Raw genomic sequence first — 48,273 nt, 5'->3', positions numbered from 1 at the left:
ACGATCCTGGGACGCACCGTGCATCTCGTAGGTGCAGCGGACGCCCGAGCGGAGGGGCGGCTTCGCGGAGCCAGCGTGTGTTTGGCCGTAGCCGATGAGATCACGCTTTTGCCGGAGGCATTTTTCAAACAGTTGCTCGGACGGCTCAGTGTGCCCGGCGCGAAACTCATAGGGACCACGAATCCGGACAGCTCCGCCCATTGGTTCAAGCGGGACTTTATCGACCGCGCCCACGAACTGAACATCGGGCACTGGCACTTCACCCTCGACGACAACCCGTCCCTAACCACCTCCTACGTGGAGTCGATCAAGGCGGAATACGGAGAAGGGACACTCTTCTACAAAAGGTTCATAGAGGGCCTTTGGATCGCCGCCGAGGGTGCCGTCTTCGACATGTGGGACGAGGAGCGGCACGTCGTCACCAGCCTGCCCCGCATGCACCGCTGGATCGGCGTCGGCGTCGACTACGGCGTACAAAATCCGTTCCACGCCACCCTGCTCGGGCTCGGCGAAGACCGGCGCCTGTACGTCGCATCCGAGTGGAGGTACGACGGCCGGCACCAGCGGAAGCAGCTCACCGACCTCGAATACTCGCAGCGGCTCCGCGGCTGGCTCGGCGACGTGCCTGGCATCGGCGCGGTGCGCCCGTCGTTTGTCACGGTCGACCCGTCGGCGGCCAGCTTCATCACGCAGTTGAAGCGGGACAAGCTCACCCCGACCCCGGCCCGTAACGATGTCCTCGACGGGATCCGCACCCTGTCCACGCTGCTCGCCGCGGGGAAGCTGCTGGTGCACTCCTCGTGCCGCGGCCTGATCGCTGAAATGCCTGGCTACGCCTGGGATGACAAGGCGGCGGAGAAGGGCGAGGACAAGCCGATCAAGGTCAACGATCACGGGATCGACAGTTCCCGCTACGTCACATTTACGACTCGCCCGCTGTGGCACTCCAAGCTCTCGCTGGCCGCTTAGGAAGGACTCGTCATGCCGCTGCCTCCGTCTGGGAACGTCCCGTGGCCGCCGCCGCAGCTTGAACTCCCGCACGCCGATATGGACATGTGGCGGGCCTGGTATGCCGGGGACACGGGGCATCTGGCCGCGGTGTATGGGGGTGCTGCCGCGTACACGCGGAACGGGATCGCCCGCGAGTTCTTCGAGGTCGACAAGCGGCGCGCGGCGGGCAACGAGCCCCGCATGTTCTGGGGCCAGGACCCTGCGCCCGGCCAGCAGGCCGCCAAGCTCCACGTCCCGCTGGCCGGGGACATCGCGGAGATGTCGGCGAACCTGCTGTGGTCGGAGGTCCCGCAGGTCACGGTCGACTTGGACTCGACGAGCGACGCGGACATGGCCAAGAGCACGACGGCGCAGATCGGCCGCTACCTCGACGACCGCGGTCACGCGAAGTTGCGGGAGGCGGCGGAGATGACGGCCGGCCTGTCGAACGTGTACCTGCGGGTCGTCTGGGACACGTCGCTGCGTCCGCGGCCGTGGGGTGATGTGATCCAGGCGTCGGCGGTCGTCCCGGAGTGGCGGTGGGGGGTGCTGGCTGCTGCGGTCGTGTGGCAGGAGTTGGAGCCGCTGACGGACGCCAACCAGGTGTGGCGGCTGCTGGAGTACCACACGCCGGGTGTGATCGAGTACGGCCTGTACAAGGGTGGTGTCGGGGTTCTCGGCATGCGCATGGACCTCGCCGACCACCCGGACACGGAGTTCCTGGCGGGCCGCACCGACAGCCAGGGGCGGCAGGCGACGGGGGTCGACCGGCTGCTCATCACCCACCTGCCGAACATGTTGCCGAACCGGCTGTGGGACGGCATCCCGAACACGGCCCCGCTCGGCCGCTCCGACTATGCGGGGATCGAGCCGCTCATGGACGCCCTCGACGAATCGTGGACGAGCTGGCTCCGCGATCTGCGGCTGGGGAAGGCGCGGCTGCTGCTGCCGCAGTCGATGCTCGACACCGACGGCCCGGGCACGGGCGGGTCGTTCAACCTGGAGCAGGAAGTCCGCGTCGGCCTCAACATGCTCGACGAGGGCAGCAAGGACTCCATCACCGAGGTGCAGTTCAACATTCGCGTCGACGAGCACGAGCGGACGTGCAAGGCGTTGAGGGCGCAGATCCTGGCCTCGGCCGGCTACTCGGGTCAGAGCTTCGGCGATGAGGGGAGTGTCGCGGTGACGGCGACGGAGGTCGCGGCCCGGAAGGAGCTGTCCCTGTCGACGCGCGGCCTGAAGATCTTGTATCAGCGGCCGGCGTTGTTGGAGTTCCTGACGACGATGATGATGGTGGACGTGATCCACTGCGGCGCGAAGGACGTGGACCCGGCGGCGGAGTTGACGGCGTCGTGGCCGCAGGCGGTGCAGCCGGACCAGGAAGCCACCGCGCGCACCCTCCAGTTGCTCGACTCCGCAGGCGCGATCTCCACGTACATGAAGGTGAAGATGCGCAACCCGGAGTGGGACGACAGCGAGGTGTGGCAGGAGGTCCGCCGCATCCAGGCCGACAAGCACGGCGACGGCGTCCCGGCCGGGGACCCGTACAACACGGGCGGGGATCCGAACGCGGGCGCCCCGGAGGCGGACCCGGCACCGGAGGACGTGCAGCCGGGCGCGGACGAGGACGGGCAGCCGGGCGAGCTGCAGGCGGCGTAATGGTGGGCGGGGGCTCGCGCGGGGGTCAGCGGCGGCGGACGCCCTTGCGCGCGGGAAGGGTTCGGTAGCCGACCTTCTTGCCGTGGCTGCGCTTCCTGGCCCGACTCCAGCGTTTGGCGAAGGGCATTTTGGCAGCGTACATCCACCTCCATTGCGCCTGGCTCCTCACGCGCCCTCGCTTGCTCGGCATCAACTCACCTCCTCAGGTTGATCCTCGAACCAGTGTGCCCGCCGCCGCCCGGGCATGCGTGAGGCCCGCCGGAGGGCGGGCCTCACGGGGGTGGGGGTGAGCTACTCCTCCCGCGCGGGCAGCGGGGCAACGACGACCCGCTCCGGGCCGACCATGTCGCAGAGTTCCTCGATCGGGTCCTGGTGACGCCACTGCTCTGCGGCGAGGGGTGCGACGGAGAGTTCGTGGCCGTACTCACGTTCGGTGTTGGCGAGCCATGCCATCAGGTCGGGGGCGTCGACACCGGCGGGCGGCTCGACGCCCTTCAGTTGCGGGTGCTGGGCGAGGAGGGCCGGGCCGCAGGCGTCGGCGGCGCGCGGAAGCTGGTGGGTCATGAGACTCTCGCCGGTCATCCAGTTGGCGATGTCGTAGACGCCGTCCATGTGACGGGCGGACAGCAGGCGCCCGGTGGTCATGGTCAGGATGTCCGCGAGAGGGAAGGTGCGGGCGGAGTTGGTGGTTGCCATCGTGCCTCCAAGTGCGGGCAGTTGGTGGTGGGTTGGTCGGTGGTTGTTACGGCTTGCGGGTTGCCCACCGTATCCATGCGGCGAGTCCGGCGACGGCGGCTTTCTCCCGGGTGGGTTCGGGTGTGCTTGTGAATCCGGGGCTGTCGGCGAGCCGCCACCGCCACCCGTTCCGGCCCGACCGGCTGGTGCCGCCGTAGGACGGGACGATGACGACCAGCACCTCGCCGCCGGACACGACATGCCACTCGCGGGACTCCCGCCAGTCGGGGGCTTTCACCAGGGCGGCGGCGTCGATGATGGCGCGGGCACGACGGGCGCTCATACGGCGGGCGGTCATGAGCGGACGCGGCCGGACACGGTGGACGTCTGCGGGTTGAGGTGCCGGGCGCCGCGAAGGCGGACGTCCCCGGACACCGTTCGCGCCGACAGCATGCCCGACGCTGCCGGGGTTGCGGACAGGGTCAGATCTCCGGAGACGGCGTTGAGCATGGCCTGCCCGCCGCTGTAGGAGCCGATCTCGATGTCCCCGGACACGGTGCTCGCCGCCAACTGCTGCGAGACGGCGTCGATGTCGATGTCGCCCGACGTGCTCTGCACGGTGATGGCGCCGACGACTCCGGCTTCGATGTCGCCGGACACGGTGGTCGCGTCCAGGCTGGCGAGGGGGCCGGTGACGCGCAGGTCGGCGGACTTCGAGCGGAACGTCAGCGCGCTGCCGGGCGGGACGGTGATGTCGGCGGTGATCCCGTTGGAGATCTGTCCGCCGGTGATGCGCTGCCCGTTGACGATGACGGTTCCGCCGCCACCGATGCTGATGCTGCTGTAGCTGCTGCCGGCGCTGATGACGGTGACGCCGCTGTTGCCTCCGGTGTCGGGCACGGTGACGGCGAGACCGTGGCTGGTGCTGGCAGTAGTCCGCTGGATGGCGTCGGCGGAGGGGCCTTCACGGTCGGTGGTGTGCAGGCGGATGGTGGCGGTCTTCGCGGTCTTGTCGACGGTGACGCGGGCGTTCCCGGCGGGCAGGTTGAGGGCAACGGGCCCGGCGGTCGTGGTCGTGAACGTGCGCTCCATGATTGCTCCTTAGTGGTTGAGGCTGGGCAGGTCTGCCCAGCGGGTGACGAGGCGGGGGTCGTAGGCAGCGAGCGTCTTGTTCGCAGTGGCGAGTCGGGCCTGCAGGCGGACGGTCGGCTCGGTGCGGTCATCAGCGGCGGCCAGGCAGCGGGACGTGAGCAGCCTGCCGCACAGGGCCGCCTCGTCGACCGCCCGCTTCACGCGGGTCGGGAGCTGGAGGCCGGCCCGGAGCGCGACCGCATCCGGGACCGGCACACCCAAACGCAGCGGGGCGATCACGACGGGTCCTCCGCTCGCTCCAGCCAGAAGCCGTCGCTGTGCTCGTCCTGGTGGCGGCGGCCGACCGTCCAGCCGTTCAGCCGGGCCAGGTCCCGCCACGTCCAGCGGCGCGCCACCGACGCCCAGCCATCCTCAGGCCTGTTCATCAGGTAGGGGCTGCCGCCAGGACCGCTGCGTACCAGAACGCGGTCGGTGAGCGCGGTCAGAGTGAGCGGGACCGCCTTGAAGATCGGGCAGGACTCGCAGTGACCGCCGCTGATGCACGACCCGTAGCCGCCCCAGCGGGCGCGCCGCGTGTCGGCGTGGGACTCGCGCAGGTGGCTGTAGTCGTGAGGCCGCAGGGCACACTCGTCGTTGACGCCGACGGCCATGGAGTTGATGGCCATCCGGGTCCAACCCCGCCCGTCGGGACCGCCGTTGCGGTAGGCGGGCGCCTTGAGGTAGATCGGCATCATTCGGCCCTCGCTTCGGCGATCAGCATCTCGATGACGGCGTTGGCTGTCTCGGGGCTGTAGCCGTAGTCGATGAGCGCGTGCTCGATGACGGGCCGGATGCTGCGGCCCTCGGGGCTGGCGGCGGGGGCGGCGCTGCGGTCCTTGGTGTTAGTGGTGTCGGCCATGGGGTTCTCCTAGGCGGCAAGTTCACGGGGGATGACGAGGAGCAGGCTGTCCGGGCTGTAGGTGGTGCAGCCGTCGACGGTCCAGTAGCCGGAGTCGACACCGACACCGAGGACGTAGGCGTTGTGCACGCACCAGTCGCAGTGCTGCGGGTCGAACGGGCGCGCGCCGTGCTCCTGCGGCTGGCTGGCGTGGGAGAAGTACGACACCCACTGCGCGCAGTCGAGGGGCTGGAGCAGCGGGCCGTAGTGCGGCTGGATGGTGCCGATCACCGTGTCGCCGGGGCGGACCTCGCTGACCGGGGTGACGCGGACCTTGGCCGGGTCGAAAGCGTCAGCGGGCGGGGTGACCATCCGCCAACCCGACGCCGTGCGCTCACTGGGCGCGTGGACGATCACACGGTGCAGGGTGATGGACGAGCAGGGCATTCCGTTCTCCGAAGGGGTCGGGCCGGGCTGGTTCGTCTGGTGCGTCGTGAAGTTGGCCTACGCAGCCTCCGCGTAGGCGGCCTGGTAGAAGGCCGGCCGGGCGAGGTGGGCGGTGCGCTTGTACGTGGCGAGGCCGATGTACAGCGACAGGTCGAACGGGGAGTAGACCGCTGCGTGGATCCACTTGCCGGTCGTGCGGTGCTGCACCCAGCAGCGGATCGGCTCGCGCTCGGTGGCCGCCCGGTAGGCCTTGGCCACGTGCTTGCCGTACCAGCTCTGGTAGCCGTCCTTGAGGCCGCCAGCGCCGAGCCGGTCCAGGATGTCGCCGGTGCGGACGAGCCGGCCGTTCTCCAGGTCGGCGGCGATCTGGCCGCTGCGGGACCGGTAGGCGAGGGCCTTGGTCACGGTCTGGGCGGCGGCGTGGGTCCGGCGGATCTGGGCGGCGGCGTTCATGCGGTGGTTCCCCCTTGGTGCGGCTTGCTGCCTTGCGATGACTCCACTCTATAGGCCAACTTGTTGGCCATGCAAGAGGCCAGACAGTTGCCCTCAAGATCCTTTGTCGCGTGAGGCGGAACTGGCCTTCCTGGTGGCCAACCAGTTGTGCGACGATGGGCGCATGGCCAGCGACTACACACCCGACGAAGAGGCCACCCGCCTCTATGCCCGACACAAGCGGTTCCACGACGGCGCCCTCGAACTCCGCGACCCCGTAAAGGAGCAGGCCGCGAAGGATCTCCTGGCCGGCGCGACCCCCGCCGAGCTCGCCAAGCTCACTGGCCTGTCCGACGAGTTCTTCCGCCGCATCGCCCGCAACGTCGGCGCCGAACGCAAGCGCGCCCCCACCGTCGGCCGCGAGGTCGAGGCGAAGCGGGCCGCCGAGCCCGACGCCTGACTTCCCCCGAACCTGCCCCGCCCGAGTGTGGGGCGGGGCACACTGCGTTCATGGACGAAATCGTCTACATGGTGCGCGGCAGGACTCGCGAGATCTGCCAGCGGGAGCTGGATCGGATGTGCGAGCGGCTGGACGCCCGGCCGGTGACGCTGCCGAACAGCACCACCGGCCACGACTGGGTCGCCCGCGCCGTACCGACGAAGACCCCGGCCGGGGAAGGCCGGGGTCCTCGCGTGTCTGGGTGATTAGGCGGTCTGCTTCTCGCGGATGTCCCAGACGAGGCCAAGTCCGCTCACCTCGACGACAGTGCCGCAGTCGCCGCACACGTACTCGACGTGGACGCCCGTGCCAGAACCGTCGGTGTCCTCCGGCGTGCAGCAGGTGCAGGACTCCGCCCCCTTCTTCTCCATCGGGCCGTAGCAGCAGTCAGGGACGCCATCCTCGATCTCCATGCCGGGGTCCAGTTCCATGCCGTAGATCGTCGGTTCCATCAGAGTCTCCTTCGCTCGTTGTCGTGGCCGCGGATTGCGGCCGGGGTTTGGTCGTTTCTGGCTGATCAGCCGGCTGCCGTCACGTTCACGGCGACGTGCACCCCGTGGTGGCGGAGTGCCGCGGTGAGGATCCGGCCGCTGCAGCTGTCCCGCCACACTGCTGCGCTCTCGCCGGGGAACACGAGGGTGATCGTGTACCCGTCCCAGTCGGGAGTGGCGAGGTCGAGGAGCATGCCGGTGAACCGGCGCATCTGGCGGGTCGTGGCGGCCACCTGCGGCCACCAGACGGGGACGGGCACGGGGGTCTCCTCCTACTGCTGGTTGGTGGTCTTGGCCCACAGACCGCGGGTGCTGCTGTGGACGTTCTTCTGATTGACGGTGCCCTTGTAGATGTTGGTGGTGACTGTGGAGCGGGCCCTGCCGATGGCCGCGCCAATGGCAGTAGCGAGCATGGCGGCTGCGGCGATCGGCAGGGTGACCATCAGGACTCCGTTCAAGGTGACGGAGGCGAGGCCCTTGAGGACGAGCCACGCGCCGCATCCGATGCCGGTGATGCCGGCGCCGACGCCGATGGAGGCGACAGCGATACCGGCCGCCCAGGCGGGGACGATCCGATTGTCGGGCTGCAGCACGGGCGGGGTCGGGCCGATGGTGGGGGCGCTGGGCAGGGTGTCGTCGCGGTAGCTGGTCTGCACGTGCGCGGCGAGGGCTTCCTCGACGGCGTTGGCGAGCTTGGCAACTTCGGCCCGGTCGGTGGGCTCAGGCTGCGTGTTCATGAGGTGGGTCTCCTTCCGGGTCGATGAGGGGGCGGCCCGCCGTCTGCGGGCCGCCGAGGGGGCTACTTGGACGAGACGGAGGTGACGGTGGCGACTCCGGTCTGAGCTCCGCTGCCGATCGCGTCCTGCATCGTCTTGACGACGCCCGAGCCGAACGGGGTGGCGACGAAGAGGATCCAGAACGCGGACACGGCGATGACCTCGCGGGGGCGGAAGGACGAGTCCTTCTTGAACCAGATGGCGAGGCCGACGCAGACGATGAAGAACAGGGTGCTGATGGCGATGGTCATGGGTTGACTCCTGTCAGGCGCTGGTGGGTTCGGTGTCGAGCTGTTCGGCGGTGTGCCAGTCGCGGTTTTTCTTGGTGAGCTTGCCGAGGCGTTCCAGACGCGTCGTGGCGTTGGCGACGTTGGTCGGCTTGAGGTCGGTGACCTCGGCGATCTGCTTGTTGCGGCGGGCTCCGCCGTCGACCGCATGCCAGACGAGCTGGGAGCGGGTGGGCGGCACGAGCTCGTCCAGGTCGTCGTCGTCGACGTCTGCGGCGGCCGGGGCCGGCTTCGTGTCGATGACGGTCTTCTGCTTGCCGTTCTTGGTGGTCTCCTGCTTGACCAGGTCGCGGAGGAAGGCTTCTTCCTCGACGGCGTCCATGTGCCGGTACTCGGCCCGGCGCAGGTAGGCGATGCCTGCGGGGCCGGCGGCGGCTGCGGCGTCCGCCTCCGGGCCGGTCAGCGTTTCCATCGGGAACTGGCGGGCGACCCGGGCCGGGTTGGTGTGGAACATGGCCCGGGACTGCGTGTACTGGGTTTTGCCGTCGGCGATGTAGAACAGGCCGCCGGTCTCTGAGCCGTCCGGGAAGCGTTCGGGCAGCGGCGCGAGCCGGAACTCGGGGGTGCGGGAGCCCAGCGACATCGTGTCGACGTCCTTCCGCGCCGTGCGGAACAGGGCGATGTTGCCGGACTGGAGCATGTCCCTGATGGCGTTGGCGCTGCCGTCGGAGCCGATGGCGTCCAGGTTCGGGATCTGCACCCAGACTCGTGCGCTGATGCCGGCCGCCCGGGAGAGCCGGCCGACGCTGGACACGGACCGCAGGAGCGGCTTGACGTGGTCCGCCTGGGGGTCCTTGAGGACCATCTCGTTGAACTCGTCCCAGGTGACGGCCATCGGGGCGAACGGGTCGCCGGGGACGAAGAAGGAGCGGCCCTGTTCGGTGTATCCGTCGGCGTCGATCCACTGCAGCTTCATCTGCTCGGCGTACCGGTACTCGCTGACCGCGTTGGCGGCCTGCCCCATGAGCATGGCCCCGTAGGCGGACTTGACCAGCCAGTCGAGCTCGTTGAGCCACGGGGCGTAGCCTGCGCCGCCCTTGCCGTCGGCGAGCCAGGAGATGAACCCGTTGAGGCGCTGCGCGACCTGCAGGTCTTCTTCGAGCGAGGTCTTGCCGGCGCCGGTGGTGCCGGAGCCGAAGGAGTGCACGGCGGACGCGGACGGCCGCCCGGAGATCCCTCGCCGCTTGGGGTCGAACTTCAGCAGCCGCCACTTGGCGGGCTGGCCGTAGATGTCCTTGCCGACGGTGACGTAGCCCTGGTCGTCCATGGCGAGCGCCTTCAGGTCGAGCTGGACGCCACCCTGCAGCGGGTTGGTCGTCATCTCGTTGATCTCGATACGGCGGGCGTCGAGAACACGCAGGTGCAGGCGGGCAACGGCGTCTTCGCCGTCGAGGTCGAGGGCTTGAGCGATGGCGCGGGGCTGCACGTCGGCGACGGAGGCGCCACGGCGCGGCATGAGGATCTTGAAGCGGCGGCCGAACTGGGATGCTTCCGGCTCATACAGCTTGCTGCCGGGGTAGGGGGTGAACTCCTCCCACACGGCTGCCAGATCGGCCATGTCCAGCTCGGCCGCCTTGGTGCGCAGCCTGACGGTGAGCTTGGCTCGGTTGGCGGGCATGTCGTCCGGCCGATAGGCGTTGACGGCGCGCGGCGGCACCTCGAACGCGATGCTGACGGCGTCCTGCCCGACGGACAGGGCGGGCTTGGCCGTGGCCGACACGATGACCGCGGTGAGACGGTCGCCGTCGAGATCGACGCTGGCCAGCCTGGAGGCCGGCAGTGGGCCGCCGTCGCAGGCGATCCACTCCGCCCACCGGGCCAGGTACCAGTCGACGCCTTCCGGGCGGGCGGCCGTCTCGACTGCGGGGGCCGGGCGGCGCCACATCGTCGCCCCCCAGCCTGCGCTGGCGCTGATGACAGTGAGGCGGCCCCACCAGGGCAGCTCGGCGAACCCGGACGCGGGAACCACGGCGAGCGGTCCGGCCCGCAGCGCCATCTCGGTCAGGCTGTAGCGGCGCCACCAGCCGTGCCCCCAGTTCGGCAGGCCCTCGGTCCACAGGTTGCGCAGCGTCGTGCAGCGCAGCCGGTGGGTTTCGGCGGTCGCGGCGCGCACGAGGTCTGCACGGTCGTCCCGGTGCCGCCAGCCGTCAGCGATCCCGATCGTCGGCACAAGCAGCCCGTTACTGCCCACGGTCGGCGCATATCCGTGATCTGCCCCGAGGCGGCGGCGCATCCGGCGGACCTTGCGCCGGTAGCCGCGGGCGCTGGCCCGGCACATCCACTGCCACGGCTCGCCCTGCCCGGGCAGCCACCGCCACGGGCCCGGGTTCACGCCGAGGGCGCCCCAGCCTGCGGCTATGCCGGTGGCTCCGAGGGTGGTGAGCAGCAGCGGGTCGCCGGTCAGCCAGCCGGAGGCGATGCCGAGCCCGGACCCGACGTACAGGCCAGGGTTGTGCAGTTGCGCTGCCCGCACGCGCAGCCCGGTCAGCCCCTGCTCGTCGGTCGTGTCGTCTTTCGTAAGCGCGGTGGGTACGGTCGTTGTCGCCATCCGGTTCTCCGATTCGGGGTGGTGAAGGGCGGGGCCTCGTGGCCCGTGGCCCCGCCTTTCGTGGTGTCGTGCCTGGGCCGGCTAGCGGCGCTGGATGAATGCGCGGTCGGCCATCTGCACGGTGTGGGTGCGGTTGGCGTCGGCCATGCGGCTGTGCTGGCTGCGCGTCTCGTCGTCGAGGCCCTGCGCGGCAGTCGACAGGGCGTCGGAGGTGGACACGATCTGCCCGACGTTGTCTGCCATGGCCGCCGACAGGTTCGCGATCTCCGTGTAGGCGGTCGTGGTGGGCTCGTCCACGTTCAGGACGGTCATCGCGTCGGACAGGTAGCGGGCGGATTCGGCACGGTCCGCGTACCGGGACTGCAGTCGTTCGACTGCGGCCCGGGTGCGGGCGGCGCGCACGCCGTAGGCGCCAGCGCGGGCGAGGACTGCAACATAGGTGGCGGTCATGGTCAGGCTGCCTTCGTCTCGTAGGTTTCGGTGTCGGCTGCGGTGTCCTCGCCGTCGACGGCGTCGCCGAGGTAGAAGTCGCGGTCGGCGACGGACTGCATGTCCTGGGCGATTCCGGCGTAGACGCCCTGGCCCGCCTCCAGCAGGGCCTTGGCTTTCACCACGGCCTCGCCTTGGGCGATCGTGTTCGTCTTCAGGTCGTCGATCTGGCCGAGGAGCAGCTGGTACTGCTCCTTGCAGGTGGCGACCCGGCCGATGACTCCTTGTCCGGCTCCGGCGTTGTCGAGGGCGGCGATCAGTTCGTCGGCTCGGCCGATCTCCCGTTCGCAGCGCTCGCGGATCCGGTCGTACACGTGGCTGTCGTCGTCGCACATCAGGGACAGTTCGTCGCTCTCGTCCATGACGGACTCGTAGGTCACTTCTGCGGCCATCCGGCCAACTCCTTGCTTCGTGGTGGGCTGCTGCTCCGCGGTGTCCTGCGCGGGCTTCGGGTCCTGGCCTGCCGGCTGGTCGGGCCCTGCGGCCTGCTCGGGCTGCTGCTCGGGCTCTGCGTCCGGCGTGGGTTTCGTCAGCGTGACGCCGGCCGGCTGGTCGGCGGCGGCGGTCGGCGGCTGGTCGGGGATCCGCGGCACCGTGGGTGCGTGACGCGGCGGTAGCGGCACCAGCACCGGGGCCGGGTCCTGGCCGCCTGCCGCGGTGCGCCGCTTGCGGTACTCCCTCACCGCGCCCCGGCCGGTGTCCTGGGCCCAGGCCACGCCCTGCGCGGCCCAACCTCCAGCGCGCCGACCGAGCGGAGTTGCTATGCGCTCGATGCGGGTGTGACTGCGGTAGCCGGACCGGAACGCTGCGGGCAGCGGCACCGCAGTTTCCGTTGCGGTGGCGGCTTCCTGCCGCGGGACGGCTGGCGCTTCGCTGTCCGGCGTGTCGACGCCGTACCTGTCGGCGATCTTCTGCACGGCCTTCTCGTGCCGCGTGCGCTCCCTCATGACGGCTCGCTGCGCCGGGGACAGTCCCAGCTTCGCCTGCTCGCTCTGCGCGCCGGCCGTGTGCACGAGCCACGCGCACGCCGCGATGAGCAAGATCTCCATGCCCTTCCTTCCCTTACTGTCTGCGACGGGGTGGGGTGAACGTCTTCCTCATGCGCGCACGTGCGCGCGTAGCACATGGAGAGTTCATCTGTCCCCGGGGTGAATGAACGAGTGAACGATCACTGCGTGTAGCGGTCGGTGATGCGCTGGAGGGCATCACCGATCTCGCCCCACGCGCGGTTGGCCACTACCGGATCCAGGCCGCGCAGCATGCTCCGCAGCCGATCCAGCCGGCGGGTCGCTCCCTCCTTCGGGGAGCGCCGGTCCGCCCGCTTGATCTCCTTGGTCCAGTACGTGGAGCCGCTCACGTCCGCTGTCCTCCTTTTCGCTCGTCGGTCTGGTGGGTGCCGGGGTCTGCTCGACGGGTCTGCGAACGTTCCGCTCACCGGCTCACTCACCGGGCTTGACCTGCGGTTTTGCTTAGTCGACTGCTTCCGGCAGTCTCAGCAAGGACCAGAACCGTGGGGGTGCTGGGCCTCACTGGGGGTGCCGGCTAGCTGGCCTGCGTGACGGCTTCGTTCGTTTCGATCTCGCCCCACACGCGGCGAATCCGCTCCTCGCGGGCGGTGAACCCGGCCGCACGGAACTCCGCCTGCGCCTGCCGGTAGGAGCGGGGCGGCTCCATGCCGTACCGCAGCCAGCGCAGCACGACGGCGAGCTGCTCGTCGGACAGTCGCGCGCCCGGCTTGGGCAGGTCGACGCCGGCAACGTCGGCAAGTTCCTGCAGGGTCGCGTCGTCGCGGATCGGAGCCTGCTCCGCCCCCGTCACCGTGCCCGTTTCGTCCACAGTCACGGCCGGAACGGTCACGGCCTCAATTTCCGGGGTGGCCTGTGTGACCACCGCGTGACCATCCAGCTCGGCCGGGGCGTGACCGCCAGCCGTGACCGCAGGCCGGGACACGGCCAGCGCCAGGTCACGTCCGGTGAACGCGATGGCCGCCGCGCCGTGCTCCGTCTCCGACTTCTGCAGCCGCTCCTCTGCCTTCGCGCGCGCCTTGTTGATCTCGGCCTGGGCCTGCGTCAGCACCTCGGAGCGGGCGATCTGCCGCTGCATCTCCGCGAGATGGCCAGCGGTCTCCGTCAGCACGTCCGTGGTCGCCTCCGAACGCAGATGCCGGGCGCCGGCCGCGGCCAGAGCCCGGGCGTTACGGTCGGCCGCCGACTGCTCAGCAATTTGCGCCGCGGTGCCGGCGTCGGCGAGCACGTTGCCGGCGAACAGGCGCAGCCCCATGAACAGGGCGGCAGCGACCGGGACGAACGCGAACACCTTGGCGTGGCCGAGGATCAGCAGAATCGCCGACGACACTCCGACCGCTACCGCGGACAGGCCCAGCATCGCGACGGTGCCGACCGTGGACCGCTGCCGGATCGCAACCTCCGACATGCGCAGCGCGCCGATCCACAGCGCGTCGTACACGATGGCGATCGACCAGGCGACCACGGTGCCGACTGTGCCGTGCACGCCGATCATCTGGCCGAGCTGCCCGCCGACCGTGATCGCGACCAGGGCCAGCGAGGCGGCCGTCAACAGCTTCTCTATGACAGCGAACACGTCCAGGCGGCGGCCCGCCGACTTCAGAGTGCTGGTGAAGCTCATGATCCCTCCTTTCGGGGATGGGGTGCCGGGCGCGGGACGGGGGACGACCGCGCCCGGCGGCTCTGGGGGTCAGGCGGCCTGGGCGAGGTGCAGGTGCCAGCAGTGCGACCGCCAGTCGTCGTGGACCGGGCAGGTGGTGCGCTCCGAGTCCGGCACGTTCCACCTCGTCTCCCGGTGCAGGGCGCGGGCGAACGAGTCGCCGAACAGCTCGGCCATCGCGTCGGCGACCGTGGTGTTCGCGCGGCGCCTGGCGGCCAGCTCGGTCGTGGCGGCGAGGTCGGCGTTGGACAGAACGGAAGTAGACATGCGGGATCACGGAACCTCTCGGTCAGGTGGTGCTTGGGGGTTGGAAGCCGTGGACGGCGGGGCCGCGGGACATCCGCGCCGCCCACGGCGGATAGGGGGTCACTGCTGCTGGGTGGCAGCCAGTCGGGCGGCCTCCGCGGCGGCGGCAGCCTCGGCGGCCTGCTTCGCCGCCTTCATGTGCTGCCGGGTCATCTCGGCGAGCGCCTTCGCGGCCTGGCCCTGATCGGCGGGGGTCACGACGCCTCCCCCACGAGGTGGAGGTGCCGGCTACCGGCGGGCTGGTAGGTGACGAAGCCGGTCGCGAGGCGCTGCCCGGTGGCCACGTCGGTGACGGACACCCGCAGCAGCGGGCCGCCGTCCAGCATCTCCGTCACGGAGCCGATCACCTCGTCCGCCTTGGCCTGCGCCGCAGTCAGACGCTCCAACTCCGCGCTCACGACACAGCCTCGATCAGCTCGAGCCAGCCGGCGGCGGTCAGGGTCTCGCGGGCGCCGGCCATCAGGTCCTCGGCGGCGGCCAGAGAGTCCGCGTCCAGGTCCGACATGCGGCCCGACTCGGCGACCGCGGCCAAGTCCTTGGCGTGCACGGCCGCCGTCTCGTACTCGGTGACCGCGCGCACCACGGCCGGGGAGACCGGCAGGGTGAGCGCGAGGTCCAGGCGGCGCATCGCCAGCAGCGACGACGACGGAAGCGGGGCGGTGGGGGCGGGGGTTGCGGTGGTACTGGACATTCAGGCCACCTCCGTGGCGATCTCGGACTCACAGAGGTACGCGTCGACGGACGACGCCCAGCAGCGGAACCCGCGACGCCGCTTCTCGCCGGAGCCGAGTCGCATGGCCTTCAGGCGGCCGAGTTCGGCGAGGCGGTAGACGGTGGCGACGTGGACGCCCAGGCGCTCGGCAACCTGCCGGGCGGTGAGCAGTTCGTCGGATGGCGGCGAACCCGGGGTGGGGTGATCGGTAGTCACGCGAACTCCATGGGTGGGCTATAGGCGAACTCCTTCGAAGGAGCTGACATGGACCACCATGACACTCCTTCGAAGGAGTCGTCAAGCTCGCTGAGTCAACTGAGTTCGCAGGGTCGCGAGAGCACAAAAAAGCCCCCGCAGGGTCCCTGCGGGGGCTTAAAGAGCAGCAGTTCAGAGGTCGAACTCGTACTCCAGGACGTACTTCGTCGCATCAAGGATCATCTCGTTGACCTCCACCACGCGACCGCCCTCGTCATAGGCAACTCGCTCGATCAGGAAGACCGCCATCCCCGGACTGACTTCCAAGGCTTCGACCTCCTCAGGCATGGCAACGCGCCCGTACACCCGCTCCCGCGCCTTCACGGGACGCCGCCCCACTTCCGCCAACCGCTCGTACATCCCGCCAGGTCCGGTGTTGACCTGATCCACGCCAGCCTCGGCGGCGAGTTCAGCGGGGAGGTAGGAGGTAGCAAGCTGCAGCTTCCTGCCATCGAGCGAGAAGAGCCGGCGGCGGCGGCATATCCGCCCGCTGCCGAGCAGCTCCGTCACACGCCCTGGAGCGGAAGCCACCACGTCCACATCTACCTGCACATCCGGGACGCGGCCTTCGAAGTCCACGCTCTGGATGGACTGGCCGGACTCGCGGACGCTGCGGGCGAAACGGCGCTGGGCGTTACGAATGAGCTTCTTGGGGTCGAGGACGTAGACGCCCTTGCCGTGCTTGCTGGCGGCGAGCCCTTCCGCCTTGAGCTGCTCATAGGCCGCCCGAACCGTCGCATTGGACAGCCCGCGCTCCTCCTTCATCGCAGCCTCACTGGGCAGCCGCTCGCCAGGGGCCAGCGCGCCCGATTGGATCTGGGCACGGAACTCGGCGGCTAGCTCTTTGGATACGAACCGCCCTGGCTCCCCCTTGCGTGGTGCCAATGGTCCTCCTTGTGTAGGTGCTCCTTCGAAGATGCTAGCCGTTGCTCTAGAGCGCCTGCGAACTGGGCGAATTCCGCACAGTCCGCACAACCGCTTGACTCCTTCGAAGGAGTTAGGGCACCGTGAGTGTGCACCCGAACACACCCCGAAGCCCTGAGGCGCTACGCCTTCCAGGGCATGGAGGCAGCATGTCTGAACCGCCCGAGCGCACCGCGCTCTACCGCCTCTACGACGCCGAAGATCGGCTGCTCTATGTCGGCATCACGACCAACCCGAAGGTGCGCTGGCGGGCCCACGCCCGCGACAAGCGCTGGTGGCCTGAGGTGGCTCGCAAGACCATCGAGTGGTTCGAAACGCGCAAGAGCGCAGAACGCGTCGAGAAGATCGAGGTCGAGGAAGAGAGCCCGGTCTACAACCGCAACTTCAACGGCGACCGGCGGCGCGAGTTGCAGAACGAGGACCTTCGGGGAACCGAGGACAACGTTCCGGCGACCCGCCAATCCATCCCCGAGTGGTACTGGCGCTACGTCATCTGCGACGCCGAATAACGCGAACGGCCGGGCGCTGGAACGCCCGGCCTGTTCTCACCACCAGCGGATGCCAGTCCGCTGATCACCAACCCCACCAAGGAATCGGAGTACAGCCATGACTGTAGCGCAGGGCTGCGCACTTCCCCAGCAGCGGAAGGCGCCCGTGGATCTCCTCGACGCCCCGCTCCCCCACCTGCTGAACGCCTTGGACGTCCAGCTCGTCGACTCCCGCATCACCGACCCGACGTTCGTCGGCGCGTTCGTCGAGCGCGGTGACGGCTCGCGGGTCCTGTCGATGCCGTCCGGCCGGTCGTGGCTGGAGCGTGACACTGCGGCCCGGATGCTCCTCGCGCAGGGGCTGGGGTTGGAGGCTCCGCCGGTGCCGGCGCCGCTCGAGGTGACGCGCGCCTGACCGCACGATGCTGCGCCCGGCTCCTTCGTGGGGCCGGGCGTTTCCTGTAGACAGGACTACAACGCATCTGTAGTCTGGTCTACAGGTGGAGCGAGGGGCGCTCCCAGAGGGGACCACCATGCTGACGATCACCAGCCGCACCGGCGACTACTACGGCGACGGCAGCAGCAACCACATCTGGGAAACCCGCAACAGCGACGGCACCCTCATCGCCGAGCTGTACGTCTCCACCGACCGCCACGAGATCATGAACATCTGGGTCAACCAGGACCACCGCAGCGAGGGCCACGCCCGCACCCTCTACGAGACCGCCGCCACCCAGATGGACATCTTCCACGCGCCGGCCGCCCACCGCACCCCCGAGGGCAACGCCTTCGCCGAGGCCGTCGGCGGCGAGACCGTCGACCCCTACCCCTGCGACTGCTACGCCTGCGACACCCTGGAGGACTGACCCCATGCAGATGCACGAACTCGAAGCCTGGCTCGGCGACGACCACGGCTTGACCGGCGAGCAGCTCGCCGAACTCCTCGCCCAGGCAGACGAGATCCAAGAGCGCTACCCCGACCCGGACAACCAGCCCGAGCGCGACGCCGCCCTGTCCACGGCCTACCGCATCCTCCTCGTGCAGGACGAGGTCATCGGTGAACTCGCCCAGCAGCGCGCGGACGCCCGCGCAGCAGAGCTCCAGGCCCTCGCCGGTCTGCGTCAGGCCGCCCTCATGCTCATCTCCACCGGGTCCCGCACTGAGGCCGGGTTCGCCAAGCAGGTGGGCGTCGACCGGATGACCGTCCGCAACTGGCTCGGCAAGCGCTAAGAGGAGACCGCCATGGAAAGCTCTGCTCGCACGAACATCAGCTTCTTCGTCCCGGTCGCCGTCGGGCTCGGCGTCTTCGCGGCCATCGCCCTGACCGGCAATGGCGGCGACCTCAGTTGGGAGCGCTTCGGCGTGGCGTGCCTGGCGTTCCTCGCCATCGCGCCTGTCGGCGCCTGGGAGCTCAGGAGGCTCCTGGAGAAGTGACGGCACGTGGAAGCGCCCCCGCTCGGAGACGTTCCGAGCGGGGGCGCTTCGGCGTGTTCGCGCTCTTGCCCCACCCCGCCGGTCCGCCGACCGTGAACCGCAGGCGGGGTAACGCACAGGCGACAGGGGGACGACATGGCGAGCAGGTTGGATGACGCGGTCGGCCGGCTGCTGCTGCACGCGGCGGTGGTGCTGCATCGGACGGTCGCGGGCCGGGCGGCGACGGAGCGGCTCCAGGCCCACCGGAACGCGGCACTGCGGGAGGCGCACCGGCGCGGGATACCGGCCGAGGAGATGGCGGCACGAATGCGGCTGTCACCCGGCTGGGTGAGGCAAGTCCTCGGCGGGCGGAAACCGGCCGTAGAGGAAGCCGCGTAGGCGAGGAGCCCGGCTGCCACGTTCACCTGCTCCGTAGCGCGCGGATGATCTCGGCGATGGCGCGTAGGCAGGCTGCCACCCCGGCGCGGTCGGACGTCTTGAACACGGCCATGCCCAGCAGGCCAGCGATGAGGGTCACTGCTGTAAGCGTGAGCGCTGCCAGTAGCCAGCAGAGGATCATGGCGAGGCTGGAAGGCGTGCTTGCGATATCGGTCATACAGGTCTCCAGGTACGCGAAAGGCCCCCGCCAACCGGCGGGGGCCTGGCTTGTGTTGCTGTTCTGTTGAGGTCGGTGGTGCGCAGGGATCAGGCCGTATAGCGCCTGACGGGGATGCCTGCCTGTTCGGCGAGTGCGGCGGTGTGGCTGGCGCCGCGGCTGCCGTTGCGAATGAACGCGAGGCAGACGTCGGCGCCGAGCGCGACCATCTCGGCGTTGCGGCGGAACCCTGCGGCCTTGCCGTGCTGCTGCCAGTCGGCGGGGTGGCGTTCCTCGGCGACGGGGCGGCGGCCGTCGGCGCGGGCGAGATGGGCCCAGGCTGAGGCGTGGGCGTCGGCGCCGTGCGGGCAAGCGCCGTGGACGACCACGACCGGCGTAGCGGCGGGGGCCTGCTCGAGGATGGTGACGGCGATGGCGTGCCAGACGGCGCGGTCGTCGTGCCAGTCACGGCTGCCGGTGACGAGGACCCGGTAGGGCGAGGTCACTGCTGCGCCTCCTTCACCTCGAGGACGTGATCCCCTTCGATGCAGTGGGAGGACACGCACCGTCCGACCGGGGTGGCGTCGAGCGCCTCGTGTACGGCCCGCCAGATGATCGCGTTGCGGTGGTTGGGGTCGGCGGGCATCCGGTCGCCGAGACGCCGCAGGTACGCGAACACGGCATCGTAGGCAGGCTGCCGCGGATCCGGGCCGGGCGCGGTCGGCTCGTCGGGCGCCGGCTCGGGCGGGGCGGGCTCGTCGTCGAGGGGGCGGAGTGCGTTTTCGGGGCTGCGGGTGCAGGTGCAGTCGCCTGAGCCGATACCGCCGATCCCGTTGGGTCCCACGCACCCTTCGTGCGGGTCGTGCCAGTCGGCGGGGTGCTTGCAGTGCTCGCAGGCCTCCGACTGTTCGGCGTCCTCCGGGTGCTCGCTGGCGTACCGCTGCTTGGCCGCGCGGACGACCTCCGCGAACATCGCCCGGTCCTCCTCGGTCATCTCGCTGGTGCCGTGGACGCGGATCGTGTCGCCGTCGATGTCGACCGGGCGGCAGGTGTCGGCTGGCGTGTCGATGGCTTCGCGGACGCGGTTGGCGGTCGTCTGCCAGTCGTGGATGGTGGCAGCGAACTGCTCCGCCTCGGTCGGCTGGTCCGGCTTGCTGTAGCCGGGGCAGATGAACGGGTACGGCGGCGGGGAGGGGGACGCGCTGCAGGTGGGGCAGTCTTCGGTGTTGGCTCTGCCGCGGATGTGCTCGGCCGGCGGCTGCGACTTGGGCTCGGTGAGTGCGGTGTGGATGTCGGTGACGCGGACGACGTCGACGGCGTTCGGCCCGGCCATGAAGCTGCGCGTGGTCGCCTTGCGCACGCGGGCGACGGCAGCCTCGGCGCGCCCCGCCCTCTGCGCGAGTTCGATGTTGGTCTCGTTCAGCTCGCCGACGACTTCCTCGTACCGGTCGAGGTCGGCGTAGAGGGTGTCGAGTTGGTCGCTGGTGAGGTTGTCGAGCGGGATCCGGTCGGTCACTGCTGTCCTTTGTGGATCAGGTCGAAGGCTTCGGCGTACTCCGCGGTGCAGAGGGTGCAGCCGTCGGTGAGTTCGGTGTGGCCGTGTTCCCAGCGGGCTGCGATGTCGGCGAGTTGGGCTTGGAGCGCGGCTTCGTCGGCCTGGGCCGGCGCGCCGATGGGCACGTGGCGGATGCGTGCGGTGGAGTGGCCCCAGCACCAGCCGGCTGCGGCGGCAAGGAGTGCGGTGAGGAGATAGGTCACTGCTGCTCACCGCCGTCCGGGTGCGCCAGCTCCTCGATCGCATCGAGGATCGCGGTGTGGACCTCGCCGAGCGCGTCGTTCCAGCCGTCCACGACGTCCGCGTCGCCTCGGCCCCGGTGGCTGGCGGGGGCGATGGCCATCACGGCTTTCAGCGCGGCGATCAGGTCGCAGACGGGGACGAGTTCGATGACGGTGCTGCCGTCGTGGCCGTGGATCTCCTTGACGTGGGCGAGGTTGTCCCAGATGACGGTGGAGCCGCGTTCGCCGCGCCAGCGGACGACGGCGACGCTCTTGCCGGCGGCGGGGAAGAGGGCGCCGTCGGCGACGATGCCGGTGCCGCTGACGCCGGTGACGTCGTGGTGTCGGCGGAGTATGAACGGGGCGGCGGCTGGGGTGAGGTTGTCGAGCCAGGTTCGGATGCGGTCGGCGTCGGTCACTGGGTGGCCTTTCGGTGGGTGGGGTGTGGAGGGCGCGCCCTGCCCGGCCGTGGCCGAGCAGGGCGCGCCAGGTCAGGCGGCTTCCCGGTAGTCGAGTTCGGCTGTACGTCCCTGAGAGCGCCTGGTGCGGGTGTAGGCGTGGATTCGGGCCCGGAGGCGTCCGCAGGCCCAGGAGGGGCGCGTGCGGCGCCGCCACAGGGCGCGTGCGGCGGTCGCGAGGAGTGCGGCCGTGCCGAGGATGGCGAGGGTGGCGACCGCGGCGAGGACGGCTATCCAGGCGGCGAGAGCCCAGCCGAGCGTGACCGCGGCGTTTATGGCTTCGGTGAGGAGTTCGGCGCTCACGGGCGGACTCCGTCCTGGGGCGCCCCGGAGCAGATCGGGCATACGTCACGAAGGCGGCCGGGGCCGCGCCGGGTGGTCCAGCCGTCGACTCGGCCGTCAGCGCGCACCTGCCGGGCAGTCCTCGAATTGAAGCTGGCGCGGATCGCTGCGCTCTCGGGGCAGTCGGTCTGCTCGTCGGGTCCGTCGCAGGAGACCTCGACACCGATCGGGTAGGCGGTCACGACGTGCTCCCGTCCTGCCGGGACTCGGCGGTGGGCCCGGTGCAGGTGACCTCGTCGGGGTTGCGGGTGACGCGCTCGCCGATGAACTCGCAGGGCGGTCGTCCACAGCAAGCGCTGATACCGTTCGAGCCGGGCAGCGGAATGGCGTGGAGCACAGCGGGTGGCTGGTGCTCGTAATCGCACTCGCCTTCGTGGTTGTCGAGGAATCGGATGCAACGGCCGTAGACGACGTCGGTGTGTGCGCACCGGCGACGCGGCTGCGCTCCGTCCTGCTGCGCCTCGGCGGCGACCTTGGGTGTGGCTCGGGGGCTGCTCGCCGCCTGCTCCGGGTTGCAGACGGTGTTGCCGCCCGGGGCGTGGACCCACCACGCGGTGAGGGTGCCGATCACGCGGCTGATGGGCTGACCGCAGTGTGCACAGGACTTGCCAGGTGTCTCGGTGGCTGCCGTCTCGTCGGCCATTTGGTGCGCCTGCTGCGTGTCGGAGATGACCTTGCGTAGCAGGTGGGCGACGGCGAGCGCTCCGCGGTAGGGGCCGACGCCGATTTCGGCCTCCAGGGCGTTCAGCCTCATGCCCTCGGCGTGGGCGATCTCGTATGCCTCGCGGAGGACGGCGGCCCGGTCGGCGGGCTCTGGCAGCACGGCCAGCACCGCGTCGGCCTCGCCGTAGTGATGCTCGCTCGGGGTGTCCCGGCCAGAGAGGCCAGCGTTCCAGTCGTAGCGGACCAGAGCGGCGGCGATGCGGTCGCGGAGCGCGGACCGGTCCACGCCCGTCCGGGTCGCGTCGTAGGCGGCCAGCAGCTCCTCCGGCGTGCCGTAGCCGAGCCCGTTGCAGTAGGCGAAGTCGATCGCGTGCAGCAGGTCGTCGCGCACGGCGTCGGCCCGGGCGGCGGGCGGCTGCTCGATGGCGGGCTGGTCTTCGTTGCACGTCGGGTCGATCAGGTCGATGACCTCACCGACGGCACCGGTGTAGATCAGGCCGTGGGAGGCAACGTGGGCGCGCTGGACAGCGACCAACTCCTGCGCGTGCAGGCAGAGCGCGCCGTCGATGATGTCCTCGGGCAGGCCGTGCCGCCACAGCAGCTCACGGGCAGACTCCGCGCCCTCGCTGGACGGAGAGAGGTCACAGATGTGGGTGGTCATGGGGCTCCTTCGGGTGTGATCGGATCGGGGTGGCCGGTCGCCCGCTGACAGGCGCAGCAGGCGACCGGACGTGGGGGTGGGTCAGGTCTCGTCGTCGGCGACGAACGGGGCGGACGCTTCGGGCTTGATCGCGCGCCACAGGTGCAGCCCCGTCGGCCGACCGTCGAGCATGAGGAACATGCAGGCACGCATGGCCTGCCCGTCGATGCGCTGCACCGCGCGGGCGAACTCGCCACGGTCCCCGGCAAGGTGGGCGATCGCCGCGTACTCCTCGGCCGCCCGCTCGCCAAGCACGGCGACCTGTTCCTCCAGCCTTGCGGCCACGGAACGAACCCAGGCGTCGAACTCGTCGGGCACGGTCTCCAGCAGCGCGTCGAGCGGGTCACGGCCGCGCCCGAGCGCACCCAGCTCGGACACCGGGCAACCCAGACTCTTAGCAACTTGCTTGGCTGGCTGGTCGGCGAACTTGCGGGTGCCGAGCATGCGCCAGATGTCCCGCTCGGTGATCCCGGTGAGCACCTTGTGGAGGCGGACGTACTCGGACAGCTTGGCCTTGGCACGGATACCGGACTCGGTGAAGCGGATGACGTAGCCCTCGGCGTCCATGCCGGAGGCGGGCCGGCCGTCGGGCGTCTGGTTCGCTGCGGCGAGCTCCACCAGCTTGGGCAGGGGGAGTTTGCCCCACGTCTTCACGACCGTGCCGATCGGCTTCCAGTCGTCGGTGACGTAGGGCAGGCGAAGCTCCCGGCCGGTGATGTCGTAGGCGGCGAGCAGGACGAGGTCGCGGCGGCCGTGGTAGTCGACAACGATCCGGTTCTCCGGGTAGACGATCTCGGCAAGGTACGTGGTGCCGGGGATGAGCCAGGCGGTGTCGTGATCGTCGACCCAAGCCTGCGCCCACTTCGCCTGCTCACTGACGAACGAGCCCTTAGACGCGACCCGCCAGCGGCCCGCGTACCAGAACACGATCCCGAGGGAGCCGTCGACCTTGTCGTACACCTCGAACGGCTCGCCATCCGGAAGCGGCGGCGCGTAGTCGTGGCCCAGGTCGTGCTCAAGGACGCCAAAGAATTTCGGGAACGGCCAGGCGATCACCTTGTTCGTGTCGTCTTCCACGATCAGGCCTCGGCAGGCGATCGTGGCCGGGTTCCAGTGACGCCCGTACTGGCAGGTCCTGGTGTACGTGAGAATCGACAAGGGAAGCGTCGGGTGCTGCCTCCGTGTGATGTGCCCCGCCTCGATGGCCGCAGCAAGGTCATCGAGGGAGACGAGATCTCCGAGCGCGAGGCCAGTTTCGGTGTCAGTCATGGGCTGTTCTCCATTCCGTGGACGAGCGGTCAGCGCTCGGTGAACTGCTTCTTCCAGGCGCACACGGTCCCGAGGTGCTCACCGGTCGCGGCTGCTGTGGCTCGCAGGCTGAGCCCGGAGTCGAGCGCCTGACGCACGCGTTCGCGGCGTTCGGCCATCACCTTCCAGGCGGGGCGAGCAGTCGTTACGTGTGCCTCGTAGGCGCGGTACTTCCTCGACTCTTGGGCGGTTGGCGAGGCGTAGAGCCACGCGCCAGCCGCCCATGCGTGCCGTCCGGAGTAGCGAACCTCGGCGAGGTTCTTGCATTGGCTGAGGCGGTGCAGCTTGCCGTCGGCGGGGATGGCAGTGACCGCGTTGGCCATGAACTCGGTGGTGCCGACGAAGGAGATGTGCAGGAACGGCTCGCCTTTGGGCGTCCGGTACTCGCCCACGCAGCCGTCGCCGTCGATGTAGCCCGCCAGGAAGTCCGCTGCGGCTGCGCCATTCAGGCCGGGCCAGGTGTAGGTCAGCGTCTTCCGAGGCCCGATGCCGTATTGGCGCTGGAGGTCGGCCACCATCTGCCGGGACGGCACGTAGATCACATGCGCTGTTCTCCCACGGAGAGGCGTCCTCTCGGACACGGTGAGTCGGTGGCCAGTGAGAGTCCGGACGCGCTCGATGGTGGCGCGGCCTTCATCGCCGGACTGCGACAACGTCCACGCGCGATCGCCTTTCACGCTTCCGTCTGCCGCGACAAGACCAGCAAGCCAGTGGCTCTCCGGAGCCTGCTCGGCGAATATCCCGTGCCTCATTCCCGCTCCCCCCTCATGTGCATTCATGTACATCAGTGTACGTGAAAGGTCATGTCAGTACGCTGATGTCATGACTGAACGCTCCGAAGAAATGTCCGTCGCCGACGCCCGCCGCCAGTTCGCCGACGTCCTCAACGCCGCATCGGCGCGCGGCCAGATCACGTACATCACCAGCCGGGGGCGCCGCGTCGCTGCTGTCGTCCCGCTCCCCATCGCCGAGGCGGCCGACCAAACCGACGCGGGAGAGGCGGGGTAGGGCGGTCCGCGTGTACGTGTAGATCGACAGCGGCAGCGTCGGGTGGGTGCGGCGCGCGACGTGGCCATCGGCGAGCACGGTCGCGAGGACGTCGGACGGGATCAGCTCGTCGAGAATGGTCATCAGAGGCTCCAAAGGGTCGGTTGGTGGTCGGTCAGGGGTAGGGCGGTCTGGCCTGGCATAGGCGGGACCGGGCGGCCGAGGTCGGGCGGCGGTGCGGGTCGGGGTTGGCGTGCGGGCGGGCCGTGCAGGCGCCGGGCGCAGACCGGGCCGTAGCCGGTCGGGGACGGGCGCTTCAACGCCCGCCCACAGCCGGCACACCTGGCGGTCACGAGGCACCCGCCGAGGCGGAACGGCTGGGCGGGCCTGAGACGGCCGAACAGGGGGTCGGACCCGACAGAGGGGCACGGAACGCCCCCGCGTGCCGCACAGAGGCGTCCAGCCCCGCTCTCGCGCCTCCTGGCGGGCAGGCACGCGACCCAAACGCACACCGGTCCCTCCTCACCGGGCGGTCTCCGCGAGCGCCTTGTGGACGGTGAAGCCGCCGTCGGGGTGCCGGATGATCCAGTCGCCGTAGAACGCGACGACGCGGGTCTCGCCCTCACCGATGCGCAGGCCGACGCACTGCAGCTTGCCGTCGACGTCCTGCCAGTAGCCCTTGGTGAACACCCACGGACGCAGACGGTCGATCTGATCGGCGACGGTGGCGATGTTCCGGGGCAGCAGCTCCCAGGTGCGGCAGCCCGCAGCCTCCGCCTCGACGAGCGGGCGGCAGTGGTCGCACTCGACGCGGACGTCGGTGAGGTTGCCGTGCTCGTCCACGTCGCGGTTGTCGACGTCGCCGAGCTTCTCGCCGCAGCCGTTGCAGCAGCGCTTCATGCGGATCGTGCGGGAGCCGTCGGGGTTGATCCGGTCCGGGGTGTTCGTGCGGGGGTTCATCGGGTCCTCCAGGTGGGTCGGTAGTCTTCGGGCCAGGCCGGGGCGTGGGTTGAGCACGCCCCGGCTGCGGCATTCACGGGGTTGGGCGCGGGTTGATCTGCGCGGCGATGGCGTCGACCGTCGGGACGTGTACGCCGATCTGCTGGCCGCTCCACTCGACGACCTCGTCCGCGATCAGCGTCCGGGCTACGGCTGCGGCGGTGGCCGCGATGTTGCGCGGGTCGTCGACGACGACGCTGGTGCCCTGCGGATTGCAGTGCTCCCAGACGGCAGCCGCGATCGCTTCCATCAGCGGGTCGCCGTCCTCCCAGGCGCCGGGGACAGCGTCGTGGCCGTCGGCCGGGTGCTGGCTGTGCGCCCACCAGCCGCCGGTCGGGCATTCGATCCAGCCGATCGGGGTGACGCAGACGCGGCAGTTAGCGATGCGGGTTGCGGTGTTCATCGGGTTCTCCTTCGGGTTTATGCGGCGTGGCCGCGGGTGTTCGGGACGGTTGTGCGCGTGCAGCCGGGGCAGGTGTGCGCGTCCGGGGTCGGGGCGGTGGGGGCGGTGCCGGCTCGGATGAGGGCTGCGGCGAGGGGTGGTGGGCAGGGGTTCACGCGGCCACCTCGCCGTCGCGGCTGGCGTACTGGGCGGCGAAGGCGAGTCCGATCGCCTCGGCGTAGGCGGGCGGGATCGCCTCGGCGATCTCCTTGCGGACGTCCGTCCAGTCGATCCCCATGGCCTGCTGCCACTGGGCGACCGTGCCCTTGCCGCCACCCTCGCCGTAGACGGCGAAGTACGGGCCCTCGTACCAGACCCCGTGCCGCATGCCGGCGACCCGGCCTCGGTGCTTGAGGTGTGTGGGCTCCGGCATGGTCCAGCCGCCGAGTTCGAAATTGCGGTGCCGGATGACGGCGAGGCCGAACATCTCGCCGCACAGGGTGACGTCGACTCGCATCTTCTTCGCGGCCCGGCCGGGCGGGTTCTCGATCACGTAGGGCCGGCCGGTCGCGGCCAGCGCTTCCCGGGTGGGCTCCATCAGGTCCGGGTAGGTGAACTTCCCGGCGTTGGTGCCCGCGGTCAGCGTGCAGTCGTGCTGGCAGGGCGGCCCTGCGTGGATGAGGTCGTACTCGTGGCCGTGCTCACGGATGAACTCGACGGCGTCTCCCTGGTGGAAGACATCGCCGCAGTAGCGAGGCTGAGGTGCAATGTCGACGCCGGTGACGTGGAACCCGGCGTTCTGGTAGCCGCGGGTACAGCCGCCGACACCGCAGTAGGCGGCGAGGACGCGCAGGCCGTTGGCGATACGGAGCTGGTTCACGCTGCTCCTTCCTGGTGCGTTGTGGGCATGACGGTGGCGGGCTGCTGGTGCTGGGGGCAGGTGCACGCGTCGGCGGGCGGGGTGGGGCCGGTGGGGGCGGTGCCGAGGGGCCAGCCGCCGGTGTGCGCGATCCGGTACGCCGGGGCCGGCACCGCGGTGAGCGTCGGCTTGGGCTTCGCGGGGGCGCGGCCGGCGAGGGACAGCAGGTACGGCAGGAGGTCGCCGTCCTCGCGCATGGCCGCGATGTCTTCGATGCTGGGCTCGGTCATTTCAGGTCGCCGCCATATCCACGAATCGGGCAAAGTGGAGTTGGGCGCCGACGGTGATCGTCGCCATCGGCCCGCCGCGGTGCTTGCCGACGATCAGGTCGGCCTCGCCGGCTCGAGCGCTCTCGCGGTCGTAGGCGTCCTCGCGGTGCAGCAGGATCACGATGTCGGCGTCCTGCTCAATCGATCCGGACTCGCGGAGGTCCGACACCATCGGGGTCTTGTCGGAGCGCTGCTCGTTGCCGCGGTTGAGCTGGGCGAGCACGATGATCGTGATGCCGAACTCCTTGGCGATCAGCTTCAGCGTGCGGGAGATGATCGACACGGCGACCTGCCGGGACTCGGCGGGCGGCGCCTGCATCAACTGCAGGTAGTCGATGACCGCGACCTTCAGTCCGAACGTGCGGACCAGGTTGCGGATCTGGGCTCGCAGGCCGGGCAGCGTCAGGTACGGGTTGTCGTCGATCTTCATCGGCGCGCTGGACATCGCCGGAACTTTCGCCGCGGCCCGCGCCAGCACATCGTTCTGCACCTCGCCCCGCTTGAGGTGGTGCACCGGGATGCGCAGCTCGCCGCACGCGATCGACACGGCGAAGTCGTGCCGGCTCATCTCCAGCGACCAGATCGCCGTCGGTACGCCGTTGGCGAGGGCCGCGGCCCGCGCGAACCCTGCCGCCACGGTCGTCTTGCCCATCGCGGGGCGAGCGCCGATGACGACCATCTGGCCCGGCGCCCACCCGCCCGACAGCAGGTGGTCGAGGTCGATGAACCCGGTCGGCACCCGGTCCTCAAGGCTCGGCGGGGTGACCGCGGCCTCGAGGACCGCGGGCAGCAGGTCGCCGAAGTCGGCCGCGTTCGACTCGCCGGCCGGGCGGATGAGCGCATCGACCTCGGCCTGGATCGCAGCGACGTCAGTGTCCGGGTCGAACGCCGGGTTGTTGCTGCGGACATGGATGTTGGTGCCCACGGCGCGGGCCCGGGAGCGGACTGCCTCGCGGGCGACCTCGTTCGCCCACCACTCGGCGGCGCCCGGGTGCGCGGCCACGTACAGCTCGCCCAACTCGGTCTCGGTGAGCGGCCGGGCGACCATGCGGCCTTCGGCCTTCCATCGCTGCAGCAGGTGAGCGATGGCCTGCCAGCGGATCGCCGACGCCTCGAGCGTGGACGCCAACTCTTCGACGGCGTACCAGACCATGCGGTACCGCTCGTCGGAGATGTCCGCCGGGTCGAAGCCCTTCACGGACAGGTCGTCGACGCAGCCCGGCTCGGCCATGGCGGTGGCGGCGAGGATCCGCTCCGCCTCCACGTTGCCGGTCGGGGTGGGCATGGAGGCCTCGTCCGGGCCCCACACGTCGATGTCGGTGGTCATGCTGCGACTTCCTCTTCGTCGATCTCTTCGTCGGTCTCGTCGCCCGGCTGGGCGTGCTCGAAGGCGCGCTCCTGGTCTTCCGGGGCGAGGGTTCGGTAGCAGGCGCGGCACAGTCGCTCGTCTGCGAAGCGGGGGTTCTTTACGTGGTCTCGCTCGAACTGCGGGAAAGTTCGCTTGCCGCAGCGGGTCACGGTCGGAGTGATCGACATCGCGACAAAGGCCGCGCCACCTGAAATGACCCTGTCCGTCGAGGAGCTCCTACCGATGTCATGGGCGCTGTATCGGACAGCGATGTGGACCGTGCCGGTATCGACGGTCTCGATGAACATCAGCTCGGCATCGGATGGGATCGGCTTCACGCGGCCCTCCCCTGCCGGCGGTCGGGGCCCTCGAGGAGGACGATGCTGTTCCCGCACATCTCCGCCAGGCGGGACGCCACCCGCGGCCCCGTCACCTCGGACAGTTGGCTGGGCAGCACATCGCAGGTGATGATCACGGGGCGGCGGCGGATGTACCGCTCGTCGAAAATCTCGAACAGCCGCTCCTGCGTCCACGTCGTCGCCCGCGCCGCAGCCAGGTCGTCGATGAACAGCAGGTCCACCTGCTGCAGCTTCTTCACCAACGCCCGCCCCTCACCGTCGGGGGCGTCCGGGCGCAGCGCATCGAACAGGGCAGTCGACCGGAACGTCCTGATGATCGGAGTGCCCTGCCACGGCTGACCCGGCCCGTACTGCGCCTCCAGCCAGCGACGGCACGTCTTCCACGCCGTGTGCGTCTTCCCGACACCGATCGCGCCAGTGAGAAACAGGCTCCGGCCGCCCCAGCCGGCGACCCAGTCGGCCACCTCCTGCGGCAGCTCAATCGGCTTGCGGTAAATGTCCGGGGTCCGCTCGTCGAACTGGTTGATCGCGACCGACTGCCGCTCCAACAGGAAGGATTCGCGGGGGCTGAGCTCATCGTCAGGCGATGCGGAGTGCACGCTTCTTCTCCTCTTTGGTCATGGAACTCGTGTCGTGGGGGGCCGTGGGCGGGCCACTCTGGGCGCCGGGCCGGCGGATCTTGCCGAGGGCGATGTCGAGGGTTGCGCCGGAGATTGACCGGCCTTCGCGGGCAACGAGGTCGAGGGCTCGAGCTAGGTCGTTGCGCTCGACGCCGTTGCCGATGGCGGTGCGGATCACGCTGCGGACCGCGATGAACGACTGGGCGCGGCCCTTGCCGTGCAGCTCCCAGAAGGCGGCGGTCAAGTCGTCGGCCACCTGGTGCGGGTTGGGCTTCTTCTCGCTCGGTTTGCTGCGGGGCTTCTTCGCGGATTTCTTTGCAGCGGCAGGGGGGGCGGCGGCGTCCGCTGCGTCCTGCTGCTGGCTCTCGTTACTGTCGCCCTGCTGCTGCTCGGTGGCCGCGTCAGCGGAAGAAGGTGATGTGTGGGGTGTGGTGTGTGAGGGGGGGGTAGCCGTGGCTCCTTCTGAATGAGCCCCCGCTCCTTCTGAGTGAGCCGTGGCTCCTTCTGAATGAGCCCCCGCTCCTTCTGTGTTGTTCTCGGCAGAGTGAGCGCCGGCTCCGTCAGAGTGAGCCGTGGCTCCTTCTGACGGGTGCGGGACGCGGAACTCCATGGCGTGGCCCGGTGTCGCGTAGAGGATGCGCCCGTCCTTGCCTTTGCCGATTGCAACCCGGAACTCCCAGCCGGCTTCGGCCAGGCGCTTGAGCGCGTTGCGCACAACAGCGGTGTCCTTGGCGCCGGTCCATCGGGCCAGGTCTTTGAGCGAGACCCTGCTCCGGCGCCCGTCGGCGTCGTGCCGCGCGTCATCGGCGATCTCGAGCGCGACGGCGCGCTGGAGGCCGGTGACGTTGGGGCCCAACGCCTCGCGGATCTCGCGGCGGAGCTCGTAGCCCATCACTTCTCTTCTCTCGGGAGGGGTGTCGCTGCTGGTCATGACTGGTTTTGGGACAGCCCTCATGGAGGCTCGAACGGGCCTTGTTCTGGCCGGTTGGCGTGCCGCCAGTCTATCTCGGGGTGGATAGTCAGCCGCAACACGTTCGGCACACACTTTGCCAAGCCGTTCGGGTGAGCGGGGTGTGTAGTCAGTGCGCAGTCGGCTACGCTGTCGACATGACGACGAAGGGGACGCCCGGCCGCATGGTCCGCATTGAGGACGACGTGTGGGCGGACTACGGCCAGCTGTGCGAGGAGAAGGGCATCGCTCGCGCCGCGGACATCCGCATGTACGTCGTGCGCGAGGTCACCGCTTGGCGCAAGGCCAACGGCATCGAGCCGCCCAAGCCGAAGAAGCGCGTCGTCAGGGTCAAGCGCAGCAAGTCGGCCGAGTCCGACGACTGACATCCCTTCTCCTCTCCTCCTCAGCCCCGCCTTGGCGGGGCTGTTGTCGTGTCTGGGGCTGGCCGGCTAGGCGGCGGTGGCGTCCCCGAAGATCGCCGCGTACTGGTTGCGCATGGGCTGGTCTTCGACGTGGCGTGGGTGGACGCAGCCGGGCTGGTCGCATCCGGTGGTGACGCGGCCGTCCGGTTCGCGGCCGTAGCGGATGCGGAAGGCGATCCGGTAGGCGGTGAGGAGGCCGTCGACGGTGTGCACGCAGGGCACGCCGGTGTTGTTGACGTGGCCGGTCCAGGCGAGGTGTCCGCCGTCGACCGGCTGGGTGCGCCGCCAGAACAGGTCTTCGGGGCTGCTGGCCTGCACGCGTTGCGTGGCGCGGGGCAGGCCGAGTTCGGCGCGGATTGCGGCGATGGCCTGGTGGCGGACGTGGACTTGCCGGGCGATGGCCCTGTTGCCGTAGCCGGCGTGCAGGAGTTCCACGATGGCGACGCGGCTCATGTAGCCACCTCCACAGTCCGGCTCGGTGTCGGCTTGTGCGGCGCGCCGGGCTTTCGCCTCTCGCGCGCCGCCGTCCCTGTTGCGCTCAGCTGCGCCAGCCGTCGTTGATCCGTGACGCGTCAGGCGGAGGTAGTGCTTGTTGCACAGGCCGCGTGCCTTGATGGCACCGCCACAGTCGTGGATCGCGCAGGTCATGCGGCCACCTCCAGGCTGGCGATGGCTTGCCGCCACTGGCGGTCTGCGGTGAGGTGGCTGGTGCACAGGCCGCGGCCGGAGCGGGCTTTGCGGCAGCCGTCGTGGGTGCACAGTTGGTCGGGGGTGAGCATGCCAGCGTCGGCTTCCCACTCCTTGATGAGGCGTTCGTAGAGGCAGAGTTGGGTGGAGACGGCGGCGCGGGGGACATCGTGGCGGCGCATCCAGAGGGCGGCTTCGCGGAGTTCGTCTTCGTTCAGTGGGGGGCGCGGGTTTTCGCCGCTGATGGCGCGTTCGACGGCGTACCAGTCGATCCGTTCGGTGCTGAATTGGTCCTCGGTGGCGGGCGGGATGAAGCGGGGTCGCCGGTCGCGGACGCGGCTACCGATGAGCGCGAGTTCACGCATTTCGATCACGGGGTGCCCTCCTTCCGGGGCTGGTCGTTGCTGGCGGCGTAGATGTGGCGGCAGTGCCAGAGGTCTTCGTGGCTGGTGCCGGGCTGGTTGTCGGCGGCGGGCGGCACGTGCCGGCGGGTGCGGTACCGGCGGATGGCGGCGGTGAGGGCCTGGCAGGCGCCGACGAGCCCGTAGAGGGCGGTGACGAAGAGGAAGCCGGGGAGGGTCCACAGCACGAACCAGACGGCGGTGTCGAGGACCGGGTGAACGGTGCGGCCCGCGGCCAGGTACAGGGCGAACGAGTCGGTCACGACGCCTCCCCGAGGTCGAAGGTGAGCTGTTCTTCGCGCGGGGCGGGCAAGTTGACGACGTCGACGTCGGCCTTCGGGGCGGGCTTGGCCAGGTCGCGGGCGAGGGCATCCATGATGTTCGTGGCCTCGCGCAGGTGATCGGCGATCTCTCGGGCGATCTCCGCCGGGTCCTGGAACTCCGGCTCCGGCTTCTCCGGCGCCTCCCGCACGGGCCAGGCAGTGGGCTTAGCGTCGGCGGGTCGGGTGGCGGGAATGGTGACGATGACGGTGTCCACGTCGGTGCCGGACTCGGCGAACGCCCTCTCGGCGACGGCTTCGGCGGCGCCGCCACGGGCTTCAACCAGCGCCCGGAAGCTGGCGGTATTCCGGCCGTGCTCGGCCACCGTCCACGACATCACCGACACCAGCAGCCCGTCCGGCTTGAGGAAGCGGAGGGCGTGTTCTACGTGCTGCATGTCGGTGCCACGGGTGAACGGCGGGTTCATGACCACGCGGTCGTAGCGGGGCTCGGCGGGCACAGACAGGAAGTCGGCGACAGTCAGGGTGCGCGCGCGCCCGGCGTCGGCGAGGAGGGCCGCGTATCCGGGGTCCTGCTCAATGCAGTCCACGACCGCGCCCTGCTCGGCTGCCGCGGTAGCGATGGCGCCGGAGCCGGCCGACGGCTCAAGCACCTCCATGCCGGGCTTCAGATCGGCCAGGTCGATGACCCGCTGGACGACGGCCGCGGGGGTGGGGAAGAACTGGGCCTGTTGTCGCTTCTCCCGCAGCGTCACCACCTGCCCGGTGGCGAGTACGGGGGCGAGCGCCTGGGTGGCGTCGACGGGGAACACGTGAGCCTGCACGCTGGTTGTCCACCGGCCGCCGACCGCTTCGAGGACCTCGTTCACGCGCTGGTACAGCTTCGGGGTCATGCGCGGTCCGGTGAGTACGAGGTGGGTGCCGTCGGTTTCGGTGCGGGTCTGCAGCACGGTGAGGACGTCATCGGTGAGCATCACGCGGCGGCCCTCCGTGCTGCGGCGGTGCCGCGCCAGGTCCTGACCCCGGAGTGGTTGGCGGTGGGCCGGCTGGTGGCCGCCCAGCCGGCGGTGCGCACGTAGCCCTCGTCCTTCAGCAGGGTCATCAACCTGCCCCAATGCGCTTGCGGGTTCGGCGGGTCGGGGAGCTGGTGGAGGTCGGCGATCTCGTAGCAGGTGAAGGTGCGGCCGGTTGCCGCGGCGGCTATGAACTTGGGCCAGACGATCTCCAGCCAGGTCTCGTAGTCCTCGGCCTGCCGCTGCGTCTGCGTCTTCCGCGGCTCCGGCACGCTGCCGTCGAGGGCGGGCTGTACGGTGGCGGTCATCGGGTTCTCCTGGGGTGGTGCCGGGGAGCTCCGCATTACGGGTGCGGAGCTCCCCGGCGGCGGTTCGGGCTAGAACGGGGGCTCGGACGGGTCGGTGCCGAGGGTGAGGTCGGTGATGCGGGTCTTGATCGCCTCGGTGAGGTCGGCGCCCTCGCGCTTGAGCTCGTAGGCGATGCCGCGCGCCCACTTCTGGAGCTCGGTGTCGCGGCTGTCGAGGAGGGCTTCCGCGAGGTGGCCGGCGATGACGCGGAGGACCGGCTCGGGGATGTCGGCGGTGATGTCCGGCTTCACGGCCCAGGGGTCGTCGGCCGGGACGGCGGAGCTGACGGACTTCCAGGCGGAGCGGGGGTCCCAGCCGTCTTCGGAGAGTCGGGCGTCGATGGCGTCGTCCAGGTTGCAGTCGGCCTCGTCGAGGGCCTGGGCGAGGCTGCGTCCGGCCTTCCACCGGTTCGGCTCCCGGCTGGCAAGGGCCTTGGCGATGTGCGTGGAGACGACCTTGCGGATGTCGTACTCGCGGCCGCGCAGCAGCCGGAGCGCGTCCCGCATGTCGGCGTGCCGTGCCGCCTGCTCCTCGTCGCGGGCAAGGGCGGCGTGGACGTGGGCTTCGGCGAGCAGGCGGTCCGCCTCGCAGTGCCCCTCGTCGTTGGGGCGCACGACGCTGTGCGACTCTTCGGCCAGGCGCAGCGCCTCGGCACGGTGGTTGATGATCACGATGTGTGGTCTCCTCTTGGGAGGCCGCCCCGCCTGTTAGCGGCGGGCGGGGCGGCCGTCGGGGATGGTCAGGCGGCGGCGTTGCGGAGCTTGGCGGTGAGGTCGCGGATGGCGGTGGCCGCGACGTGATCCAGCGGGGCGCCGAGCGCCTCATAGGCGAGCTGGTCGATGTCCGAGGCGATGCCCCGCTCGACGCCGAACTCCCGGAGTTCCTGGACGGCGGCGGCGTGGTCGTCGTCGGTGTCGACGTCCACCACATCCGGGTCGGCGGCCGGGGTCTCGGGGTCGGCCTGCGGCGCGGGCGCGGTCAGGGCCGCGACAGAGAGCGGTGCCCGCTTCGGCCGGGCGATCTCGCCGTGCGCGTAGCCGTCCAGTTCCTCAGCTGCGTAGGGCATGCCGTGCAGGGCGTCCGAGGCGACGAGGCGGCAGATCTCGCCAGTGGCCCGGTTGATCAGCATCGTCTTCCGCTGCTTCTTCCACTGATCCTTGTTCAACAGCCCCATCAAGCGGGCGCGGTCGATGTCCCAGACGACGGTCTGCCAGGTCTCGGAGCCCTTGCGGCGCCCCCGCATCACGCAGTGGTCGTCGTCGGATTCGACGAGCTCGATCTCGTGGCCCTTCGCCTGGAGCAGTCCGCGCATGGCGTGCGCTCGCAGGGCGGGCTGGCCCTGGATGACGTCGATGCTCTTGAGGGAGGTCATCGGCTGGATGCCCAGCTCGTGTCCGGCGAGGATCACGGCGGTGACCTCGTCCGGCTTGCCGCGGTACGCGCCGGCGAGGCTGGTGGTGGCGATGTTGGCGGCGATGTTGGAGATGGCGATGGCGTCGCGGGCCCACGCTTCCAGTTCCGACTCGGTCGGCGGGTCGGCGGCGAGGTAGGCGGAGACGGCTGCGGTCTCTTCGTCTCGGGTGGCGATCTCGTTGCTGGTCACAGGTATTCCTCTGCCTGTCGGATCGTGTCCCAGCTCGGCATGCCGATCTGGGGGATTTCGGTGACGGGCCCGGTCCAGTCGGGCCACTGGTCGCTGGCTGCACAGTCGGCGTACATGCGGAGGGCGCGTTCGTTGCGGGCGCGGCCGATGTCGCGGTCCTGCTGGGTGAGCTCCCGCACGGTGATCAGGTGCGGGGCCTGCTTCGAGATGAAGACGAAGATGAACCGGCAGCCGTCCGGGGCCAGGCCCGCGGCCTCGATGCCGTCGGTGTAGAAGGCGTCCTGCTGGTGATACGAGTAGTCCCGGATCGCGCGGGACACGGCCTCCGGGTTGGCGTCCTTCGTGGTCTTGATGTCGACGCACAGGGTGAGGCCGGGCATCTGCTTCAGCCAGTCCGGGCGGACCCGGCAGCGGACGCCGGTAGCCGCGTCGGTCCAGTAGATCGACCGCTCCGCGACACCAGTGCCGGGCGCGAACAGGGGGCCGGCGAGCGGGTGCTGGCGGACGGCGTCGGCCATCGCGTCGACCTGCTTCTTCTCCTTCGGCAGGAGCGGCACCTTGCCCGCGGCGTAGGCGGCGTCCCGCTGGAGTTGGGCGTCCTTCTTCTTGTAGTCCGGGTAGTCGATGACCTTGAAGTCGTGGCCCTCGCTCAGCACGAGGGTGTGGACGGCGTTGCCGAGGTCGAACTCCCGCTTCGGGGCGGCGGGGTTGTCGCGGTCGTACTTGAACTGTGCGGGGCAGCCGGGGGCGAGGAGGGAGCGCAGGCCGGTCGAGGAGATCGACGTCTTGTCTGCGTGGTATTCGTCCGCCGGAAGCCCGTCCACGATCTGCGGGGCCTCAACCTCCACGGCGGCGGTCACTGGCCGTCTCCGTCCGCGCAGTTCTCGCAGAGGCCGTCTCGGGTGAAGGGTCCGTCCTCGTCGCCGCAGCGGGTGCAGGCGAGTGGCCCGGTGTGGTTTGTGGTGCTTTCGGTGCTCATGTGGCCTTCCTGAAGGTGTGCGAGGTGGGGCGGCTCGCCCCGCTGGGGGTGGGTGCGGGGCGGGCCGCCTTGGGTGCTGTGGCGCGCGGGGAGGGGTGGCGCCAACAGCCGGTATGGGAGGTGTGGGTCAGGCGATCAGCTGTAGTTGTGGGTCAGCAGCCAGGCGGGCGCCGGGTGATCCGTGTGGCCGAGGCGGACGGCGACGGCGTGCAGCGAGGCCTCCCATGCGGCCAGCTCGGCGGGCGAGGCGAGGTCGTCGGCGGTGAGGCGGACGACGGTGTTCTCGCTGGCCCGCATGTAGCGGGTGACGAGGAGCAGCTTGTCCAGGTCGCCGACGACGATGTAGCCGACGCCGTCGGGGTGGTGGTCCTGGTCACCGGTGGCGCGGTCGATCTCGTCCAGGTCGATGCTGGTGGGGATCTCGAAGCCGTAGGTGAGGCTCACGGTGTGGTAGAGGCCCATCACTCAGCTCCTGCCGCGCGGACGATCCGGTCGTGGGCTTCGTTGAACGGTTCGGTGTCGAGGCCCATCCACGGGACGCGGTACGTCATCGCGAGCAAGATGTCGTAGGCGCTGAACTTGTCGGCCTTGAACTCGTCGGCCGCCGTCTGTACGTCGGCGTCGGTGTAGGTGCCGTTGCTGGTCACGTCGCCGGGCATGTAGGCGCTGCCGGGCGCCTCGCACCAGGCGTAGGAGAGCTTCGAGTACAGCTCGCGGGCGGCCTCGCCGGTGACGGTGGCCTGGATCGTGTCGGCGTCCTGTGTCCAGTCGATGCCGGTGCGCTTGAGGATCTCGACGCCCTTGAGTGCGTCTTCGCCGCGCATGGCTTCGGCGATGCCGAGGCCTTCGTGGTGGCCGATCCGCCAGCGGGCCGGGTCGTTGATGGCGTGCTCGGCGGGCATGCGGAACACGACCAGCCCGGGCGCGGCCTGGATGGCGTCGCGGATGGTGTACCGCTGCTCGCCGTGGGCGATCATCTTGTACTCGGTGATCTCACCGATCATTTGGGGTTCCCTCCGTGATCTACTGGGGTGGGATCCCCCGGGCGATACGAGCGTCCGGGGGGTTCTTGTCGTGGTCAGCCGAAGAAGCCGTTGGGGAAGCGGCAGTCGTAGCTGTCGATATCCGAGGGCTCGACCCGGGCAAGGTGGCGGCCGTGGCTGACCTGGGGGAAGTAGCCGTTCGCGCGGCCCTGGGTGTGGTGCTCGGTGCAGCAGGCGAGGAACGCCCACCCGTCCCGGTCGACGACGGTGTGCAGGCCGGACGTGCCGGACACGATCGTCCCGACGGGGTGCGGGTAGTCGGTGGTGCGGACCTTCTCGGGGATGAACCCGTCGGCGGCGCAGACCAGCGCGTTGTGGGCGGCGCCAGCGTCAAGGGCGGCCTGTCGCGCCGTGGCAACGTCGTCCTCGCTAGCGAGTCCGGCCGCGCGGGCCTTTGCCGCCCGCTCGTAGGTGTGGAGTGCGGCAATGCGGCACTGCTGGGCCTCGTAGGTTTCGGTCATGGTGGGCTCTCCTCTGGGTAGTGGTGGATTCCCGCCCACTGATCGCGGCGGGGTTGGTCGCCGACCGGGCGGGATCGATGTCTCCGCCCGGCCGGCGGGTCTATGCGGCCGGGTCCGGCTCGGTGCGCGCCCACGACGGGACGCGGGCCGGGTCGGTGCCGAACGCTTCCTGCAGGGTGATGACGCGGATCGGTTCGGTTGCTTGGTCCTCGGGTCCGTCGATCGGACGTTCCATCGGCGGCACGTCGACCCGGTTCGCGTTGGCTTCGGCGGCGAGCTGCGGGCCGAACTTGACGCACATGGCGGAAAGCTGGTCGCGGAGTTCGTCGCGTTCGGCGACCAGGCCGTCGACGACCGCCGTGTGGGCGACCGCCTGCTCGTCCAGCCGGTTGGCGAGGTGGTTTCGGTCGGCGCGGAGTGCTTCGATCTCGGTGGTCATCTCGATGAACTTGCAGGCGTTCTTGTCGGCTTCCCGCTCGAACTGGCCGACCAGCTTGACCAGCTCCGACCGGGACTTTCTGCGGTGCTTGGCGCGGGTGCGGATGTCCAGGAGGCTCACGGCTGCTCCTTGCCGGTGGTCGGGTCGATGCGGTTGAGGTCGCGGCGGTAGGCGGCGGCTTGGGCGATGCGCAGGTCGCAGAGGCTCGTCCAGGCGTCGGCGGCTTCGACCGGGTCGATGGCGAACAGGCCGGGCGCGAACCGGAGGCGCAGGTCGGCGAGCTGGCGGAGCGTCATCGGCTGGCCCCCTTGCGGTGCGTGATCCGGTCGGCGATGTACTCGCCGAAGAGGAGGAGGAAGACGGTCCCGGCTACGAGCAGGCCGTTGACGATCGCGGTGATCACGAGGCGGCCTCCTCGTCGTCGTCCAGGTACTCGTCGACGGCGTCCTCACCGTCGGCGTAGGCGGAGCACTGGCCGCCCAGCTCGGCGCTGACGAAGTCGAGGTCGCATCCGGTGCCGCAGTCGGGGCAGCCCCAGCCGTTGCAGCCGGGCGACTCGCATCCGGAGTCGTAGGCGGGCTGACCGCAGTCGGGGCAGCCGCGCTCGTCCGGCTCGGTGTGCGGACGGTTCGGGTCCAGGAAGACGATCTCGGTGACGACACCTGCGGTCAGTTCAATCGGCTCAGGCATTGCTGCCTCCCATGAAGTCGGGGTGGACCTGGAGGTGTCCGACTGCGATGGATTCGCGGGTGTCCGGGTCGGTGACCCAGTCCGGGACCGGCCAGCAGATGGGCTCCGCGTCCGGCGCCGGGGTCGGGGTGGGGGCGGTCATGCGGTTGCCCCGTAGAGGAGGACCTGGCGGCACATGGCGGCGGTGACGGGCTGGGGTGCGGCGGTGAGCGGGCCGTGCTGCCCGTACACCTCCGGCAGCGTTAAGACCGTGCCGTGCCCGTCGAGGCGTTGCATGAGCGGCTGGCCGGACTCGGACACGTCGCACGTCCACAGCCAGCGGGAGCCGTCCACAGCGACCTGCATGCGGTCCAGGTCGATGACGTGCCCGTCGAGGAGACTGGTCATCACGCCACCTCGCGGAGGCTGCGGGACCGGTTGACGGTGGCGGCGTTGGCCGCGACGGTGGCGAGCTTGTCGAGGGTGGCCTGGCCGGCCCGGTCGCAGACGATCTGAACGCCAGGGGCGAGGCTGATGACGAGGTGGCCGTCGCGGGTGTCGAGACACACCCGCTCGTGGTCGTCGCCCAGGCCGACCGTCACGCCAGCGATCTCGGTGGGGTACTCGGTCACGACGCCTCCTGGCGGGTGTTGGGGCGGGTGTCGGTGGGGGCGGGCAGGTTCCGCAGGCGTGCGGCGGAGCGGTTGGCGCGCTGGGCGTTCTGCCGTGCAACCAGGGCGGCGATCCGGTCGCGCAGCGTCGGCAGCGGGACGTCCAAGTCGGAGATCGGGCGGGTCACTGCTCCGGCTCCTCGTCGTCGGCCAGCGGCCGGTGCGGGATATCGATCCCCTCACCCAGCGCGGGCAGGCCGTAGGAGGCGAGAACCGCCTGCCACTTCCGGCGGAACCGGGCCGCCTGACCGATCGACCAGGCGGCGATCACCGCCTCGGACAGCAGCAGCGAGGTGAGCAGCGACGGAAAGTCGCCGGCGGCCAGCAGCCAGACGCCGTTCGCGAAGGCAGCCGAAGCCATGCCAGCGGCAAGGCTCTCAACCGCGAGCCGCAGGTACGGGAAGCGCCTCACGCGGCCACCGCCTTCCGGGTGGCGTCGTACAGGTCGATGCCGTGGCGGATCGCGTGGCAGCAGTGCAGGAAGCCCGGCGTGTAGTCGCAGAAGTTCCACTCCCACGTCTCGCCGAAGGTCCATCCCTCGTAGCGGAAGTCGTCCAGTTCCTTGCGGGCTCCGGCCTCGTGGCTGATGTCGCCCCACTCGAAGATGTCGCGGGCGACTTCGGCGCCGATGCCGCGCGGCGCGTCACCGTTGCGGATCGCTTCGACGACGTGCTGCTTGACCTGCTTCTCGAAGAGGTCCGGGTTGAAGCCCTCGATCTCGTCGCGTCCGGCCCGGACCTTCTCTTGCCAGTAGCCGGGGTTGATCTGCCCAGTGAGGGCGGTGCGCCGGAACAGGACGAACATGTCCGGGGTGGCGTCGATGTCGAAGTGGAACGTCCAACCCGCCTTCACGACGAGGTTGTACGGCCACGTGATCAGCTCAAAGGCGCCGATGCCGCTGTCCGCCGGGCCCTCGAACCGGAGGTGCCGGTAAAGGTTGTCGGCGTGCAGGACGGTCATGCGGTGGCTGGCCGCGTTCTGGGCGAAGCGGGCTGCGATCTCGGAGTAGTCGGTCTGTGGAATCATGGACCTGCGGTCCCTTTCTCTTGCGTTCTGGGTGTGGGATCGCGAGGCCGTTCCCGTCTGCAGCGGGGCGGCCTCTTCGTTTGCCGTCAGGCGGCGGGGGCCGGCTCAGGCGGCGGCGCGGGCCGGCTTGTCGCGGGCGGTGTCGCCGTTGAGCCAGGCGTCAAGGTCGCTGACCTTGTAGGCGTAGTAGCGGAACCCGAGGCGCTTGCTGGACGGTCCGATGCCGTCGCGGCGCCAGCGGTAGAGGGTGGTGACGTGGACGCCCAGGTAGTCGGCGGCGTCTTCGCTCCAGAGCCAGCCCTTCGGCGGGGTCTTGGTCTTGTTGGACTTGGGCATGGGGGTTACTCCTCCTCGGTGGGGGTTGAGGTTCGAGACGTTCGGTTCGGATTCGGAGACGCTGGGGGCGCGAAAAGGGGGTTGATGGCGCTACCGACGGTCTCCGAGATGGCTATTGCGTCGTCGACGTCGGCGGTGCATTGCCTGCCGGTGAGCAGCTTCTCGATCACGCCCTTGCTGACGCCGGACTCTTCGGCGAGGGTGCGGACCGAGTAGGCCTGCCCTCGGCCGGGGTGCTGCATGTAGTGCTCGAGGACGTCTCTGTTGCGGAGTGTCCAGCGGCGGCTTGAGTTTCTTCGGCTCACGTATCCCCCGGATCGTGCGGGCTGTTTGCCTGACATAGCAAAGCATAGTCGAGACGGTTCGTCTACGGATCCGAGACGGCCGAGGGTCGACTATCGGCAAAGATTGTGGCCCGATAGCATCAATCCGTAGACGAACCGTCTCGGACTGCCAGATGGTTGTACGGACTGAGCTGGTATTTTTCCGGAGTCCATCCGCCCCCTATAGAGACAGCCGGTATCTGCAGTGACCCGAGAGGAAGAGGACATGACGGCAGCGGCCACCGACCCGCGAACCGGGACGGACGAGCCGGGCTCCCGCGGTGCACTCTCACAGCTCATCCTCGACGCCAACCACCGCGGCCTCTCCTACTCCAAGATGGCCGAGCGTGCCGTCGACCCCGACTCGGGAACCCGCCTGTCCAAGCCCTACCTGCAGCGCCTCGTCGACAACCCGCCGGCCAAGTCGCCCACCCCCAAGCAGTTGAGGGCGCTCGCTATCGCCCTTCGTGTCAGCGAGCGGCGCGTCAAGGCTGCCGCCGCAGCGCAGTGGCTGGAGTACGAGGCGACCGAGCTGGCCGGCTACAACGACGAGGTCCGCATCATCGTCGGCCATCTGGCCGGGATGCCCGAGTCTGAGCTGCGCCGCTGGCGGGCGATGATCGAGGCGGATGAGCGTGCGCGACGCGAGAACGGTTAGCGGGGCGCTGTAGCGCGTCGTCGGTTGATCGGGAAGGTCTCTATATAGACATTCTTAGGACCGATTGTGGCTGCCTGTTGATGGCGCGTACCCTTCCGTGACCGTGCGCTTCCGGCTCATAAGGCACAAGCGCACCGCACCTAGGGGAGGGCGCATGCTGCGCGTTGTGTACGAAGCCACCAACAACCTCAACCCGGGCCAACTCGTCGCGATAGAGGAAACCCGAGGTCGGGTCACCTTCAAGCTCCGCGAAGGCGCGATGGCCGACGACTACCTCCAGCCCCTGAACGCCGAGCTGAGGCGCTTCGTCGACCGGCGCACGTGGTTCCAGATCTGGCGCGGCCAGGTCATCAGCGCCAACTCCCCCGCCAGTCCCCTCACCGTGCAGTACAAGGCCGACCCTGACGTCGACCTGACCACCTGCGTGCAGATCCGCGAAGACTGCGGCACCGTCCGGTTCCACGTCTACCCCGGCACCCCCGCCGAGCTCCTCGTCAAGGTGATGAATCCGGCGATGGAGCGTTTCCTTGCTGGCGGACAGTGGTTCCAGTACTGGGAGGGTGAGATCGTCACCATGGACTCCCCGGGCAGTGCCGCTGCCTGACCCGCACCATCCAAGGGGTACTGCATGGCTGGCTACATTGAGGACCGCTGGTTCAAGAAGGACTCCCAAGGCAAGCGCACGATCGAGACGGAGCGGAACGGCCAGGGCAAGCGCTACCGGGTGGCCGGCGTACCGGGCGTGCGAGACCGCTCCTTTGACAAACTCACCGGCATCGATGGCGCCAAGGCCTGGCTGGCGAAGGCTCAGCACGAGTCATCCCGGGGCGAGTTCATCGACCCCCGCGACGGGACCATGCCGCTGCGGGAGTACATCGAAGACCACTGGTGGCCGAACCAGGACTACGCCGACCCGATCACCCGGGCCACGATCAAGGGGAAGGTGTGGAATCACATCCTCACCCATCTGGGATCGAAGCCTCTCAACGGGATCAAGACGCCGCAGCTGCGGGCCTGGCTGAAGACGCTCAACGCCCAGCTTGGTCCGGGCACCGTCAACGACGTGTGGGGCGGGCTCTCTGCCATCCTGCAGGCCGCAGTCGACGACGAGCGCATCACCAAGAACTACTGCCGTTCCCAGAAGACCGTGCGCCCGCCGGCCCGGCCCGAGCCGCGCGCGAGCGCGTGGTCGCGCGAACGGGTGCTTTTGGTGCGGTCCCTGATCGACGAGCGGGTGGAACTCGCCGTGGACCTCGGCGTTGGTGCGGGCCTGCGACAGGGTGAGGTGTTCGGGCTCGCGGTCGAGGACATCGACTACGAGGCCCAGGTGATCCGCGTGCAGAGGCAGATAAAGAAGGTGGGGTCGAAACTCGTGTACGCCCTGCCGAAGGGCCGCAAGACCCGCACCGTGCCGGTACCCGCCCACCTGCTGGCCAGAGTGCGGGAACACCTCGAGCGGTGGCCGGCGAAGGCGGTGACGCTGCCGTGGGGGGATCCGGAGGAGGGCGAGACGGAGAAGGAGATCAAGGAGCGGGCGCCGCGGACGTTCGGGCTGCTGCTGACTGCGCCGCGGGGCGGGGCCTGGCGGCGGGACTACTTCAACGACGCGTTCTGGAAGCCAGCCTTGGAGGCGGCCGGGCTGGTCGATCCGCCGAAGGTGTCGCAGCGTCCGATCGCGGGGAGGCCGGGCCGGTTCCGGACGGTGAAGCGGTATGCGGAGGACCGGGAGATGGGCTTCCACTCGCTGCGGCACACGTTCGCCAGTGTGCAGCTGGACGCGCGGGAGTCGGTTGTGTCAGTCTCGAAGTGGCTAGGCCATGCGGATCCGTCGATCACACTCCGGATCTACGCGCACATGATGCCCGAGGCGGATGGCCGGGGCAGGACGGCGATGCAGAACTGGTTTGAGGGCGAGTCGAAAACGATCTCCCCAGCCGCTCCCCAGGATTTCGAAGCTGCGATTCCGGCGCCTGCTGACGCCCCCCAGAGTGAGGGTGTCGAAGCCTCAGTGTCACCCGCTCTGGTCCTCTGACCTGCGCATTTCTTGCTGCGGTGTCACGGTGGCCGGTTGGCGGCGTGGCGGCGGGGGTGGCTGGTGGGGTGTGGTTGGGACTGATGGTGTTGTTCAGCCAGGTGGCCTCCGGGACCGGGGTGTGGCCGTAGACCACGGCCGCCCGGCCGCGGTAGTCCTCCGCCCACGGGTAGCGCACCGGCAGGCCGAACTCGTCCGTCTCCCCGGTGGTGTCGCCGTAGAGCGCGTGCGAGCGCACCCGGCCGGAGGTGCGGCCGTGGTACTTCTCCGGCAGGCCGGCGTGGCTGACCACCAGCCGCCCGCCGTCGAGGACGTAGTGGCTGACCAGGCCGTCGATGAACTCCCTCACCCGCGCCTTGAACTCCTCGCTCTCCCCCTCCATCTGCGCGATGGTCTCGGCGAGTCCGTGGGTGTGCTGGACCTTGCGGCCCTTGAGGTGGCGCCCGTACTTGTTCTCGTGGTTGCCCGGCACGCACAGCGCGTCGCCCGCCTCGACCATGGACATCACCCGGCGCAGCACACCCGGGCTGTCCGGGCCGCGGTCGACCAGGTCGCCGACGAAGACCGCGGTACGGCCCTCGGGGTGCGCCCCGTCGGCGTAGCCCAACTTGGCCAGCAGTGCTTCCAGTTCGGCGGAGCAGCCGTGGATGTCGCCGATGATGTCGAACGGGCCGGTGAGCTGGGTGAGGTCGTTGAAGCGCTTCTCGGTGACGACCGACGCGTTCTCGACCTCGTCGACCCCGCGCAGCACGTGCACCTTGCGGAAGCCCTCGCGCTCCAGGTGCCGCAGCGAGCGCCTCAGTTCGCGGGTGTGCCGCCGGATCACCCGGCGCGGCATGTCGGCCCGGTCGGTGCGGGCCGCGTTGCGCTCGGCGCACACCTCCTCCGGTACGTCGAGCACGATGGCGATGGGCAGCACGTCGTGGCTCTTCGCCAGGTCGATCAGCCGGCGCCGGGCGTCCTGCTGCACGCTGGTGGCGTCGACGACGGTGCGGCGGCCGGCCGCCAGGCGCTTGCCGGCGATGTAGTGCAGCACGTCGAAGGCGTCGCGAGTGGCGCCCTGGTCGTTCTCGTCGTCGGAGACCAGGCCGCGGCAGAAGTCCGAGGAGAGGACCTCGGTGGGCTTGAAGTGGCGCCGGGCGAAGGTGGACTTGCCCGAACCGGAGGCGCCGACGAGGACGACGAGGGAGAGGTCGGTCACGGGCAGGACGCGTCCTCGTCCTGTGGGGCTCTGTGTCCCGGTCATGCCGCCGTCGCCTCCTTCACGCTGGTGTCCTTGGTGTCCTTGGTGGTCCCGAGGGTGAAGACGGCCATCTGGGTGGGCGGTCCGACCTCGGGGTCGTCGGGGCCGATGGGGCGGAACTCGACGTCGTAGCCGTGGCGTTCGGCCACGGTGTGCGCCCACTGGCCGAACTCCTCGCGGGTCCACTCGAAGCGGTGGTCGCCGTGCCGTGCGTGCCCGGCGGAGAGGGTCTCCCAGCGGACGTTGTACTCGACGTTCGGAGTGGTCACGAGGACGGTGCGAGGGCGGGCGGCGCCGAACACCGCGTACTCCAGGGCGGGCAGCCGGGGCAGATCGAGGTGCTCGATCACCTCACTGAGCACGGCGGCGTCGTAGCCCTTGAGCTGCTTGTCGGTGTAGACGAGCGAGCCCTGCCGGAGCGTGACGCGGGCGGACTGCCGCTCCCCCATCCGGTCCAGCTTCAGCCGCCGGGCGGCGATGGTGAGGGCCCGTACCGACACGTCCACGCCGACGATCTCGGTGAACCGCGCGTCCCGCAGCAGCGCCTGCACCAACTGGCCCTGCCCGCAGCCGAGGTCGAGGACCCGGGCGGCACCGCGCTCGTGCAGCGCCGCGACGATCGCGTCCCGCCGCCGCACGGCCAGCGGCGTCGGCTTCTCCTCGGTCCCGGTCTCCTCCGCCACGGCGTTGTCGAGCTCATCGACCCCGCTGTCGTCGGCCTCGGCCAGCCGCACCAGCTCCAGTCGCTCCATCGCCTCCCGGGTCAGCGACCAGCGGCGCGCGAGGTAGCGGCTGGTGATCAGCTTCTGTTCCGGGTGCTCGGGCAGCCAGCCCTCGCCCGCCCGGAGCAGCTTGTCGACCTCGTCGGGTGCGACCCAGTAGTGCTTGGCGTCGTCGAGGACGGGGAGCAGGACGTAGAGGTGGCGCAGGGCCTGGGCAAGGGTCACCGCCTCCGACTCCAGCACGAGCCGGACATAGCGCGAGTCACCCCACTCGGGGAACTCGGCGTCCAGCGCGACCGGTTCGGCGCTGACCGTCCAGCCGAGCGGTTCGAACAGGCGCTGTACGAGGGCGGGGCCGCCGCGGGCCGGGAGCGCGGGTACCTCGATGCGCAACGGGCGTGGCCGGGACGGGAGTTCGGGCCGCGCGTGGCACACCCCGCGCAGCGCGCTGGAGAACACGGCGCTCAGCGCCACGGCGAGCAGCGAAGAGGCCGCGTAGGGGCGGTCGTTGACGTACTGCGCGAGCGCCGCGTCGGGGGCGCCGCCGCGTCCCTTGCCCTTGCCCCGCCGGACCAGGGCCACCGTGTCGACCTCCAGCAGCAGCGCCGCCGTGCAGCGCTGATCGTCCGCCTCGGGGTAGAGGACGTGCGCGGTGCCGTAGGAGGTGGAGAACGCCTGTGACTTGCCCGGGTGCTTGTGCAGCAGGAAACCGAGGTCGGTCGCGGGGTGTTCGGACGTGCCGGTGGTGGTGATGGTCAGGAACATGCGGAGGGCCTCTCCGGCTGGATGGACGACTGCGGAGCCGTGTACGCCAAAGCCCCCGAGGACGGTGATCCCGGGGGCTCGGCAGGACGACGCCCTCACCTTCGCACAGGGGTCCGGACCTGTGCCTTCCAATATTCACCGGCCACCACCCCACGGTCGGGGCATCGTTGTCGGGAAACAGGAGAAGAGGCGAGACGGCCGGCATCGGGATCAGCCGGGCCGAGCCCGTGGCACGGGGCGCCGGTGCGAGACCGTCCGGGAGGCGATCAGTGGTGGAGTGGATGCCCCGCGAGGAATGGGTGAGGACGCAGCCGCAGGCGCTCCTCGCCGCGTGTGTGGTGGTGCTGGACGGCGACGGCCGCGTCCTGCTCCTGCGCTACGGCCCCGGTCAGCCGATGACGGGCGGTTGGTGGCTGCCCGGCGGGATGCTGGACCACGGCGAGGACCCCTGGGCGGCGGCCCGGCGGGAGATGCGCGAGGAGACGGGCATCGAACTCGGGCCCGTGCCCCGGCTGATCGGCATGGACCACCGCGTGGACGTGCTGGGCACCGGCCCGGTCCTGGACTGCTTCTTCTACGGCGGCACGCTCCCCGGCGGCTCGCACACGACCGTTCGGCTCAGCGTCGAGCACGACCGGCACGGCTGGTTCGCCCCTGCCGATCTGCCCGGCACACGGCTCGCCGCCGGGGCCCGGACCCTCACCGCGCTGCACGAGGCGGCGCTGAACGCCACGGTGGTGTGCCTGCGGGAGGGCGAGCCGTGGGTGTGAGCCCCGGCCCGCCCAGGCCGCTAGGAGAGCTGCGACTGCACCTGGGTGGAGATCAGTTCCAGGTGGTCAAGGTCGGACAGGTCGAGGATCTGGAGGTAGATCCGGCCGGCGCCGATCGCGGCGTAGCGGCCGATCTTGTCGACGACCTCGGCCGGTGAGCCGGCCAGGCCGTTGGCCTTCAGTTCGTCGACCTCACGGCCGATCGCGGCGGCACGGCGGGCGACCTCCTGGTCGTCCCGGCCGACGCAGACGACGAGGGCGTTGGAGTACGTGAGGTCGTCGGGGCGCCGGCCGGCCGCCTCCGCGGCGGCCCGGACCCGGCCGAACTGCCGCTCGCTGTCCTCGATGGAGGCGAACGGGACGTTGAACTCGTCGGCGTACTGGGCGGCGAGGCGCGGCGTGCGGGTCGCTCCGAGCCCGCCGACGAGCACCGGGATCTTCGCCTGTGCGGGCTTCGGCAGCGCGGGCGAACCGCTGAGCTCGTAGTACGTCCCACGGAAGTCGAAGGTCTTGCCGGCCTCCGTCGCCCACATCCCCGTGACGATGGCCAGCTGCTCCTCCAGGCGGCCGAACTTCTCCTTCGGGAAGGGGATGCCGTACGCCTTGTGCTCCTCGGCGAACCAGCCCGCTCCCAGGCCCAGTTCGACCCGGCCGCCGGA

At 69.9% G+C, this 48,273-nt stretch carries 81 protein-coding genes and 1 pseudogene (2 of these 82 cut by a window edge); 16 read left to right on the top strand and 66 right to left on the bottom strand.

Annotated elements, in window-relative coordinates; all coding sequences use genetic code 11:
• Nucleotides 1-969, top strand: the 3' portion of a protein-coding gene (locus ACIQMV_RS08785; RefSeq protein ID WP_402592084.1) for a PBSX family phage terminase large subunit. It extends 288 nt beyond the left edge of the window; 969 of the gene's 1,257 nt are visible here — the last part of the coding sequence; the start codon falls outside the window, past its left edge; its stop codon occupies nt 967-969.
• Between the two features lie 12 nt (nt 970-981).
• Nucleotides 982-2,649 (top strand): hypothetical protein, encoded by a 1,668-nt coding sequence (locus tag ACIQMV_RS08780; RefSeq protein ID WP_402592083.1) that lies wholly within the window; start codon nt 982-984, stop codon nt 2,647-2,649.
• 291 nt (nt 2,650-2,940) lie between these two features.
• Here the strand turns inward: ACIQMV_RS08780 and ACIQMV_RS08775 are convergent, their stop codons facing one another.
• The 8 genes from ACIQMV_RS08775 to ACIQMV_RS08740 are packed head-to-tail and all read right to left on the bottom strand — an operon-like array spanning nt 2,941 to nt 6,193.
• A complete protein-coding gene (locus ACIQMV_RS08775; RefSeq protein WP_402592082.1) occupies nt 2,941-3,345 on the bottom strand; it encodes a hypothetical protein in 405 nt (134 codons plus the stop codon).
• Between the two features lie 46 nt (nt 3,346-3,391).
• Nucleotides 3,392-3,667, bottom strand: a complete 276-nt coding sequence (locus ACIQMV_RS08770; RefSeq protein WP_402592081.1) for a hypothetical protein — start codon at nt 3,665-3,667, stop codon at nt 3,392-3,394.
• An 11-nt stretch (nt 3,668-3,678) separates the two neighbouring features.
• Complete coding sequence (locus ACIQMV_RS08765; RefSeq protein WP_402592080.1) at nt 3,679-4,416, bottom strand: DUF4097 family beta strand repeat-containing protein; 738 nt, start codon at nt 4,414-4,416, stop codon at nt 3,679-3,681.
• Between the two features lie 9 nt (nt 4,417-4,425).
• Nucleotides 4,426-4,695, bottom strand: coding sequence for a hypothetical protein (locus ACIQMV_RS08760; protein ID WP_402592079.1), 270 nt, complete (start codon nt 4,693-4,695; stop codon nt 4,426-4,428).
• A complete protein-coding gene (locus ACIQMV_RS08755) occupies nt 4,692-5,147 on the bottom strand; it encodes a hypothetical protein (protein ID WP_402592078.1) in 456 nt (151 codons plus the stop codon). Before ACIQMV_RS08755 ends, ACIQMV_RS08760 begins: the two co-directional genes overlap by 4 nt.
• Entirely contained in the window at nt 5,147-5,314 is a 168-nt protein-coding gene (locus ACIQMV_RS08750) for a hypothetical protein (protein WP_402592077.1), read from the bottom strand. Before ACIQMV_RS08750 ends, ACIQMV_RS08755 begins: the two co-directional genes overlap by 1 nt.
• Before the next feature lie 9 nt (nt 5,315-5,323).
• The gene (locus ACIQMV_RS08745) at nt 5,324-5,740 is read right to left on the bottom strand and encodes a hypothetical protein (protein WP_402592076.1); all 417 of its coding nucleotides are present in this window, start codon (nt 5,738-5,740) and stop codon (nt 5,324-5,326) included.
• A gap of 57 nt (nt 5,741-5,797) precedes the next feature.
• Complete coding sequence (locus ACIQMV_RS08740) at nt 5,798-6,193, bottom strand: hypothetical protein (RefSeq protein WP_402592075.1); 396 nt, start codon at nt 6,191-6,193, stop codon at nt 5,798-5,800.
• A gap of 163 nt (nt 6,194-6,356) precedes the next feature.
• Here ACIQMV_RS08740 and ACIQMV_RS08735 point away from each other — a divergent pair, with 163 nt between their 5' ends.
• Both ACIQMV_RS08735 and ACIQMV_RS08730 read left to right on the top strand, forming a co-directional pair.
• Complete coding sequence (locus ACIQMV_RS08735) at nt 6,357-6,632, top strand: hypothetical protein (protein ID WP_402592074.1); 276 nt, start codon at nt 6,357-6,359, stop codon at nt 6,630-6,632.
• 50 nt (nt 6,633-6,682) lie between these two features.
• Nucleotides 6,683-6,877, top strand: a complete 195-nt coding sequence (locus ACIQMV_RS08730; protein WP_402592073.1) for a hypothetical protein — start codon at nt 6,683-6,685, stop codon at nt 6,875-6,877.
• On the opposite strand, the gene ACIQMV_RS08725 is transcribed toward ACIQMV_RS08730, so the two are convergent.
• The 15 genes from ACIQMV_RS08725 to ACIQMV_RS08655 form a co-directional block, all read right to left on the bottom strand.
• Nucleotides 6,878-7,123, bottom strand: a complete 246-nt coding sequence (locus ACIQMV_RS08725) for a hypothetical protein (protein WP_402592072.1) — start codon at nt 7,121-7,123, stop codon at nt 6,878-6,880. It lies immediately after the preceding gene.
• 65 nt (nt 7,124-7,188) lie between these two features.
• The gene (locus ACIQMV_RS08720; protein ID WP_402592071.1) at nt 7,189-7,422 is read right to left on the bottom strand and encodes a hypothetical protein; all 234 of its coding nucleotides are present in this window, start codon (nt 7,420-7,422) and stop codon (nt 7,189-7,191) included.
• Between the two features lie 12 nt (nt 7,423-7,434).
• A complete protein-coding gene (locus ACIQMV_RS08715) occupies nt 7,435-7,899 on the bottom strand; it encodes a hypothetical protein (RefSeq protein WP_402592070.1) in 465 nt (154 codons plus the stop codon).
• A 62-nt stretch (nt 7,900-7,961) separates the two neighbouring features.
• Nucleotides 7,962-8,189, bottom strand: a complete 228-nt coding sequence (locus ACIQMV_RS08710) for a hypothetical protein (RefSeq protein ID WP_402592069.1) — start codon at nt 8,187-8,189, stop codon at nt 7,962-7,964.
• A 13-nt stretch (nt 8,190-8,202) separates the two neighbouring features.
• Nucleotides 8,203-10,773, bottom strand: coding sequence for a hypothetical protein (locus ACIQMV_RS08705; protein WP_402592068.1), 2,571 nt, complete (start codon nt 10,771-10,773; stop codon nt 8,203-8,205).
• An 81-nt stretch (nt 10,774-10,854) separates the two neighbouring features.
• A complete protein-coding gene (locus ACIQMV_RS08700; RefSeq protein ID WP_402592067.1) occupies nt 10,855-11,223 on the bottom strand; it encodes a hypothetical protein in 369 nt (122 codons plus the stop codon).
• Nucleotides 11,224-11,225: 2 nt separating this feature from the next.
• A complete protein-coding gene (locus ACIQMV_RS08695) occupies nt 11,226-12,311 on the bottom strand; it encodes a hypothetical protein (RefSeq protein WP_402592066.1) in 1,086 nt (361 codons plus the stop codon).
• A 119-nt stretch (nt 12,312-12,430) separates the two neighbouring features.
• A complete protein-coding gene (locus ACIQMV_RS08690) occupies nt 12,431-12,619 on the bottom strand; it encodes a hypothetical protein (RefSeq protein ID WP_402592065.1) in 189 nt (62 codons plus the stop codon).
• A 185-nt stretch (nt 12,620-12,804) separates the two neighbouring features.
• Nucleotides 12,805-13,908, bottom strand: a complete 1,104-nt coding sequence (locus ACIQMV_RS08685; protein WP_402592064.1) for a hypothetical protein — start codon at nt 13,906-13,908, stop codon at nt 12,805-12,807.
• 69 nt (nt 13,909-13,977) lie between these two features.
• The gene (locus tag ACIQMV_RS08680; protein WP_402592063.1) at nt 13,978-14,214 is read right to left on the bottom strand and encodes a hypothetical protein; all 237 of its coding nucleotides are present in this window, start codon (nt 14,212-14,214) and stop codon (nt 13,978-13,980) included.
• A gap of 99 nt (nt 14,215-14,313) precedes the next feature.
• Entirely contained in the window at nt 14,314-14,451 is a 138-nt protein-coding gene (locus ACIQMV_RS08675) for a hypothetical protein (protein ID WP_402592062.1), read from the bottom strand.
• Nucleotides 14,448-14,651, bottom strand: a complete 204-nt coding sequence (locus tag ACIQMV_RS08670; RefSeq protein ID WP_402592061.1) for a hypothetical protein — start codon at nt 14,649-14,651, stop codon at nt 14,448-14,450. The genes ACIQMV_RS08675 and ACIQMV_RS08670 overlap by 4 nt, the downstream gene beginning before the upstream one ends.
• Nucleotides 14,648-14,944 carry a hypothetical protein gene (locus ACIQMV_RS08665; RefSeq protein WP_402592060.1) on the bottom strand — a complete coding sequence of 99 codons (297 nt, stop codon included), beginning with the start codon at nt 14,942-14,944 and terminating at the stop codon, nt 14,648-14,650. Before ACIQMV_RS08665 ends, ACIQMV_RS08670 begins: the two co-directional genes overlap by 4 nt.
• Nucleotides 14,945-15,181: a helix-turn-helix domain-containing protein gene (locus ACIQMV_RS08660; RefSeq protein WP_402592059.1), complete on the bottom strand. Its 237-nt coding sequence runs from the start codon at nt 15,179-15,181 to the stop codon at nt 14,945-14,947.
• Between the two features lie 171 nt (nt 15,182-15,352).
• On the bottom strand, nt 15,353-16,105 hold the full coding sequence (locus tag ACIQMV_RS08655) for a GntR family transcriptional regulator (RefSeq protein ID WP_402592058.1): 753 nt from the start codon (nt 16,103-16,105) through the stop codon (nt 15,353-15,355).
• A gap of 188 nt (nt 16,106-16,293) precedes the next feature.
• Here ACIQMV_RS08655 and ACIQMV_RS08650 point away from each other — a divergent pair, with 188 nt between their 5' ends.
• The 6 genes from ACIQMV_RS08650 (at nt 16,294) to ACIQMV_RS08625 (ending at nt 18,444) form a co-directional block, all read left to right on the top strand.
• Nucleotides 16,294-16,653, top strand: a complete 360-nt coding sequence (locus ACIQMV_RS08650; protein ID WP_402592057.1) for a GIY-YIG nuclease family protein — start codon at nt 16,294-16,296, stop codon at nt 16,651-16,653.
• A gap of 97 nt (nt 16,654-16,750) precedes the next feature.
• Complete coding sequence (locus tag ACIQMV_RS08645; protein WP_402592056.1) at nt 16,751-17,047, top strand: hypothetical protein; 297 nt, start codon at nt 16,751-16,753, stop codon at nt 17,045-17,047.
• Nucleotides 17,048-17,165: 118 nt separating this feature from the next.
• Nucleotides 17,166-17,498, top strand: coding sequence for a hypothetical protein (locus ACIQMV_RS08640; protein WP_402592055.1), 333 nt, complete (start codon nt 17,166-17,168; stop codon nt 17,496-17,498).
• 4 nt (nt 17,499-17,502) lie between these two features.
• Nucleotides 17,503-17,862: a hypothetical protein gene (locus tag ACIQMV_RS08635; protein WP_402592054.1), complete on the top strand. Its 360-nt coding sequence runs from the start codon at nt 17,503-17,505 to the stop codon at nt 17,860-17,862.
• Nucleotides 17,863-17,874: 12 nt separating this feature from the next.
• Nucleotides 17,875-18,066, top strand: coding sequence for a hypothetical protein (locus tag ACIQMV_RS08630; RefSeq protein WP_402592053.1), 192 nt, complete (start codon nt 17,875-17,877; stop codon nt 18,064-18,066).
• 135 nt (nt 18,067-18,201) lie between these two features.
• On the top strand, nt 18,202-18,444 hold the full coding sequence (locus tag ACIQMV_RS08625) for a hypothetical protein (RefSeq protein WP_402592052.1): 243 nt from the start codon (nt 18,202-18,204) through the stop codon (nt 18,442-18,444).
• Nucleotides 18,445-18,466: 22 nt separating this feature from the next.
• On the opposite strand, the gene ACIQMV_RS08620 is transcribed toward ACIQMV_RS08625, so the two are convergent.
• The 10 genes from ACIQMV_RS08620 to ACIQMV_RS08575 form a co-directional block, all read right to left on the bottom strand.
• Entirely contained in the window at nt 18,467-18,661 is a 195-nt protein-coding gene (locus ACIQMV_RS08620; RefSeq protein WP_402592051.1) for a hypothetical protein, read from the bottom strand.
• Nucleotides 18,662-18,750: 89 nt separating this feature from the next.
• A complete protein-coding gene (locus ACIQMV_RS08615) occupies nt 18,751-19,146 on the bottom strand; it encodes an SLOG family protein (protein WP_402592050.1) in 396 nt (131 codons plus the stop codon).
• Nucleotides 19,143-20,156 carry a hypothetical protein gene (locus ACIQMV_RS08610; protein ID WP_402592049.1) on the bottom strand — a complete coding sequence of 338 codons (1,014 nt, stop codon included), beginning with the start codon at nt 20,154-20,156 and terminating at the stop codon, nt 19,143-19,145. Before ACIQMV_RS08610 ends, ACIQMV_RS08615 begins: the two co-directional genes overlap by 4 nt.
• Nucleotides 20,153-20,398 carry a hypothetical protein gene (locus ACIQMV_RS08605; RefSeq protein WP_402592048.1) on the bottom strand — a complete coding sequence of 82 codons (246 nt, stop codon included), beginning with the start codon at nt 20,396-20,398 and terminating at the stop codon, nt 20,153-20,155. Before ACIQMV_RS08605 ends, ACIQMV_RS08610 begins: the two co-directional genes overlap by 4 nt.
• The gene (locus ACIQMV_RS08600) at nt 20,395-20,835 is read right to left on the bottom strand and encodes a hypothetical protein (protein WP_402592047.1); all 441 of its coding nucleotides are present in this window, start codon (nt 20,833-20,835) and stop codon (nt 20,395-20,397) included. The genes ACIQMV_RS08605 and ACIQMV_RS08600 overlap by 4 nt, the downstream gene beginning before the upstream one ends.
• A 72-nt stretch (nt 20,836-20,907) precedes the next feature.
• The gene (locus ACIQMV_RS08595; RefSeq protein ID WP_402592046.1) at nt 20,908-21,177 is read right to left on the bottom strand and encodes a hypothetical protein; all 270 of its coding nucleotides are present in this window, start codon (nt 21,175-21,177) and stop codon (nt 20,908-20,910) included.
• A complete protein-coding gene (locus tag ACIQMV_RS08590) occupies nt 21,174-21,398 on the bottom strand; it encodes a hypothetical protein (RefSeq protein WP_402592045.1) in 225 nt (74 codons plus the stop codon). The genes ACIQMV_RS08595 and ACIQMV_RS08590 overlap by 4 nt, the downstream gene beginning before the upstream one ends.
• On the bottom strand, nt 21,395-22,540 hold the full coding sequence (locus ACIQMV_RS08585; protein ID WP_402592044.1) for a hypothetical protein: 1,146 nt from the start codon (nt 22,538-22,540) through the stop codon (nt 21,395-21,397). Before ACIQMV_RS08585 ends, ACIQMV_RS08590 begins: the two co-directional genes overlap by 4 nt.
• A gap of 81 nt (nt 22,541-22,621) precedes the next feature.
• Nucleotides 22,622-23,848: a T4 RnlA family RNA ligase gene (locus tag ACIQMV_RS08580; protein WP_402592043.1), complete on the bottom strand. Its 1,227-nt coding sequence runs from the start codon at nt 23,846-23,848 to the stop codon at nt 22,622-22,624.
• Nucleotides 23,849-23,877: 29 nt separating this feature from the next.
• Nucleotides 23,878-24,666, bottom strand: a complete 789-nt coding sequence (locus ACIQMV_RS08575; protein WP_402592042.1) for a hypothetical protein — start codon at nt 24,664-24,666, stop codon at nt 23,878-23,880.
• Between ACIQMV_RS08575 and ACIQMV_RS08570 the strand changes: the two genes are divergently transcribed.
• The gene (locus tag ACIQMV_RS08570) at nt 24,665-24,895 is read left to right on the top strand and encodes a type II toxin-antitoxin system prevent-host-death family antitoxin (protein WP_402592041.1); all 231 of its coding nucleotides are present in this window, start codon (nt 24,665-24,667) and stop codon (nt 24,893-24,895) included. The genes ACIQMV_RS08575 and ACIQMV_RS08570 overlap by 2 nt on opposite strands.
• 501 nt (nt 24,896-25,396) lie before the next feature.
• On the opposite strand, the gene ACIQMV_RS08565 is transcribed toward ACIQMV_RS08570, so the two are convergent.
• The 8 genes from ACIQMV_RS08565 to ACIQMV_RS08530 all read right to left on the bottom strand — a co-directional run bounded on the left by ACIQMV_RS08565 (nt 25,397) and on the right by ACIQMV_RS08530 (nt 30,701).
• Entirely contained in the window at nt 25,397-25,834 is a 438-nt protein-coding gene (locus ACIQMV_RS08565) for a hypothetical protein (RefSeq protein WP_402592040.1), read from the bottom strand.
• 73 nt (nt 25,835-25,907) lie between these two features.
• The gene (locus tag ACIQMV_RS08560) at nt 25,908-26,276 is read right to left on the bottom strand and encodes a hypothetical protein (RefSeq protein WP_402592039.1); all 369 of its coding nucleotides are present in this window, start codon (nt 26,274-26,276) and stop codon (nt 25,908-25,910) included.
• Between the two features lie 151 nt (nt 26,277-26,427).
• Nucleotides 26,428-27,135 carry a DNA methylase gene (locus tag ACIQMV_RS08555; RefSeq protein ID WP_402592038.1) on the bottom strand — a complete coding sequence of 236 codons (708 nt, stop codon included), beginning with the start codon at nt 27,133-27,135 and terminating at the stop codon, nt 26,428-26,430.
• Nucleotides 27,132-27,404, bottom strand: a complete 273-nt coding sequence (locus ACIQMV_RS08550) for a hypothetical protein (RefSeq protein ID WP_402592037.1) — start codon at nt 27,402-27,404, stop codon at nt 27,132-27,134. The genes ACIQMV_RS08555 and ACIQMV_RS08550 overlap by 4 nt, the downstream gene beginning before the upstream one ends.
• 1 nt (nt 27,405) lies before the next feature.
• Nucleotides 27,406-28,770: a replicative DNA helicase gene (locus ACIQMV_RS08545; protein ID WP_402592036.1), complete on the bottom strand. Its 1,365-nt coding sequence runs from the start codon at nt 28,768-28,770 to the stop codon at nt 27,406-27,408.
• A complete protein-coding gene (locus ACIQMV_RS08540) occupies nt 28,767-29,129 on the bottom strand; it encodes a hypothetical protein (protein ID WP_402592035.1) in 363 nt (120 codons plus the stop codon). Before ACIQMV_RS08540 ends, ACIQMV_RS08545 begins: the two co-directional genes overlap by 4 nt.
• The gene (locus ACIQMV_RS08535) at nt 29,126-29,749 is read right to left on the bottom strand and encodes a DnaA ATPase domain-containing protein (protein ID WP_402592034.1); all 624 of its coding nucleotides are present in this window, start codon (nt 29,747-29,749) and stop codon (nt 29,126-29,128) included. The genes ACIQMV_RS08540 and ACIQMV_RS08535 overlap by 4 nt, the downstream gene beginning before the upstream one ends.
• Nucleotides 29,730-30,701 (bottom strand): hypothetical protein, encoded by a 972-nt coding sequence (locus ACIQMV_RS08530; RefSeq protein WP_402592033.1) that lies wholly within the window; start codon nt 30,699-30,701, stop codon nt 29,730-29,732. Before ACIQMV_RS08530 ends, ACIQMV_RS08535 begins: the two co-directional genes overlap by 20 nt.
• Before the next feature lie 176 nt (nt 30,702-30,877).
• Between ACIQMV_RS08530 and ACIQMV_RS08525 the strand changes: the two genes are divergently transcribed.
• Nucleotides 30,878-31,105 (top strand): hypothetical protein, encoded by a 228-nt coding sequence (locus ACIQMV_RS08525; protein ID WP_402592032.1) that lies wholly within the window; start codon nt 30,878-30,880, stop codon nt 31,103-31,105.
• A 66-nt stretch (nt 31,106-31,171) separates the two neighbouring features.
• On the opposite strand, the gene ACIQMV_RS08520 is transcribed toward ACIQMV_RS08525, so the two are convergent.
• The 22 genes from ACIQMV_RS08520 to ACIQMV_RS08415 form a co-directional block, all read right to left on the bottom strand.
• Entirely contained in the window at nt 31,172-31,597 is a 426-nt protein-coding gene (locus tag ACIQMV_RS08520) for a hypothetical protein (RefSeq protein WP_402592031.1), read from the bottom strand.
• Between the two features lie 191 nt (nt 31,598-31,788).
• The gene (locus ACIQMV_RS08515) at nt 31,789-32,205 is read right to left on the bottom strand and encodes a hypothetical protein (protein ID WP_402592030.1); all 417 of its coding nucleotides are present in this window, start codon (nt 32,203-32,205) and stop codon (nt 31,789-31,791) included.
• On the bottom strand, nt 32,202-32,495 hold the full coding sequence (locus ACIQMV_RS08510) for a hypothetical protein (RefSeq protein ID WP_402592029.1): 294 nt from the start codon (nt 32,493-32,495) through the stop codon (nt 32,202-32,204). The genes ACIQMV_RS08515 and ACIQMV_RS08510 overlap by 4 nt, the downstream gene beginning before the upstream one ends.
• Nucleotides 32,492-33,490: a methyltransferase gene (locus tag ACIQMV_RS08505; RefSeq protein WP_402592028.1), complete on the bottom strand. Its 999-nt coding sequence runs from the start codon at nt 33,488-33,490 to the stop codon at nt 32,492-32,494. Before ACIQMV_RS08505 ends, ACIQMV_RS08510 begins: the two co-directional genes overlap by 4 nt.
• Nucleotides 33,487-33,834 carry a hypothetical protein gene (locus ACIQMV_RS08500; RefSeq protein WP_402592027.1) on the bottom strand — a complete coding sequence of 116 codons (348 nt, stop codon included), beginning with the start codon at nt 33,832-33,834 and terminating at the stop codon, nt 33,487-33,489. The genes ACIQMV_RS08505 and ACIQMV_RS08500 overlap by 4 nt, the downstream gene beginning before the upstream one ends.
• A 69-nt stretch (nt 33,835-33,903) precedes the next feature.
• The gene (locus tag ACIQMV_RS08495) at nt 33,904-34,545 is read right to left on the bottom strand and encodes a hypothetical protein (protein WP_402592026.1); all 642 of its coding nucleotides are present in this window, start codon (nt 34,543-34,545) and stop codon (nt 33,904-33,906) included.
• Nucleotides 34,546-34,613: 68 nt separating this feature from the next.
• A complete protein-coding gene (locus tag ACIQMV_RS08490) occupies nt 34,614-35,477 on the bottom strand; it encodes a hypothetical protein (RefSeq protein ID WP_402592025.1) in 864 nt (287 codons plus the stop codon).
• Entirely contained in the window at nt 35,474-36,337 is an 864-nt protein-coding gene (locus ACIQMV_RS08485) for a PD-(D/E)XK nuclease-like domain-containing protein (protein ID WP_402592024.1), read from the bottom strand. The genes ACIQMV_RS08490 and ACIQMV_RS08485 overlap by 4 nt, the downstream gene beginning before the upstream one ends.
• Nucleotides 36,334-36,456, bottom strand: a complete 123-nt coding sequence (locus ACIQMV_RS08480) for a hypothetical protein (protein ID WP_402592023.1) — start codon at nt 36,454-36,456, stop codon at nt 36,334-36,336. The genes ACIQMV_RS08485 and ACIQMV_RS08480 overlap by 4 nt, the downstream gene beginning before the upstream one ends.
• A gap of 135 nt (nt 36,457-36,591) precedes the next feature.
• On the bottom strand, nt 36,592-36,918 hold the full coding sequence (locus ACIQMV_RS08475) for a hypothetical protein (RefSeq protein WP_402592022.1): 327 nt from the start codon (nt 36,916-36,918) through the stop codon (nt 36,592-36,594).
• On the bottom strand, nt 36,918-37,460 hold the full coding sequence (locus ACIQMV_RS08470) for a hypothetical protein (RefSeq protein WP_402592021.1): 543 nt from the start codon (nt 37,458-37,460) through the stop codon (nt 36,918-36,920). Before ACIQMV_RS08470 ends, ACIQMV_RS08475 begins: the two co-directional genes overlap by 1 nt.
• 74 nt (nt 37,461-37,534) lie before the next feature.
• On the bottom strand, nt 37,535-37,960 hold the full coding sequence (locus tag ACIQMV_RS08465) for a hypothetical protein (RefSeq protein ID WP_402592020.1): 426 nt from the start codon (nt 37,958-37,960) through the stop codon (nt 37,535-37,537).
• 100 nt (nt 37,961-38,060) lie between these two features.
• A complete protein-coding gene (locus ACIQMV_RS08460; RefSeq protein WP_402592019.1) occupies nt 38,061-38,519 on the bottom strand; it encodes a hypothetical protein in 459 nt (152 codons plus the stop codon).
• Nucleotides 38,516-38,695, bottom strand: a complete 180-nt coding sequence (locus ACIQMV_RS08455) for a hypothetical protein (RefSeq protein WP_402592018.1) — start codon at nt 38,693-38,695, stop codon at nt 38,516-38,518. The genes ACIQMV_RS08460 and ACIQMV_RS08455 overlap by 4 nt, the downstream gene beginning before the upstream one ends.
• Nucleotides 38,696-38,798: 103 nt before the next feature.
• Nucleotides 38,799-39,089 (bottom strand): hypothetical protein, encoded by a 291-nt coding sequence (locus tag ACIQMV_RS08450; protein ID WP_402592017.1) that lies wholly within the window; start codon nt 39,087-39,089, stop codon nt 38,799-38,801.
• Nucleotides 39,082-39,231, bottom strand: coding sequence for a hypothetical protein (locus tag ACIQMV_RS08445; protein WP_402592016.1), 150 nt, complete (start codon nt 39,229-39,231; stop codon nt 39,082-39,084). Before ACIQMV_RS08445 ends, ACIQMV_RS08450 begins: the two co-directional genes overlap by 8 nt.
• Nucleotides 39,228-39,476, bottom strand: a complete 249-nt coding sequence (locus ACIQMV_RS08440; protein ID WP_402592015.1) for a phiSA1p31-related protein — start codon at nt 39,474-39,476, stop codon at nt 39,228-39,230. Before ACIQMV_RS08440 ends, ACIQMV_RS08445 begins: the two co-directional genes overlap by 4 nt.
• Entirely contained in the window at nt 39,476-39,700 is a 225-nt protein-coding gene (locus tag ACIQMV_RS08435) for a hypothetical protein (protein ID WP_402592014.1), read from the bottom strand. The genes ACIQMV_RS08440 and ACIQMV_RS08435 overlap by 1 nt, the downstream gene beginning before the upstream one ends.
• On the bottom strand, nt 39,697-39,867 hold the full coding sequence (locus tag ACIQMV_RS08430; protein ID WP_402592013.1) for a hypothetical protein: 171 nt from the start codon (nt 39,865-39,867) through the stop codon (nt 39,697-39,699). Before ACIQMV_RS08430 ends, ACIQMV_RS08435 begins: the two co-directional genes overlap by 4 nt.
• Nucleotides 39,864-40,100, bottom strand: coding sequence for a hypothetical protein (locus ACIQMV_RS08425; RefSeq protein ID WP_402592012.1), 237 nt, complete (start codon nt 40,098-40,100; stop codon nt 39,864-39,866). The genes ACIQMV_RS08430 and ACIQMV_RS08425 overlap by 4 nt, the downstream gene beginning before the upstream one ends.
• 47 nt (nt 40,101-40,147) lie before the next feature.
• Complete coding sequence (locus ACIQMV_RS08420) at nt 40,148-40,765, bottom strand: hypothetical protein (RefSeq protein ID WP_402592011.1); 618 nt, start codon at nt 40,763-40,765, stop codon at nt 40,148-40,150.
• A 105-nt stretch (nt 40,766-40,870) separates the two neighbouring features.
• Nucleotides 40,871-41,101: a helix-turn-helix transcriptional regulator gene (locus tag ACIQMV_RS08415; RefSeq protein ID WP_402592010.1), complete on the bottom strand. Its 231-nt coding sequence runs from the start codon at nt 41,099-41,101 to the stop codon at nt 40,871-40,873.
• A 549-nt stretch (nt 41,102-41,650) separates the two neighbouring features.
• Here ACIQMV_RS08415 and ACIQMV_RS08410 point away from each other — a divergent pair.
• The 3 genes from ACIQMV_RS08410 to ACIQMV_RS08400 all read left to right on the top strand — a co-directional run bounded on the left by ACIQMV_RS08410 (nt 41,651) and on the right by ACIQMV_RS08400 (nt 44,114).
• Nucleotides 41,651-42,082 carry a hypothetical protein gene (locus tag ACIQMV_RS08410; protein WP_402592009.1) on the top strand — a complete coding sequence of 144 codons (432 nt, stop codon included), beginning with the start codon at nt 41,651-41,653 and terminating at the stop codon, nt 42,080-42,082.
• 154 nt (nt 42,083-42,236) lie between these two features.
• The gene (locus ACIQMV_RS08405; protein WP_402592008.1) at nt 42,237-42,686 is read left to right on the top strand and encodes a hypothetical protein; all 450 of its coding nucleotides are present in this window, start codon (nt 42,237-42,239) and stop codon (nt 42,684-42,686) included.
• 24 nt (nt 42,687-42,710) lie between these two features.
• Nucleotides 42,711-44,114, top strand: coding sequence for a tyrosine-type recombinase/integrase (locus ACIQMV_RS08400; RefSeq protein WP_402592007.1), 1,404 nt, complete (start codon nt 42,711-42,713; stop codon nt 44,112-44,114).
• 82 nt (nt 44,115-44,196) lie between these two features.
• Here the strand turns inward: ACIQMV_RS08400 and ACIQMV_RS08395 are convergent.
• Together ACIQMV_RS08395 and ACIQMV_RS08390 are read right to left on the bottom strand one after the other, a co-directional pair.
• Nucleotides 44,197-45,360: pseudogene (locus ACIQMV_RS08395) on the bottom strand (AAA family ATPase); the annotation flags it as partial.
• Complete coding sequence (locus tag ACIQMV_RS08390; RefSeq protein WP_402592006.1) at nt 45,357-46,844, bottom strand: 3' terminal RNA ribose 2'-O-methyltransferase Hen1; 1,488 nt, start codon at nt 46,842-46,844, stop codon at nt 45,357-45,359. The pseudogene ACIQMV_RS08395 and the gene ACIQMV_RS08390, both read right to left, overlap by 4 nt.
• Nucleotides 46,845-47,125: 281 nt before the next feature.
• Between ACIQMV_RS08390 and ACIQMV_RS08385 the strand changes: the two genes are divergently transcribed.
• A complete protein-coding gene (locus ACIQMV_RS08385) occupies nt 47,126-47,614 on the top strand; it encodes an NUDIX hydrolase (protein ID WP_402592005.1) in 489 nt (162 codons plus the stop codon).
• A gap of 20 nt (nt 47,615-47,634) precedes the next feature.
• On the opposite strand, the gene ACIQMV_RS08380 is transcribed toward ACIQMV_RS08385, so the two are convergent.
• Nucleotides 47,635-48,273, bottom strand: partial view of an LLM class F420-dependent oxidoreductase gene (locus ACIQMV_RS08380; protein WP_141357422.1) — the 3' portion only. Its footprint extends 285 nt past the window's final position; only the last 639 of its 924 coding nucleotides appear in the window; its start codon lies off the right edge, out of view; it ends in the stop codon at nt 47,635-47,637.

It is taken from the genome of Streptomyces sp. NPDC091412 (assembly GCF_044756885.1).
In the GTDB taxonomy this organism is placed as follows: domain Bacteria; phylum Actinomycetota; class Actinomycetes; order Streptomycetales; family Streptomycetaceae; genus Streptomyces.
This window is presented reverse-complemented; position numbering and strand designations above follow the sequence as displayed.

Coding starts and splice junctions, on each gene's coding strand:
- ACIQMV_RS08780 (WP_402592083.1), top strand. CDS start 982: ATGCCGCTGCCTCCGTCTGGGAACGTCCCGTGGCCGCCGCCGCAGCTT.
- ACIQMV_RS08775 (WP_402592082.1), bottom strand. CDS start 3,345: ATGGCAACCACCAACTCCGCCCGCACCTTCCCTCTCGCGGACATCCTG.
- ACIQMV_RS08770 (WP_402592081.1), bottom strand. CDS start 3,667: ATGAGCGCCCGTCGTGCCCGCGCCATCATCGACGCCGCCGCCCTGGTG.
- ACIQMV_RS08765 (WP_402592080.1), bottom strand. CDS start 4,416: ATGGAGCGCACGTTCACGACCACGACCGCCGGGCCCGTTGCCCTCAAC.
- ACIQMV_RS08755 (WP_402592078.1), bottom strand. CDS start 5,147: ATGCCGATCTACCTCAAGGCGCCCGCCTACCGCAACGGCGGTCCCGAC.
- ACIQMV_RS08750 (WP_402592077.1), bottom strand. CDS start 5,314: ATGGCCGACACCACTAACACCAAGGACCGCAGCGCCGCCCCCGCCGCC.
- ACIQMV_RS08745 (WP_402592076.1), bottom strand. CDS start 5,740: ATGCCCTGCTCGTCCATCACCCTGCACCGTGTGATCGTCCACGCGCCC.
- ACIQMV_RS08740 (WP_402592075.1), bottom strand. CDS start 6,193: ATGAACGCCGCCGCCCAGATCCGCCGGACCCACGCCGCCGCCCAGACC.
- ACIQMV_RS08735 (WP_402592074.1), top strand. CDS start 6,357: ATGGCCAGCGACTACACACCCGACGAAGAGGCCACCCGCCTCTATGCC.
- ACIQMV_RS08730 (WP_402592073.1), top strand. CDS start 6,683: ATGGACGAAATCGTCTACATGGTGCGCGGCAGGACTCGCGAGATCTGC.
- ACIQMV_RS08725 (WP_402592072.1), bottom strand. CDS start 7,123: ATGGAACCGACGATCTACGGCATGGAACTGGACCCCGGCATGGAGATC.
- ACIQMV_RS08715 (WP_402592070.1), bottom strand. CDS start 7,899: ATGAACACGCAGCCTGAGCCCACCGACCGGGCCGAAGTTGCCAAGCTC.
- ACIQMV_RS08710 (WP_402592069.1), bottom strand. CDS start 8,189: ATGACCATCGCCATCAGCACCCTGTTCTTCATCGTCTGCGTCGGCCTC.
- ACIQMV_RS08705 (WP_402592068.1), bottom strand. CDS start 10,773: ATGGCGACAACGACCGTACCCACCGCGCTTACGAAAGACGACACGACC.
- ACIQMV_RS08700 (WP_402592067.1), bottom strand. CDS start 11,223: ATGACCGCCACCTATGTTGCAGTCCTCGCCCGCGCTGGCGCCTACGGC.
- ACIQMV_RS08695 (WP_402592066.1), bottom strand. CDS start 12,311: ATGGAGATCTTGCTCATCGCGGCGTGCGCGTGGCTCGTGCACACGGCC.
- ACIQMV_RS08685 (WP_402592064.1), bottom strand. CDS start 13,908: ATGAGCTTCACCAGCACTCTGAAGTCGGCGGGCCGCCGCCTGGACGTG.
- ACIQMV_RS08680 (WP_402592063.1), bottom strand. CDS start 14,214: ATGTCTACTTCCGTTCTGTCCAACGCCGACCTCGCCGCCACGACCGAG.
- ACIQMV_RS08665 (WP_402592060.1), bottom strand. CDS start 14,944: ATGTCCAGTACCACCGCAACCCCCGCCCCCACCGCCCCGCTTCCGTCG.
- ACIQMV_RS08650 (WP_402592057.1), top strand. CDS start 16,294: ATGTCTGAACCGCCCGAGCGCACCGCGCTCTACCGCCTCTACGACGCC.
- ACIQMV_RS08645 (WP_402592056.1), top strand. CDS start 16,751: ATGACTGTAGCGCAGGGCTGCGCACTTCCCCAGCAGCGGAAGGCGCCC.
- ACIQMV_RS08640 (WP_402592055.1), top strand. CDS start 17,166: ATGCTGACGATCACCAGCCGCACCGGCGACTACTACGGCGACGGCAGC.
- ACIQMV_RS08635 (WP_402592054.1), top strand. CDS start 17,503: ATGCAGATGCACGAACTCGAAGCCTGGCTCGGCGACGACCACGGCTTG.
- ACIQMV_RS08630 (WP_402592053.1), top strand. CDS start 17,875: ATGGAAAGCTCTGCTCGCACGAACATCAGCTTCTTCGTCCCGGTCGCC.
- ACIQMV_RS08625 (WP_402592052.1), top strand. CDS start 18,202: ATGGCGAGCAGGTTGGATGACGCGGTCGGCCGGCTGCTGCTGCACGCG.
- ACIQMV_RS08620 (WP_402592051.1), bottom strand. CDS start 18,661: ATGACCGATATCGCAAGCACGCCTTCCAGCCTCGCCATGATCCTCTGC.
- ACIQMV_RS08585 (WP_402592044.1), bottom strand. CDS start 22,540: ATGACCACCCACATCTGTGACCTCTCTCCGTCCAGCGAGGGCGCGGAG.
- ACIQMV_RS08580 (WP_402592043.1), bottom strand. CDS start 23,848: ATGACTGACACCGAAACTGGCCTCGCGCTCGGAGATCTCGTCTCCCTC.
- ACIQMV_RS08570 (WP_402592041.1), top strand. CDS start 24,665: ATGTACATCAGTGTACGTGAAAGGTCATGTCAGTACGCTGATGTCATG.
- ACIQMV_RS08575 (WP_402592042.1), bottom strand. CDS start 24,666: ATGAATGCACATGAGGGGGGAGCGGGAATGAGGCACGGGATATTCGCC.
- ACIQMV_RS08565 (WP_402592040.1), bottom strand. CDS start 25,834: ATGAACCCCCGCACGAACACCCCGGACCGGATCAACCCCGACGGCTCC.
- ACIQMV_RS08560 (WP_402592039.1), bottom strand. CDS start 26,276: ATGAACACCGCAACCCGCATCGCTAACTGCCGCGTCTGCGTCACCCCG.
- ACIQMV_RS08550 (WP_402592037.1), bottom strand. CDS start 27,404: ATGACCGAGCCCAGCATCGAAGACATCGCGGCCATGCGCGAGGACGGC.
- ACIQMV_RS08545 (WP_402592036.1), bottom strand. CDS start 28,770: ATGACCACCGACATCGACGTGTGGGGCCCGGACGAGGCCTCCATGCCC.
- ACIQMV_RS08530 (WP_402592033.1), bottom strand. CDS start 30,701: ATGACCAGCAGCGACACCCCTCCCGAGAGAAGAGAAGTGATGGGCTAC.
- ACIQMV_RS08525 (WP_402592032.1), top strand. CDS start 30,878: ATGACGACGAAGGGGACGCCCGGCCGCATGGTCCGCATTGAGGACGAC.
- ACIQMV_RS08520 (WP_402592031.1), bottom strand. CDS start 31,597: ATGAGCCGCGTCGCCATCGTGGAACTCCTGCACGCCGGCTACGGCAAC.
- ACIQMV_RS08500 (WP_402592027.1), bottom strand. CDS start 33,834: ATGACCGCCACCGTACAGCCCGCCCTCGACGGCAGCGTGCCGGAGCCG.
- ACIQMV_RS08480 (WP_402592023.1), bottom strand. CDS start 36,456: ATGAGCACCGAAAGCACCACAAACCACACCGGGCCACTCGCCTGCACC.
- ACIQMV_RS08475 (WP_402592022.1), bottom strand. CDS start 36,918: ATGGGCCTCTACCACACCGTGAGCCTCACCTACGGCTTCGAGATCCCC.
- ACIQMV_RS08470 (WP_402592021.1), bottom strand. CDS start 37,460: ATGATCGGTGAGATCACCGAGTACAAGATGATCGCCCACGGCGAGCAG.
- ACIQMV_RS08465 (WP_402592020.1), bottom strand. CDS start 37,960: ATGACCGAAACCTACGAGGCCCAGCAGTGCCGCATTGCCGCACTCCAC.
- ACIQMV_RS08455 (WP_402592018.1), bottom strand. CDS start 38,695: ATGACGCTCCGCCAGCTCGCCGACCTGCGCCTCCGGTTCGCGCCCGGC.
- ACIQMV_RS08450 (WP_402592017.1), bottom strand. CDS start 39,089: ATGCCTGAGCCGATTGAACTGACCGCAGGTGTCGTCACCGAGATCGTC.
- ACIQMV_RS08445 (WP_402592016.1), bottom strand. CDS start 39,231: ATGACCGCCCCCACCCCGACCCCGGCGCCGGACGCGGAGCCCATCTGC.
- ACIQMV_RS08440 (WP_402592015.1), bottom strand. CDS start 39,476: ATGACCAGTCTCCTCGACGGGCACGTCATCGACCTGGACCGCATGCAG.
- ACIQMV_RS08425 (WP_402592012.1), bottom strand. CDS start 40,100: ATGGCTTCGGCTGCCTTCGCGAACGGCGTCTGGCTGCTGGCCGCCGGC.
- ACIQMV_RS08420 (WP_402592011.1), bottom strand. CDS start 40,765: ATGATTCCACAGACCGACTACTCCGAGATCGCAGCCCGCTTCGCCCAG.
- ACIQMV_RS08415 (WP_402592010.1), bottom strand. CDS start 41,101: ATGCCCAAGTCCAACAAGACCAAGACCCCGCCGAAGGGCTGGCTCTGG.
- ACIQMV_RS08410 (WP_402592009.1), top strand. CDS start 41,651: ATGACGGCAGCGGCCACCGACCCGCGAACCGGGACGGACGAGCCGGGC.
- ACIQMV_RS08405 (WP_402592008.1), top strand. CDS start 42,237: ATGCTGCGCGTTGTGTACGAAGCCACCAACAACCTCAACCCGGGCCAA.
- ACIQMV_RS08400 (WP_402592007.1), top strand. CDS start 42,711: ATGGCTGGCTACATTGAGGACCGCTGGTTCAAGAAGGACTCCCAAGGC.
- ACIQMV_RS08390 (WP_402592006.1), bottom strand. CDS start 46,844: ATGTTCCTGACCATCACCACCACCGGCACGTCCGAACACCCCGCGACC.
- ACIQMV_RS08385 (WP_402592005.1), top strand. CDS start 47,126: ATGCCCCGCGAGGAATGGGTGAGGACGCAGCCGCAGGCGCTCCTCGCC.